Annotated in this window: 54 protein-coding genes (1 of these 54 only partly in view); 30 read left to right on the top strand and 24 right to left on the bottom strand. The window is 73.4% G+C overall.

Translation table 11 applies throughout. The features are described from left to right. On the bottom strand, positions 1-246 hold a 246-nt coding region (locus tag ACWERV_RS27915; protein ID WP_452938125.1), incomplete at its 3' end, for an RNA polymerase sigma factor. A 175-nt stretch (positions 247-421) separates the two neighbouring features. On the opposite strand from ACWERV_RS27915, the gene ACWERV_RS27920 reads away from it, so the two are divergent. The 6 genes from ACWERV_RS27920 (at position 422) to ACWERV_RS27945 (ending at position 5,555) form a co-directional block, all read left to right on the top strand. Continuing rightward, complete coding sequence (locus tag ACWERV_RS27920; RefSeq protein ID WP_452938128.1) at positions 422-1,216, top strand: DUF4253 domain-containing protein; 795 nt, start codon at positions 422-424, stop codon at positions 1,214-1,216. A gap of 264 nt (positions 1,217-1,480) precedes the next feature. Further along, complete coding sequence (locus ACWERV_RS27925; RefSeq protein ID WP_452938131.1) at positions 1,481-2,068, top strand: 2-oxo-4-hydroxy-4-carboxy-5-ureidoimidazoline decarboxylase; 588 nt, start codon at positions 1,481-1,483, stop codon at positions 2,066-2,068. A 50-nt stretch (positions 2,069-2,118) separates the two neighbouring features. After that, on the top strand, positions 2,119-2,499 hold the full coding sequence (sdhC, locus tag ACWERV_RS27930) for a succinate dehydrogenase, cytochrome b556 subunit (RefSeq protein WP_398184952.1): 381 nt from the start codon (positions 2,119-2,121) through the stop codon (positions 2,497-2,499). Positions 2,500-2,502: 3 nt separating this feature from the next. Then, positions 2,503-2,982, top strand: coding sequence for a succinate dehydrogenase hydrophobic membrane anchor subunit (locus ACWERV_RS27935; RefSeq protein ID WP_398184955.1), 480 nt, complete (start codon positions 2,503-2,505; stop codon positions 2,980-2,982). Positions 2,983-3,012: 30 nt separating this feature from the next. Next, positions 3,013-4,770 carry a succinate dehydrogenase flavoprotein subunit gene (sdhA, locus tag ACWERV_RS27940; protein WP_452938135.1) on the top strand — a complete coding sequence of 586 codons (1,758 nt, stop codon included), beginning with the start codon at positions 3,013-3,015 and terminating at the stop codon, positions 4,768-4,770. Beyond that, the gene (locus ACWERV_RS27945) at positions 4,770-5,555 is read left to right on the top strand and encodes a succinate dehydrogenase iron-sulfur subunit (RefSeq protein ID WP_398184961.1); all 786 of its coding nucleotides are present in this window, start codon (positions 4,770-4,772) and stop codon (positions 5,553-5,555) included. Before sdhA ends, ACWERV_RS27945 begins: the two co-directional genes overlap by 1 nt. Before the next feature lie 92 nt (positions 5,556-5,647). Here the strand turns inward: ACWERV_RS27945 and ACWERV_RS27950 are convergent, their stop codons facing one another. The 3 genes from ACWERV_RS27950 to ACWERV_RS27960 form a co-directional block, all read right to left on the bottom strand. Beyond that, complete coding sequence (locus ACWERV_RS27950) at positions 5,648-7,354, bottom strand: vWA domain-containing protein (protein WP_452938138.1); 1,707 nt, start codon at positions 7,352-7,354, stop codon at positions 5,648-5,650. 232 nt (positions 7,355-7,586) lie between these two features. Further along, positions 7,587-10,067, bottom strand: coding sequence for a DUF4132 domain-containing protein (locus ACWERV_RS27955; protein ID WP_452938140.1), 2,481 nt, complete (start codon positions 10,065-10,067; stop codon positions 7,587-7,589). Further along, positions 10,067-10,462 (bottom strand): hypothetical protein, encoded by a 396-nt coding sequence (locus ACWERV_RS27960; RefSeq protein ID WP_398184969.1) that lies wholly within the window; start codon positions 10,460-10,462, stop codon positions 10,067-10,069. The genes ACWERV_RS27955 and ACWERV_RS27960 overlap by 1 nt, the downstream gene beginning before the upstream one ends. A 212-nt stretch (positions 10,463-10,674) precedes the next feature. On the opposite strand from ACWERV_RS27960, the gene ACWERV_RS27965 reads away from it, so the two are divergent. From ACWERV_RS27965 to ACWERV_RS27975, 3 genes are all read left to right on the top strand, one after another. Next, on the top strand, positions 10,675-11,355 hold the full coding sequence (locus ACWERV_RS27965; protein WP_452938142.1) for an acyl-CoA-like ligand-binding transcription factor: 681 nt from the start codon (positions 10,675-10,677) through the stop codon (positions 11,353-11,355). 98 nt (positions 11,356-11,453) lie between these two features. Further along, on the top strand, positions 11,454-13,091 hold the full coding sequence (locus ACWERV_RS27970) for an FAD-dependent monooxygenase (protein WP_452938144.1): 1,638 nt from the start codon (positions 11,454-11,456) through the stop codon (positions 13,089-13,091). Positions 13,092-13,325: 234 nt separating this feature from the next. After that, positions 13,326-15,902: a DUF4132 domain-containing protein gene (locus ACWERV_RS27975; RefSeq protein ID WP_452938147.1), complete on the top strand. Its 2,577-nt coding sequence runs from the start codon at positions 13,326-13,328 to the stop codon at positions 15,900-15,902. Here the strand turns inward: ACWERV_RS27975 and ACWERV_RS27980 are convergent. The 4 genes from ACWERV_RS27980 to ACWERV_RS27995 all read right to left on the bottom strand — a co-directional run bounded on the left by ACWERV_RS27980 (position 15,889) and on the right by ACWERV_RS27995 (position 20,578). Beyond that, positions 15,889-17,334: a hypothetical protein gene (locus tag ACWERV_RS27980; protein ID WP_452938148.1), complete on the bottom strand. Its 1,446-nt coding sequence runs from the start codon at positions 17,332-17,334 to the stop codon at positions 15,889-15,891. The two genes, ACWERV_RS27975 and ACWERV_RS27980, sit on opposite strands and share 14 nt — an antisense overlap. A 378-nt stretch (positions 17,335-17,712) precedes the next feature. Continuing rightward, positions 17,713-17,985 carry a GlsB/YeaQ/YmgE family stress response membrane protein gene (locus ACWERV_RS27985; RefSeq protein WP_398184984.1) on the bottom strand — a complete coding sequence of 91 codons (273 nt, stop codon included), beginning with the start codon at positions 17,983-17,985 and terminating at the stop codon, positions 17,713-17,715. A gap of 145 nt (positions 17,986-18,130) precedes the next feature. After that, the gene (locus ACWERV_RS27990) at positions 18,131-19,780 is read right to left on the bottom strand and encodes a sensor histidine kinase (protein WP_452938151.1); all 1,650 of its coding nucleotides are present in this window, start codon (positions 19,778-19,780) and stop codon (positions 18,131-18,133) included. A gap of 63 nt (positions 19,781-19,843) precedes the next feature. After that, positions 19,844-20,578: a response regulator transcription factor gene (locus tag ACWERV_RS27995; protein WP_452938154.1), complete on the bottom strand. Its 735-nt coding sequence runs from the start codon at positions 20,576-20,578 to the stop codon at positions 19,844-19,846. A 232-nt stretch (positions 20,579-20,810) separates the two neighbouring features. On the opposite strand from ACWERV_RS27995, the gene ACWERV_RS28000 reads away from it, so the two are divergent. The 5 genes from ACWERV_RS28000 (at position 20,811) to ACWERV_RS28020 (ending at position 25,930) form a co-directional block, all read left to right on the top strand. Then, positions 20,811-23,027 (top strand): MMPL family transporter, encoded by a 2,217-nt coding sequence (locus ACWERV_RS28000; RefSeq protein WP_452938157.1) that lies wholly within the window; start codon positions 20,811-20,813, stop codon positions 23,025-23,027. 192 nt (positions 23,028-23,219) lie between these two features. Next, positions 23,220-23,630 (top strand): hypothetical protein, encoded by a 411-nt coding sequence (locus tag ACWERV_RS28005; RefSeq protein WP_398184995.1) that lies wholly within the window; start codon positions 23,220-23,222, stop codon positions 23,628-23,630. A gap of 103 nt (positions 23,631-23,733) precedes the next feature. After that, positions 23,734-24,279: a thiol-disulfide oxidoreductase DCC family protein gene (locus ACWERV_RS28010; RefSeq protein ID WP_452938161.1), complete on the top strand. Its 546-nt coding sequence runs from the start codon at positions 23,734-23,736 to the stop codon at positions 24,277-24,279. A 10-nt stretch (positions 24,280-24,289) separates the two neighbouring features. Beyond that, complete coding sequence (locus tag ACWERV_RS28015; RefSeq protein ID WP_452938164.1) at positions 24,290-25,108, top strand: TetR family transcriptional regulator; 819 nt, start codon at positions 24,290-24,292, stop codon at positions 25,106-25,108. 42 nt (positions 25,109-25,150) lie between these two features. Continuing rightward, on the top strand, positions 25,151-25,930 hold the full coding sequence (locus tag ACWERV_RS28020; protein WP_452938167.1) for a hypothetical protein: 780 nt from the start codon (positions 25,151-25,153) through the stop codon (positions 25,928-25,930). Between the two features lie 28 nt (positions 25,931-25,958). On the opposite strand, the gene ACWERV_RS28025 is transcribed toward ACWERV_RS28020, so the two are convergent. Continuing rightward, on the bottom strand, positions 25,959-26,588 hold the full coding sequence (locus tag ACWERV_RS28025) for a TetR/AcrR family transcriptional regulator (RefSeq protein WP_452938170.1): 630 nt from the start codon (positions 26,586-26,588) through the stop codon (positions 25,959-25,961). A 130-nt stretch (positions 26,589-26,718) separates the two neighbouring features. On the opposite strand from ACWERV_RS28025, the gene ACWERV_RS28030 reads away from it, so the two are divergent. Then, a complete protein-coding gene (locus ACWERV_RS28030) occupies positions 26,719-27,633 on the top strand; it encodes an SDR family NAD(P)-dependent oxidoreductase (protein ID WP_452938173.1) in 915 nt (304 codons plus the stop codon). Positions 27,634-27,735: 102 nt separating this feature from the next. On the opposite strand, the gene ACWERV_RS28035 is transcribed toward ACWERV_RS28030, so the two are convergent. The 9 genes from ACWERV_RS28035 to ACWERV_RS28075 form a co-directional block, all read right to left on the bottom strand. Beyond that, on the bottom strand, positions 27,736-28,398 hold the full coding sequence (locus ACWERV_RS28035; RefSeq protein ID WP_452938175.1) for a hypothetical protein: 663 nt from the start codon (positions 28,396-28,398) through the stop codon (positions 27,736-27,738). Between the two features lie 359 nt (positions 28,399-28,757). Beyond that, positions 28,758-30,014 carry a cytochrome P450 family protein gene (locus ACWERV_RS28040; RefSeq protein WP_398185010.1) on the bottom strand — a complete coding sequence of 419 codons (1,257 nt, stop codon included), beginning with the start codon at positions 30,012-30,014 and terminating at the stop codon, positions 28,758-28,760. After that, positions 30,011-31,267 carry a cytochrome P450 family protein gene (locus ACWERV_RS28045; protein WP_398185013.1) on the bottom strand — a complete coding sequence of 419 codons (1,257 nt, stop codon included), beginning with the start codon at positions 31,265-31,267 and terminating at the stop codon, positions 30,011-30,013. The genes ACWERV_RS28040 and ACWERV_RS28045 overlap by 4 nt, the downstream gene beginning before the upstream one ends. Further along, positions 31,264-31,860: a GTP-binding protein gene (locus tag ACWERV_RS28050; RefSeq protein ID WP_452938179.1), complete on the bottom strand. Its 597-nt coding sequence runs from the start codon at positions 31,858-31,860 to the stop codon at positions 31,264-31,266. The genes ACWERV_RS28045 and ACWERV_RS28050 overlap by 4 nt, the downstream gene beginning before the upstream one ends. After that, positions 31,841-32,197 (bottom strand): DUF742 domain-containing protein, encoded by a 357-nt coding sequence (locus ACWERV_RS28055; RefSeq protein WP_452938181.1) that lies wholly within the window; start codon positions 32,195-32,197, stop codon positions 31,841-31,843. The genes ACWERV_RS28050 and ACWERV_RS28055 overlap by 20 nt, the downstream gene beginning before the upstream one ends. Next, complete coding sequence (locus ACWERV_RS28060; RefSeq protein WP_398185023.1) at positions 32,194-32,643, bottom strand: roadblock/LC7 domain-containing protein; 450 nt, start codon at positions 32,641-32,643, stop codon at positions 32,194-32,196. Before ACWERV_RS28060 ends, ACWERV_RS28055 begins: the two co-directional genes overlap by 4 nt. Then, complete coding sequence (locus tag ACWERV_RS28065) at positions 32,636-34,057, bottom strand: histidine kinase (protein ID WP_452938183.1); 1,422 nt, start codon at positions 34,055-34,057, stop codon at positions 32,636-32,638. The genes ACWERV_RS28060 and ACWERV_RS28065 overlap by 8 nt, the downstream gene beginning before the upstream one ends. A gap of 517 nt (positions 34,058-34,574) precedes the next feature. Continuing rightward, positions 34,575-35,330 (bottom strand): decaprenylphospho-beta-D-erythro-pentofuranosid-2-ulose 2-reductase, encoded by a 756-nt coding sequence (locus ACWERV_RS28070; RefSeq protein WP_452938185.1) that lies wholly within the window; start codon positions 35,328-35,330, stop codon positions 34,575-34,577. Between the two features lie 47 nt (positions 35,331-35,377). Beyond that, on the bottom strand, positions 35,378-36,748 hold the full coding sequence (locus ACWERV_RS28075) for an FAD-binding protein (protein ID WP_452938188.1): 1,371 nt from the start codon (positions 36,746-36,748) through the stop codon (positions 35,378-35,380). Positions 36,749-37,282: 534 nt separating this feature from the next. Between ACWERV_RS28075 and ACWERV_RS28080 the strand changes: the two genes are divergently transcribed. From ACWERV_RS28080 to ACWERV_RS28100, 5 genes are all read left to right on the top strand, one after another. After that, positions 37,283-37,867, top strand: a complete 585-nt coding sequence (locus ACWERV_RS28080) for a phosphatase PAP2 family protein (RefSeq protein ID WP_452938233.1) — start codon at positions 37,283-37,285, stop codon at positions 37,865-37,867. A 58-nt stretch (positions 37,868-37,925) separates the two neighbouring features. After that, the gene (locus tag ACWERV_RS28085; RefSeq protein WP_398185840.1) at positions 37,926-38,828 is read left to right on the top strand and encodes a decaprenyl-phosphate phosphoribosyltransferase; all 903 of its coding nucleotides are present in this window, start codon (positions 37,926-37,928) and stop codon (positions 38,826-38,828) included. 221 nt (positions 38,829-39,049) lie between these two features. Continuing rightward, on the top strand, positions 39,050-39,532 hold the full coding sequence (locus ACWERV_RS28090) for a GtrA family protein (protein ID WP_398185843.1): 483 nt from the start codon (positions 39,050-39,052) through the stop codon (positions 39,530-39,532). Further along, positions 39,520-40,509: a YihY/virulence factor BrkB family protein gene (locus ACWERV_RS28095; RefSeq protein ID WP_452938190.1), complete on the top strand. Its 990-nt coding sequence runs from the start codon at positions 39,520-39,522 to the stop codon at positions 40,507-40,509. The genes ACWERV_RS28090 and ACWERV_RS28095 overlap by 13 nt, the downstream gene beginning before the upstream one ends. Before the next feature lie 87 nt (positions 40,510-40,596). After that, positions 40,597-41,067 (top strand): GNAT family N-acetyltransferase, encoded by a 471-nt coding sequence (locus tag ACWERV_RS28100; protein WP_398185038.1) that lies wholly within the window; start codon positions 40,597-40,599, stop codon positions 41,065-41,067. Between the two features lie 24 nt (positions 41,068-41,091). On the opposite strand, the gene ACWERV_RS28105 is transcribed toward ACWERV_RS28100, so the two are convergent. Continuing rightward, positions 41,092-42,474, bottom strand: a complete 1,383-nt coding sequence (locus ACWERV_RS28105; protein ID WP_452938194.1) for a D-alanyl-D-alanine carboxypeptidase family protein — start codon at positions 42,472-42,474, stop codon at positions 41,092-41,094. A 105-nt stretch (positions 42,475-42,579) separates the two neighbouring features. On the opposite strand from ACWERV_RS28105, the gene ACWERV_RS28110 reads away from it, so the two are divergent. Both ACWERV_RS28110 and ACWERV_RS28115 read left to right on the top strand, forming a co-directional pair. Further along, positions 42,580-42,906, top strand: a complete 327-nt coding sequence (locus tag ACWERV_RS28110) for an SCO4848 family membrane protein (RefSeq protein ID WP_398185043.1) — start codon at positions 42,580-42,582, stop codon at positions 42,904-42,906. A 122-nt stretch (positions 42,907-43,028) separates the two neighbouring features. After that, the gene (locus ACWERV_RS28115; protein WP_452938197.1) at positions 43,029-44,117 is read left to right on the top strand and encodes a hypothetical protein; all 1,089 of its coding nucleotides are present in this window, start codon (positions 43,029-43,031) and stop codon (positions 44,115-44,117) included. A gap of 2 nt (positions 44,118-44,119) precedes the next feature. On the opposite strand, the gene ACWERV_RS28120 is transcribed toward ACWERV_RS28115, so the two are convergent. Then, on the bottom strand, positions 44,120-44,716 hold the full coding sequence (locus tag ACWERV_RS28120) for a GNAT family N-acetyltransferase (RefSeq protein ID WP_452938199.1): 597 nt from the start codon (positions 44,714-44,716) through the stop codon (positions 44,120-44,122). Positions 44,717-44,813: 97 nt separating this feature from the next. Here ACWERV_RS28120 and ACWERV_RS28125 point away from each other — a divergent pair, with 97 nt between their 5' ends. The 4 genes from ACWERV_RS28125 (at position 44,814) to ACWERV_RS28140 (ending at position 47,673) form a co-directional block, all read left to right on the top strand. Next, positions 44,814-45,332 carry a GNAT family N-acetyltransferase gene (locus ACWERV_RS28125; RefSeq protein ID WP_398185053.1) on the top strand — a complete coding sequence of 173 codons (519 nt, stop codon included), beginning with the start codon at positions 44,814-44,816 and terminating at the stop codon, positions 45,330-45,332. Positions 45,333-45,695: 363 nt separating this feature from the next. Next, positions 45,696-46,088: an N-acetyltransferase family protein gene (locus tag ACWERV_RS28130; RefSeq protein ID WP_452938238.1), complete on the top strand. Its 393-nt coding sequence runs from the start codon at positions 45,696-45,698 to the stop codon at positions 46,086-46,088. 3 nt (positions 46,089-46,091) lie between these two features. After that, on the top strand, positions 46,092-46,901 hold the full coding sequence (locus ACWERV_RS28135; RefSeq protein ID WP_398185846.1) for a class I SAM-dependent methyltransferase: 810 nt from the start codon (positions 46,092-46,094) through the stop codon (positions 46,899-46,901). A gap of 310 nt (positions 46,902-47,211) precedes the next feature. After that, on the top strand, positions 47,212-47,673 hold the full coding sequence (locus ACWERV_RS28140) for a lamin tail domain-containing protein (protein ID WP_398185059.1): 462 nt from the start codon (positions 47,212-47,214) through the stop codon (positions 47,671-47,673). Between the two features lie 54 nt (positions 47,674-47,727). On the opposite strand, the gene ACWERV_RS28145 is transcribed toward ACWERV_RS28140, so the two are convergent. Together ACWERV_RS28145 and ACWERV_RS28150 are read right to left on the bottom strand one after the other, a co-directional pair. Then, positions 47,728-48,735, bottom strand: a complete 1,008-nt coding sequence (locus ACWERV_RS28145; RefSeq protein ID WP_452938202.1) for a LacI family DNA-binding transcriptional regulator — start codon at positions 48,733-48,735, stop codon at positions 47,728-47,730. Positions 48,736-48,739: 4 nt separating this feature from the next. After that, positions 48,740-50,284, bottom strand: a complete 1,545-nt coding sequence (locus ACWERV_RS28150) for an alpha-N-arabinofuranosidase (protein WP_452938204.1) — start codon at positions 50,282-50,284, stop codon at positions 48,740-48,742. 183 nt (positions 50,285-50,467) lie between these two features. Here ACWERV_RS28150 and ACWERV_RS28155 point away from each other — a divergent pair, with 183 nt between their 5' ends. Next, positions 50,468-50,851, top strand: coding sequence for a hypothetical protein (locus ACWERV_RS28155; RefSeq protein WP_452938207.1), 384 nt, complete (start codon positions 50,468-50,470; stop codon positions 50,849-50,851). 16 nt (positions 50,852-50,867) lie between these two features. Here ACWERV_RS28155 and ACWERV_RS28160 read toward each other — a convergent pair whose 3' ends face one another. Together ACWERV_RS28160 and trpS are read right to left on the bottom strand one after the other, a co-directional pair. After that, positions 50,868-51,449, bottom strand: coding sequence for a 2'-5' RNA ligase family protein (locus ACWERV_RS28160; RefSeq protein ID WP_452938210.1), 582 nt, complete (start codon positions 51,447-51,449; stop codon positions 50,868-50,870). A 192-nt stretch (positions 51,450-51,641) separates the two neighbouring features. After that, entirely contained in the window at positions 51,642-52,661 is a 1,020-nt protein-coding gene (trpS, locus tag ACWERV_RS28165) for a tryptophan--tRNA ligase (protein WP_452938240.1), read from the bottom strand. Between the two features lie 229 nt (positions 52,662-52,890). Here trpS and rocD point away from each other — a divergent pair, with 229 nt between their 5' ends. The 3 genes from rocD to efeO form a co-directional block, all read left to right on the top strand. Continuing rightward, on the top strand, positions 52,891-54,135 hold the full coding sequence (gene rocD / locus ACWERV_RS28170; RefSeq protein ID WP_452938212.1) for an ornithine--oxo-acid transaminase: 1,245 nt from the start codon (positions 52,891-52,893) through the stop codon (positions 54,133-54,135). A gap of 117 nt (positions 54,136-54,252) precedes the next feature. Next, complete coding sequence (gene efeU, locus ACWERV_RS28175; RefSeq protein WP_452938215.1) at positions 54,253-55,095, top strand: iron uptake transporter permease EfeU; 843 nt, start codon at positions 54,253-54,255, stop codon at positions 55,093-55,095. Positions 55,096-55,171: 76 nt separating this feature from the next. After that, positions 55,172-56,037, top strand: partial view of an iron uptake system protein EfeO gene (gene efeO, locus ACWERV_RS28180; RefSeq protein ID WP_452938218.1) — the 5' portion only. The gene runs 283 nt beyond the window's last position; the window shows 866 of its 1,149 coding nt (coding positions 1-866); its start codon is at positions 55,172-55,174; its stop codon lies beyond the right edge, outside the window.

A 56,037-nucleotide genomic window follows, 5' to 3' on the forward strand; every position in this document is an offset into this window, starting at 1 on the left:
CCAGCCGCGTATCGACCCGCTGCCGCCGCGGTAGTTGGGCAGGTCACGGGCTATCTGGAGCCACGCCTCGGACGCGACGTCCTCGGCCTCGCCCGGACCGACCAGGCTGCGCACGTAGTTGAGCAACTGCGGCTGCACAGCGCGGTAGACGGTACGGAACGCCCCCTCGTCGCCCTGCTGCGCCGCACTGACAGCGGCCTCCAGAGACTCCGGCAGTTCCACGTCCGGCCCCACCCCCTCGAACACACGGCCAATCCTGCCTCATACGGGCCTGTGACACTTTTGGTCTGGGATACGCCGTACAAGTCGGCGGCCGGGGACGCTCCTGTGGGGGGAGGCGGCCCCCGGCCGTCGTCACTCGTACCACCCGCCCGGGTGCGCACCCCGCACCCGGGCGCGCGCCACGGAGGAGCCCGCCGTCATGCATGTGGACCGCCTCCCCGACGGCCTCCCCCCGGGCCGGATCGTGGCCGGTTCCGCCCCCGGGCTGTGGATGAGCCACGAACCCGTCGTTGCGCCCGGCCGGTTATGGACGTCCTGCCACCGCCAGCACCGCCGCACCGGCTGGTACCCGGTGCTGATGGCGTGGCCCTGCGGGCACGGCAACGGGCACGGGCCCGAGGAGGTCGCCACCGTAGACGTCGCCGAGTCGCTGCGCGACTCCTGGCAGTCGTACGAACTGAGCCGCGCGGCGCGGCCGGTGCTGTGGCCCGCGCGCGGCAGGTCCGGGCCCGACCCGACGACGGGCGCGGGGCAGAGCGCGGGACTGCGGGTGCCGTTCGGCGCCTGGCCGGGGCTCGCGGCGGCGTCCGAGCCGCACCCGGGGCCGTCGCCGGACGCGGTGGCGCGGGTCGCGGTCGGGCAGATGCTGCACTACTTCACCACCCGTTTCGTGGCGTATGTCGCGCTCGTCCGGGTGGACCGCAGCGCCGACATCCCCGCCGCGGTGGGCTGGGAGGCCGACGCGCCCGCGCTGGAGCTGTCCGCGCTGCTGCGGACGTGGGAGGACCGCTTCGGGGCGCGCGTCATCGGCTTCGAGGGCGCCTCGCTCTTCGTCTCGGTGGCCTCGCCGCCGCTCGCGTCGCGGCACGCCGCCCATGTGGCGCTGGAGCACGTCCTGACGGGGGCGACCAATCTGAACGACGGCGGCTTCCCCTTCGCCGAGTACGCGGAGGCGCTGCGCGGCGAACGGCTGTGGTCGTTCTGGTGGGACTGACGGGGACGGCCCCCGGAGCGGGGGCCCGGGAAGAGCGACACGGGCGTCAACGACGGACGACACGAGGGGCCCGTACGGGTGAAGTTCGTATGTCCGCCCGCCGCGTTCGAAGCGGCCCCGCCTAGAGTGGTCTTCCGCCGTAGGGCCCGTTCCGTTCACTCTCCTGGAGCCCCGCTGCTGTCCAGCGACCCCGCCTCCGAGGCCGTCACGCCGTCCGTGCCGGCCCCGCTCTCCCCGCCTGCCGCCGCACCGCCGGTGTCGGCTGTGCCGTCGGCGTCGCCGCTGTCCCGTTTCAACGGGGCGCCGGTCGCCGCCGCGCAGGCCGCGCTGCTGGCGTGCTGCGGCAGCACCCGGTGGGCCCGGCGGCTCGCGGCCCACCGCCCGTACCCGACCGTCGAGGCGCTGCTCGCGGCCGCGGAGGAAGCCGCGTACGACCTGACCTCGGGCGATCTCGCCGAGGCGCTGGCCGCCGAACGGCCCGCCGCACTGGCCGACCGGGGCGGCCTGAGCGTGCACACCGCGCTGCGCGCCGCGCACGCCCACTACGAGGCGAAATTCGGCCACTCCTTCATCCTCGCCCTCGACGAGCGGGCCGCCGCCGACCCGGCCGCCGCGCTCGACGAGACCCTCGCCAGCCTGCGGATGCGCCTGGGACACGACACGGACGAGGAGTCCGTGGTCACCGCGGAACAGCTGCGCGGCCTGTGCCGGGCACGGCTGCTGCGCGCGTTCGAGCCGTCACGTTCACCCGACCGTGCGGGATCGCTCACACCTGGCCCACCCCGCCGTACCGAGGCCGGATCACGTCGCTACGATGGCCGGGGCCGGTGGACCGTACCCGGCCGGGCGTGACCGACGCACAGGCCGGCACCCCCTCGCCCCGCTCCCGGAGGGTTTTTTCCGTGCCGGCAGGAACGCTGTACCGCGGCCGGGAAGGCATGTGGTCCTGGGTGGCTCACCGAGTCACCGGTGTCCTCATCTTCTTCTTCCTGTTCGTCCACGTCCTCGACACCGCACTCGTGCGCGTCTCCCCCGAGGACTACGACAAGGTCGTCTCGACCTACAAGACCCCGATCGTCAGCCTGCTGGAGTACGGCCTGGTCGCCGCGATCCTCTTCCACGCGCTGAACGGTCTGCGGATCATCGCGGTCGACTACTGGACCCAGGGCCCGCGCTACCAGAAGCAGATGCTGTGGACGGTCGTCGGCGTGTGGATCCTGCTGATGCTCGGCGCGATCTACCCCGTCCTCGGCCACGCCGCACGAGTCCTGTGGGGGAACTGAGCCATGTCCGCTGACATCTCCGACGCCGTCGAACTGACCGGTTCCAGCGTCGCCCCGTACAGCCCCGCGAACCCCGCCCCGGTCATCGAGCCGCCGCGGGCCCGCACCCAGCGCACCCCGCGCGCCACCCGCACCAACTTCGAGCTGTACGGCTGGCTGTTCATGCGGCTGTCCGGCGTGGTGCTCGTCGTGCTGGTCCTCGGCCACCTGCTGATCCAGCTGGTGCTCGACGGCGGTGTGCAGAAGGTCGGCTTCGCCTTCGTCGCCGGCCGCTGGTCCTCGCCGTTCTGGCAGTTCTGGGACCTGGCCATGCTGTGGCTGGCCATGCTGCACGGCGGCAACGGTCTGCGGACCGTCATCAACGACTACGCCGAGCAGGCCAACACCCGTGTCTGGCTCAAGACGCTGCTGTACACCGCGGTGGTCTTCACCATCGCGCTCGGCTCGCTGGTGATCTTCACCTTCGACCCGAACATCCGCTGAGCCAGGGCTGGGACAGGGAAAGCGACCCCAATGCAGATCCACAAGTACGACACCGTCATCGTCGGCGCGGGCGGCGCCGGTATGCGCGCCGCCATCGAGGCCACCAAGCGCTCCCGCACCGCCGTCCTGACCAAGCTCTACCCCACGCGCTCCCACACCGGCGCCGCCCAGGGCGGCATGGCCGCGGCCCTCGCGAACGTCGAGGAGGACAACTGGGAGTGGCACACCTTCGACACGATCAAGGGCGGCGACTACCTGGTCGACCAGGACGCCGCCGAGATCCTGGCGAAGGAGGCCATCGACGCGGTCCTCGACCTGGAGAAGATGGGCCTGCCGTTCAACCGGACGCCCGAGGGCCGGATCGACCAGCGGCGCTTCGGCGGCCACACCCGCAACCACGGCGAGGCCGCGGTCCGCCGGGCGTGCTACGCCGCCGACCGCACCGGTCACATGATCCTCCAGACGCTGTACCAGAACTGCGTCAAGGAGGGCGTGGAGTTCTTCAACGAGTTCTACGTCCTGGACCAGCTCCTCACCGAGGTCGACGGCGTCAAGCGGTCGGCCGGCGTGGTGGCGTACGAGCTGGCGACCGGCGAGATCCACGTCTTCCAGGCGAAGGCCGTCATCTACGCCTCCGGCGGCACCGGCAAGTTCTTCAAGGTGACCTCCAACGCCCACACCCTCACCGGTGACGGCCAGGCCGCCGTCTTCCGGCGCGGGCTGCCGCTGGAGGACATGGAGTTCTTCCAGTTCCACCCGACGGGCATCTGGCGCATGGGCATCCTGCTCACCGAGGGCGCCCGCGGCGAGGGCGGCATCCTGCGCAACAAGGACGGCGAGCGCTTCATGGAGAAGTACGCGCCCGTCATGAAGGACCTCGCCTCGCGCGACGTCGTCTCCCGCGCGATCTACACCGAGATCCGCGAGGGCCGCGGCTGCGGCCCCGAGGGCGACCACGTCTACCTCGACCTCACGCACCTGCCGCCGGAGCAGCTGGACGCCAAGCTGCCGGACATCACCGAGTTCGCGCGCACGTACCTGGGCATCGAGCCGTACACCGACCCGATCCCGATCCAGCCCACCGCGCACTACGCCATGGGCGGCATCCCCACCAACGTGCAGGGCGAGGTGCTGTCCGACAACACCACGGTGGTGCCGGGCCTGTACGCGGCCGGCGAGGTGGCGTGCGTGTCCGTGCACGGCGCGAACCGGCTGGGCACCAACTCGCTGCTGGACATCAACGTCTTCGGCCGCCGCTCCGGCATCGCCGCCGCGGAGTACGCGCACGCCAACGACTACGTGCCGCTGCCCGACAACCCGGCCGAGAAGGTCGTGGAGCTGATCGAGCACCTGCGCGAGTCCACCGGCACCGAGCGGGTCGCCGACCTGCGGCGCGAGCTGCAGGAGTGCATGGACGCCAACGTGATGGTCTTCCGCACCGAGCAGACCATCAAGACCGCGGTCGAGAAGATCGGCGAGCTGCGCGAGCGCTACCGCCACGTCTCCGTCCAGGACAAGGGCCGGCGCTTCAACACCGACCTGCTGGAGGCCGTCGAGCTGGGCAACCTGCTGGACCTGGCCGAGGTCATGGCCGTGTCCGCGCTCGCCCGCAAGGAATCCCGCGGCGGCCACTACCGCGAGGACTTCCCCAACCGCGACGACGTCAACTTCATGCGGCACACGATGGCCTACCGCGAGTTCGACTCGGCCACCGGTGCCGAGACGATCCGCCTGGACTACAAGCCGGTCGTGCAGACCCGCTACCAGCCGATGGAGCGTAAGTACTGATGAGCACCCCGAGCACCCCGACGCTCGACGGCGGGCACTCCGCGGCCCTGGACGCCGCCGAGGCCGGCGCGTCCCACCTGGTCACGGTCACCCTGCGGGTGCGCCGCTTCAACCCCGAGGTGTCGGCGGACGCCGAGTGGGTCGACTACCAGATCCCGATCGACCCCAAGGAGCGCGTCCTGGACGCGCTGCACAAGGTCAAGTGGGAGATCGACGGCACCCTGACCTTCCGCCGCTCGTGCGCGCACGGCGTGTGCGGCTCCGACGCCATGCGGATCAACGGGCGCAACCGGCTCGCCTGCAAGACCCTGATCAAGGACATCAACCCCGAGAAGCCCATCACGATCGAGCCCATCAAGGGCATGACCGTGCTCAAGGACCTCGTGGTCGACATGGACCCGTTCTTCCAGGCCTACCGGGACGTCATGCCCTTCCTGGTGACCAAGGGCAACGAGCCCACCCGGGAGCGGCTGCAGTCCGCCGAGGACCGCGCGCGCTTCGACGACACCACCAAGTGCATCCTGTGTGCCGCGTGCACGTCGTCCTGCCCGGTCTTCTGGAACGACGGCCAGTACTTCGGCCCGGCCGCCATCGTCAACGCGCACCGCTTCATCTTCGACTCGCGTGACGAGGGCGGTGAGCAGCGGCTGGAGATCCTGAACGACAAGGACGGCGTCTGGCGCTGCCGCACGACCTTCAACTGCACCGACGCGTGCCCGCGCGGCATCGAGGTGACGAAGGCCATCGCGGAGGTCAAGCGCGCGCTGATCACCCGGCGGTACTGACCCCTTCCGCCGCCGCTGTTCCCTCCCCGGCCCCCGGGCGCGCTGTGCGCCCGGGGGCCGGGGTGTCGTGCGGTCCGGTTCGGCGGCGCGGCTTACGGCTCGCGCGCGTAGCCGGCCGGGTCGTGGTCGTAGCCGGGGTGGTGGCCGTCGTCCGGGCAGTGGTCGTGGTCGTGGTCGTGATCGTGGTCGTGGTCGCCGTCGCCGTCGTCGTTCGCGGGGCGGTTGAAGACGGTGCAGCTCACGGCGTCCTCGCGGGGTGCGGTGACGGTGAAGCCGGGGCCGGTGACGGTGTTGGACACCGGGAGGGACTGGCCGGTGTCGAGGTCGGTGCAGCTCGCGTTCCGCCCGCCCTGGGTGACCAGGTCGTAGCCGGACTGCTGGACCTCGCCGACGGTGATGTCGGCGGACGGGTCGGTGCCGAAGCCGGGGGTGAAGGTGACCGAGCCGGTGCCGTCGGCGGTGGTCGTCTGCCGGTCGGGCAAGCCGGTGACGCCGGAGGTCGTCGTGGACGCGTCGAACGTCCAGCCCGCGCCCGCCGGGACGGAGCCGGTGACGTCCTCGCCGGTCGTGCCCTCGGGCGCGATCTGCTTGACGACGGTGAGGCTGCCGGTGCAGTTGTCCAGGGCCAGGGCGCGCAGCTGCTGAGCCGCCTGGCCGTAGTCGGTGGTCTGGAAGTAGTCGGCCGCGGTGGTGTTGCCGCCGTCGAACTCCGTCGGGCCGGAGATGGCCCGCAGGTTGAGCCCGGAGACGCCGGCCACGCCGCTGCCGACGCCCAGGGCGATGACCCGGGTGTTCTCCGCCTTCACCGCGTTGGCGGAGAAGATGCCGTTCTCGACGTCGATGAAGTGGGTGTTGGCGCCGTCGCCGTGCAGGCTGCCGAAGCGGGTGGGGTTGCCGTCGGTGAGGACGACGGTGGCGTCGTAGTGCTCGGGTGCCTGGGCGACGGCCCACAGCGCGCGGTCCCAGTTGGTGCCGCGGCCCAGGGTCCAGTCCGCGTACAGGCTCTTGAAGGCGGCGGCCCCGGCGGCCGTCGACACCGACTGCAGCCCGGGGTGGTTGGCGCCGACGCTGGTGGCGGGCGACTCCTGGTCGAAGGAGAAGAGGGCCAGCCGGGAGGGGGTGCCGGTGAGCGCGTCGGTGAAGGCGTCGGTGGCCGCCTTGAGCGCGGGCAGCTGGCTGCCGACGGACGCCGACAGGTCGAGCACCACGGCGACGTCGAGTCCGCAGGAGGCGGGCAGCGGCGGGTTGTCGCGGGACGACTGCCACACCCCGCCGGAGCGGGTGGGCAGCGCGTTGCTGGAGCTGTACATGAACTCCCGGGTCGAGCGGTAGGTGCCGCCGCCCTCCAGCGCGGGGGTCTGGAAGCGGTAGGGGGAGGCGACCGAACCGGAACCGCTGCCTGGGCCGGTGCGCAGCACGGGGTTGGTGTACCAGCCGGCGGGCGCGGCGACCTGGCCCACGGTCAGGACACGGCCGTTGTTCGCCCCGCCGGTGGCCGTGTCGGGGACGACGAAGCTGCAGTCGCCGTCCGCGTCGGAGGTGCACTGCGCCCAGGGGTCGGCCAGCGGGTCGGTGGCGTCCGCGCTCGCGTACAGGGCGAGGCGGACGCCCGCCAGCGGGTCGGGGGTGTCGGTCGCGGCCCGGTCGCCGCCGGTCCTGACGGTGACGACGCTGCTGTCCGCGCCGGGCGCCGGTACGACGCGCGGGGCGGGTGCCCCGGCCGCCGCACCGGCGGTGGCGGCCGTGCTCAGCGCGAGCGCGAGGGCTCCCACTGCGGCAAGGCGGAGTCCGTGCTTCATCGCGGCCTTTCTGTCTGCTGCCTGCTGCGGGCCGCCTGCCGCGTGCTGTCTGGTGCGTGCTGTGGTGTTGTCCGCCGCGTGCTTGCCGGCCGCCGGGCGGCACGGTCGTGACGCGACCTCACGACAGAGCGGTTTTTTGCCACGATAAGAGCATGATCGGCACTCTACGGGCGGGCGCGCCGGTCCCCTTCCCGTCCGTCCCGGCTCGGGAGCTGCGCCGGGGTGGGCCGGGTCAGAGCTGGCCGAGGATCGTGGGGTCGGTGATCTCGGTGTCGCGGGCCAGCAGCAGGGCCTTGCTGAGGATGAGGCTGAGCGTGCGGTCGCCGTCGAAGGGCAGGTAGCCGGGGTCGGCGGCCCTGCTCCCGCCGGGGACGATGCACAGGTAGCGGTCCTGCGGGGCGATGAGGATGTTGCCCGAGCCGAGGTGGATCCGGTACGTGTGCCGGTCGCCGCGCACATGCAGGAAGCGGCCCTCGACCGCGCACCGGTCGGCTATCGCGAGCCGCGGGAGGAGGCGGGCGAGGACGTCCCCGCGGCCCTGCGCGGAGACGGTCAGCTCACCGAAGCCGTAGCGGTGCCAGTAGTCGCGGTACCGGCCTTCCGGCCCGCCGTCCTGCCAGGTCGGATCGTTGCCGACGCTGGCGACGCCGACGAAGAGGTCGACATCCCGCAGCACCTCGCTGAGCACGAGGGGCGGGACCTCCGCCAGCGGCAGCGGCGGGACGTGCTCGGCGCCGCGCAGCGGCCCGTACTCGTCGCCCCACGAGTGGGCGTAGTTGCGCGGCGCACCGGCAGGGTAGAAGCGGACCTGGTCGGTGGCCAGGTGCAGGAAGCTCCCGGAGTCGGTGAGGTCGTGCGCGTCGCCGCCCTGGACCCAGAATTCCGCGCGCAGCCCCCACTCGGGCAGCTCACGCTCGGCGGGCGGGTAGCTGTCGTCCACCGCCAGCCGCAGCTTGCTGCTCCAGCCCCGGGCGGCGGCCAGCGACTGGAACTGGTGCTGGCGCAGCACATGCGCGGCGAAGCGGTTGGAGTACGTGGCGGTGCGGCGCTCGGCGTCGGTGAGCAGATACACCTCACGGTGGGCCTGCTTGAACGGCTGGGTGATCCCGTGCCGCTCCAGCCACTCCCGCCAGGCCATGACCTCGGCGACCTCCCGGCCCACCGGATGCCACAACTCGACGGTGCCGCCCTCGCGCGGGAGGGGCGCCCCGGCGAGGGTGCGCAGCTCGCCGTCCGCGAAGCCGCAGGCCCGGCCGTCGACCGTCCACAGCAGGCGGCGGGCGAGCGTGCCGACCAGCGGATGGTCGAGGAGACGCTCGCGCCACTCCGCGTACGCCCACCGGCGGCGGGCCAGGAACTGCCGGTCCAGCCGCTCGGACTGGGCGCCGAGCATGCGCTCGACGTCCTTGGCCGCGGCCTTGAGCGCGGCGACCTCCTCCGGGTGGTCGCGCCGCACCGCCGCCGGAACGCCCTTGACCTGCTTTCCGGCCGCGTTGCGCCACGTCAGGACGGCCTTCCCGGCGCGTACGGCCAGCTCGCCGTGCGCGTGCCGGAGCAGCCCGACCCCGGTGAGCCCGTAGGCCGGCACCGCCAGCTCCTCGACCTCCTCCCGGCCGAGACCCAGCGCCTCGGCCCGCGCCTCCAGGGCGCGGTCGATCTGCTTGAGCGTGCTCCGGAAGGTGACCCGGGCGGCGAGCCGGGCCAGTTCACCGAGGGCCGCCTCGCCCTCGCAGCGGGCCAGCGCCGTCACCCCGGCGTTGGCGAGCTTGGGATTGCGCGGCCCGTGCCCGGGGACCTTGCGCACGCACACGTCGACGAGCGAGCCGAGCGCACGCGGGATCGCCGGGTGCGGCGGGAGGAGCGCGAGCGTCCAGGCGAGGCCGCGCAGGGCGTTGGCGTTGTAGGGGTCGATCAGCGCGTTGGTGTCGGGACCGTAGTCGATCTCGTCGCGGTACGGCACGGTGCGCGGCCGCCCGACGAGGCCGAGCCACGCCGCCGCCTTGTCCCGCAGCGCGTCCGCGCCGATCCGCTCGATCAGCGCTCGGGCCTCCTTCTCCCAGCGGGCGGTGGGGCGTGCGGCGGTCGCGGTGGCGGCGTGCCGCAGCAGCGCCGTCCAGGGCTCGCCGAGCAGCGTGGCGGTGGCGAGTGCGTCGTCCGCCCAGGCCTCGCCGGGGTTGACCGGCGGATCGGGGAGCTGCTTGAGCAGGGGCACGTAGTCCGGGTGCGCGTAGCCGGAGGCGACGCTGCGGCGCATGACGGCGACGACTCCCGCCGGTACGGCGCGGCCCGCCTCTCTTTCGGCCCGCGCGAGCAGGTCGGGGCGGTGGCCGCGCCAGGTGAGGCTGAGGGTGTCGTACGCCGCGAGCCGGGCCGCGCGGTCCTCGGTGAGCGGGTCCAGGCCCGTGCCGCGCGCGGCGAGGACGATCAGCAGGAGCAGCCCGCTGCGCGACTCGTCGTCGGCCGGCGGGCGGTCGCGGTAGCCGTCCGTCAACCGCTCTACGAGCGCCCGGCGCTGGTCGCGCGACAACGCGTCCAGGCTGGCCAGCATCTTGCTGCCCGCGCCGGTGTCCGGCACATCGGGTCCGTGGAAGGCCCAGCGGAGCCGGTCGGCCAGCCGCTCCAGATCCACGCCGTCCACCCCGTCCACGCCGTCCGTCCCGGCGGCCCTCGCGAGCGCGCGCACCGCCACCACGTGCTCCCCCATGACGGCCATCAGCCACCCACCAGCGGCACGAGCTTGAGGAAGACCACCTCGGCGGCCCCGGAGGAGAGATCGACCTCCTCGTCCAGGTCTTCTATCTGGCGATCGCCGACGAGCAGCAGGAAGCCGTTGCGCCCGAAGGCCTCGACGGCCAGCGCGAACTGCCCCTCGGCGTCCAGGCGGCGCGGGGTGCGCAGCCGGTAGCCGTTGAGGGTGCGCTCGGTGTCGGTCGGCTGGACCAGGCCCCGGAAGAGGCCGGACTGCCGCGCGTTGTACTCCGCCACCTCCTGGAAGACCCGACGCCTGATCACCTCGCGGGCGCTGACGCGCTCCTCCGCGAACTCCAGCCCCCAGGAGTCACGGGTCTCCCCTGATGTCGTCTCGTCGACGAAGGTCACCATTCCCATGACCGTGAGGGTAGGGGTGACCACTGACAGCGGCGGGGGCGGGGCGCGGGCGGTGCGGGGCTCGGGCGCGGGCACGCCGCTGCGGTCCGATGGTCGGAAAATCTTGCCGGATGAGAAAAGTTTTCCACAGGGCAGGTTTTCCGGTTCGGAAAGAATGCTAGCTTGAGGGTCACAGGGAGGACGGAGAACGGAGAACGGGGGGGGCGGTCCGGGTGGACGGACAGACGGAGGGGCCCGCGGGCGAGCGGATGGGCGATCAGGCGGCGGGGCTGCGTGAGCGCAAGAAGCAGCAGACCCGGCGGGCGCTCAGCGAGGCCACGATCGCGCTCGCGGTCCAGCGCGGTTGGTCGAATGTGCGGGTCGAGGACATCGCCGCGGCGGTGAACGTCTCGGAGCGCACCTTCCGCAACTACTTCTCGGGCAAGGCGGAAGCGGTCGCGGCCACGCATCTGGACCGGATGGCCCGGGTCGCGCGGGCGGTCGGCGAACGGCCTGCGGTGGAACCGCTGTTCGAGGCGATAGGGACGGCGCTGCGGTTCGAGTTCGCCCCCGAGGACAGTGCGGCGCACCAGCGGCGCACCCCCCGCCGGCAGCACCGCGAGGCGATCTGGGAGGTGCTGACGGAGCCCGCGGTGCAGGCCGAGGTGATGCGCGCCGACCAGGAGGCGCAGGGTGTGCTTGCCGAGGCGATAGCGGCGCGGACGGGTACGGACGCGGTGGCCGACCTCTATCCGAAGCTGGTCGCCTCCGCGGTCGGCGCCGCGATGGGCGCGACGCTGTCCCACTGGCTGCGGGCCGATCCCCCGGTCCCGCTGGCCCCGTTGATAGACGAGGCGCTGGAACACCTGCGCAAGGGCCTGTCCTCGCCGGGACCCGCCCCCGCGGAGAGCTGACACCCGCGGCGCGAGGCCGCGGACCGCGTCACGCCACACCTCAGCTGTGGCGCGTCGAAAAACAACCGTGCGTGGAGAGTTGGGAGGAGTGCGTCCTGATGAGCGGGAACATTGCGGGTGGAACGAGCGGAACGGACGGAACGGGCACGGGGCACGTGGCCGCCGAGGACGTCGTGATCGTGGGCGGCGGCCCGACCGGGCTCATGCTGGCCGCCGAACTGGGGCTGCTGGGCGTGCGGTCGCTGGTGCTGGAGAAGCTCGCGGAACCGGGGCGCGAGCCGAAGGCGAACGGCCTGGTGGGCCAGGTCGTCCAGGCGCTGGACCGGCGCGGGCTGTGCGAGCCGCTGACCGGTGAGCCGGGGGCGCCGCGGCCCAACAGCACGGGCTTCATGTTCTCCGGGATGCCACTGGATCTGAGCCTGCTCGAGGAGAGCCCCGTCTACACCGTGGCGGTGCCGCAGCAGCGGATCGCTCAGGTGCTGGAGGAACGGGCGCGTGAGCTGGGCGCCGAGATACGCACCGGCCACGAAGTGGTGGGCCTGGCCCTGCGGGAGGACGGGGTCGAGCTGAAGGTGTCGGGCCCGGAAGGGGCGTACGAGGTGCGGGCACGCTACGCCGTCGGGGCCGACGGTGCGCACAGCCCGGCCCGCAAGCTCGCCGGGATCGGCTTCCCCGGGGTGACCTACGACCGCTCGGTGGCCCGCCACGCGCATGTGTCGGTGCCCGCGGGATGGGCCGACGCCGCGGGGCTGCACGTGCCGGGTGCCGGGACGGTGCCGCCGTTCCTGCCGCTGCGCACCGAGCGGGGCGCCTTCACCTGGGCGCCGCTGCCCGGCCGCCCGCCGCTGGTGGCCACGACCGAGTGGGAGCCGGTGGAGGGGGACGAGCCGATGAGCCTGGAGGAGATGCGGGCGAGCACGGCCCGGGTGCTCGGCGTGGAGGTTCCCTGGGCGGCGCCCGAGGGTGCGGGCCCGCACGTGCTGCGGCGGCTCAAGGGCGGCAACACGCGGGTGGCCGAACGGATGCGCACGGGGCGGCTCTTCCTGGTGGGCGACGCGGCCCATGTCTACGCCTCGGGCGGCGGACCGGGCCTGAACGCCGGCCTCCAGGACGCGGTCAACCTCGGGTGGAAGCTCGCGGCTGCCCTCGCCGGTACCGCGCCCGAGGGCCTGCTGGAGAGCTACGACACCGAACGAGGCGCCGCCGCCCGCCGCACCCTGGTCTCCGCGCAGGCCCAGCACGCCCTGCACATGCCCGGCAGTGACGTGGACGCGCTGCGCCAGGTGATCGGCGAACTGCTGCGGGACGAGCGGGCGGTGGCGCGGGTGGCCGCGCTGATAGCCGGTTCCGACCTGCGCTACGCCATGGGCGGCGGTACGGCGGGCTCGGCGGCGGACGGGCATCCCCTGCTGGGCGGCTTCGCGCCCGATGTGCCGCTGGAGACGGCGGAGGGGCCGGTGCGGCTGGCCGAACTGGCGCGGAGCGGACGCCCGTTGCTGCTGGACCTGACGGAGGGGGCAGCGGCCGCGGAAGTGGCCGAGGGCTGGTCCGTGCGCGGGGCTGCGGGGGTGGACGTGGTGCGGGCGTCGCTCCGGGCGCCGGGGGCGGCCCCCTTCACGGCCGCGCTGATCCGCCCGGATTCCTATGTGGCGTGGGTGAGTTCGGCGGCGGAGCCCACCCCGGAGGAACTGGCGGAGCTGCGCGCGGCGGGAGGGCGGTGGTTCGGGGTGGCGTAGGGCGCGGTCCCGCGCCTAGGGGGCCCAGCGGGTACGAGCGTGCGGGGTGCGGGTGCGCGGGCCGGGTGCGCGGGCCGGGTGCGCAGGGTGGCTTGACCATGCGGGTGCGGGTGCGGGTGCGCGGGCCGGGCTGACGGTGCCGGCGCGCGGGGCGGGGTGTCGGTGGGGGTGCCTAGTCTGCTGGCCATCGGAGGACGGCGCCCCGCCCGGGGCGCCAGGCGCAGGGGTGGGGCGATGGCGATCTTGCTGGCGACGCGGCTGAACGCGGCATTGGGGCGGGACGAGAAGGAGGGAGTGCACGGGCGGGAGTTCGACGACACGGAGGTGGGGCGGCTGGTATCGGGCCTTCCTGAGCCCGAGCAGCGCAGGGCGGCGCTGCATCTGCACGAGGAGCTGTGCGTGGCCACCCGCCAGGGGCCGGGCGAGCACACGGTGCGGGCGCTGGCGGCGATGCCGCTGCGGTGGACGGCGGAGCAGGCGGAGGAGCTGGCCGGGCGGGTCATCGGGCGGCTGCCCCGGGTGTGGACGCGCAGCTACGGCATGCTCGCGCTGCCGGTGGCGGCGGCGGAGGTGCTCGGTCCGGACGAGCAGCTCGCGCTGCGGGCCGACGTCACGCAGGTCGCGCGCTGGCTGCCGCTGGTCGACGCCACGCAGGAGGAACGCTCCCGGCTGGGCCGCCGGTTGGACGCGCTGCTGCTGCCGGACGGCTCGGGCCTGCACTGGACGGTGCTGGACGACGACGACGCGTACGGGCCGCGGATGCGGGCCGAGCACGCCGGGGTGCTGGCGTCGGCCGGGGTTCCGGAGCTGCTGGCGCACTGCGTGTCGCTGGAGCAGGTCAGGGCCGGGGTGCGGTGGCGGGCGCGGGCGGCGGAGCTGGTCGGGGCGGCGCCGCGCGGGGCGGAGGCGGTGCGGGCGCTGGTGGCCGGGTTCGCGGAGCTGCCGGAGGGCCGTGCGGTCATGCGCTGGACCTACGGGGAGGTCGGCCGGATGAAGGGGCTGACCGGCCGGGCCAACGCCTGCCTGGTGCGGGGCCTGCTGTGGGTGCTGGCGGATCTGGCGGCGGCGGACGCGGGCGCGGGAGGAGAGGAGGCGGTGCGGCTGATCGCGGAGTGCGCGCGGAACGCCGGGACGGGGACCGGCGGCAAGGGCGGCCAGTCGCGGGGCGAGCAGGTGGCGAACACCGCGGTCGTGGTGCTCGGCGGCTTCGACGGCGGCCTGGGGGCGGTCGCGGTCGGCGAACTGGGCTCGCTGCGGCGGACGGTGGCCCATCAGGGCGTGCTGAAGAAGGCGGAGCGCGCCCAGCGGGAGATGGCCGCCCGCTCGGGCCTGGCGCCGTCGCAGTTGCGGGAGCGGGCGGTGCCGACGGCGGGGCTGGACGGGGAGCACCGCCGGGAGGTGGCGCTGCCGGACGGTACGACGGCGGTGCTGGCGGCGGACACGTCGGGGCGGGCGTCGCTGACCTTCGTGACGGCGGCGGGTCGGCGGGTCGCGGCGCCGCCCGCGTCGGCGAAGCGGGAGGCGGCCGGTGAGGTGGCGCGGCTGCGGGAGGAGCTGAAGGGGCTGCGCAAGCTGCTGGCGGCCGAGCGGGTCCGGTTGGAGGAGCTGCTGGCGGCCGGGGTGAGCTGGAGCGGCGCGGACTGGCAGCGCTGCTACGCCGACCATCCGGTGGTCGGTGCGCAGGCGAAGGCCCTGCTGTGGGAGGTCCGCCCGGCGGAAAACGACAGGGCGGACGGCGGGGCGGACGACAGGGCTGAGGGGGAGCACGGCTGGCGGGCGGGGCTGCCGGAGCGGGCCGGGGCGGGGTGGGTGCTGGCCGGGGCGGACGGCACGGCGGTCCCGGTGGGCGGCACGGACCGGGTGCGGCTGTGGCATCCGCTGCGCGCGGAGGTGGCCGAGGTCGCGGCGTGGCGGACGGAGGTAACCGAGCGGCAGCTGCGGCAGCCGTTCAAGCAGGTCTTCCGGGAGATCTACCCGCTCACTCCCGCGGAGGAGGCGACCGGCGGCTACTCCAACCGCTTCGCGGCGCATGTGCTGCGCCTCGGGCAGGCGCGTTCGCTGATGGCGGCGCGCGGCTGGTCCTCGAAGCACCTGGGGCACTGGGACGGAGGGGCGGAGGGCGAGGCGGTGCGGGAGATCCCCGCGACGGGCCCGGTGGGGTGGCGGGCCCGCTTCGACTACCAGCTGGTCGACGAGGTCCGGCCGGAGTCGGGCCTGGCGGAGGTGTGCTCCACCAACCGGGTGCGGTTCGAGCGGCAGGCGGCGGCCGGCAAGTCCTGGGTGCCGGTGGCGCTGGCGGAGGTGCCGCCGCTGGTGCTGAGCGAGACGCTGCGCGACGTGGACCTCTTCGTCGGGGTGGCGTCGATCGCGGGTGATCCGCAGTGGCGGGACGCGGTGGAGGGGCGGCTCGCGGCGCACTGGGACGCGGCGGCGTTCGGGGAGTTGCCGCAGTCCGCCGAGGTGCGCAAGGAGGCGCTGGCCCGGCTGCTGCCGCGGACCAGGATCGCCGACCGGGTGGAGCTGGCCGGGCGCTTCCTGCGGGTGCGCGGCGACCGGGCGTCGTACCGCATCCATCTGGGCTCGGGGAATGTGCTGGTCGAGCCGCACGACGCGTATCTGTGCATCGTGCCCGCCCGGCAGCAGGGCGCGGCCGGGCGGGTCTTCCTGCCGTTCGAGGAGGACGGCGGGATGCTCGCGGTGGTGCTGTCCAAGGCGTTCCTGCTGGCGGACGACGCGTCGATCACCGATCCGACGATCACCCGCCAGCTGCCGCCACCGGCGGCGCAGGGAGCGCCGGTCAGCGGCGGGTGATGCGCAGGACGCCGGTCTCGGTGCCCTGGTAAAGGGTGCCGTCGGGGGCGGTCGTGCCGGTCATCTGGAGCGGGTTGTAGAGCAGGCCGAGTCCGATGGCGGAGGTCTTCACGGCCTTGCCGGTCGCCGGGTCGAGGGCCGCGTAGGAGTAGGTCGCGAAGGTGTTGGAGCCGACGACGTCGGTGGGGCCGCTGACGGTGAGGGTGTAGAGCAGGCCGTCGCCGAGCGAGAGCCGGGGCAGCGCCGCCGACTTGGCGGTGCTGTTCCACACCACGTGGCAGCCGTTGCCGTCGGCGTCCACGTCGATCCGGCTCAGCCCGCCGTCGAAGCCGGCCGAGGACGGGACGCTGGGCGGGGCGCCGTCCGGGAGGGCCGGGTAGGCGTAGCCGAAGGTGTTGGTGACGAAGACGCTGCGGCCGCTGGCGATGACCGCGTCCTCGGTGCCGCTCTGGGCGTACTGCGTGAGGACGGGTGTGCCGCACACCGGGTCGGGGCCGTCGGCGACCCGGTAGACCAGCAGGTTCTCGTGCGGGGCGGCGTTGTCGGTGAGGGTGACGTACTCGGTGCCGTCGCCGGGGCCGAAGAAGCTGGGGGTGGCGCCGGTGCCCCAGGTGAGCTGGCCGGGTTTGCGGCCGGGGCCGCGGTCGTAGGGGGCGCGCCAGTCGATCACGGGCGTGCCGTCGGCGGTCTCGCTCAGCAGGTAGAGGGCGTGGTCGGTGGCGACGGCGGTGCGGCCTGGCACGGTGGAGATGCTGTTGCCGATGCCCTCCCCCGTGCTGAGGGTGTGCACGGCGCCGGTCGTGGTGTCGGCGGTGCCGATGACGCCGCCCGCGCTCGCGAACCACACGCGGCCGTCCCAGCCGGGACTGAGCCCCACGATGGCGTCGTCGGCGGGCAGCGCCCCGGTCAGCGAGGTGGACCCGTCGACCGTCAGTGTCCAGGAGCCGCCCTGCCGGTGGTGGCCGATGCGCAGCAGGTTGTCGTTGCCGTCGACGACGACGAGCGCGTTCGACTGGTCGAGGTAGGCGTAGACGCCGCCGAAGAGGCTGCCCTTCGCCAGGCCGAGGGAGGCGAGGTCGTCGCCCGTCGCCGGGTCGAGCAGATGGACGGTCGGGGTCTGCCCGAAGATCGTGGTGCACAGCGTCACGGGGTAGCCGTCCGCGCCGATGACGACGGTGGGGCAGGCCGACGCCAGCGCCGTACGGGTCCAGGTGACGGAGCCGGTGCCGGGTCCGGCGTAGGGGGTGGTGTCGCTCGACGCGCTGTCACCGTGCATGGTGGCGGTGCCGTTGGGCGCGGTGGCCGGGTTCTGCGGGGGCAGCGGGCCGAAGCCGGGGGTCGTGGCGGAGGCCGTCGCGGTGGCGGTGAGCGCGGCGACGGCGGCGGTCGCCAGCGTCGTGAGCAGACGGCGGCGCGGGGCGTGCGGACGCATGGGCGGGGTCCTTTGCGGCAGGGGTCGGATGCCCGGCGGCCGCCCGCGGTCGTGCGAGGGTGCGGAGAAGGGGTGTACGGGGCCGCCCGGCCGGAAGCGGGAAGAAGCAGCGGCCCTCGTACGGACGAGGTGTCGGAACGAGAGAAGGCCGCGTCAGCTGACGCGGCGACACCCGGTGGTGGTGGCGCGGCCGTGGTCCACATGGCGGCGGCTCACCAGCAGGGTCATGACATCCAGCCTAGCCACGCCGTCCCCCGGCTGTCGATGCCGCCGCCCCCGGCCGCACCCGTACGCACCCGGGCCGTACGCGCCCCCACTCGGGACACCGGCGGCCGTGCCCGCCTGTCCTCGGGCACGGCCGCCGGCGGGCGCGGGGCCTCAGCGGCGGGCGCGCGAGTCGCCGAAGATGATGCGGTAGGCGATGAGGAGGACCAACGAGCCGCCGATCGCGGCCACCCACGTCCTGCCGTCGAAGAAGTGGTGCGGTACGGGCCTGTCCCACAGCTTCGCGGACAGCCAGCCGCCGAGGAAGGCGCCGACGATCCCGATCAGGGTGGTCCCGATGAGCCCGCCCGGGTCGCGGCCCGGCAGGATGATCTTGGCGATGGCGCCCGCGAGCAGTCCCAGTACGATCCATCCGATGATGCCCATGACGGCTGTCTGCCCCTGAACCCGCGTCACACACCTGTGCGGGTCCGTGCGGTGGGAGCCGCCGTCACATCCCGGCCGCGTCCCGCCCGGCGAAGATCTCCCGGGCCGCGGGGAATCCGGCGTGTCCGGCGAGCCGGGTGAGCGCTCAGCGCCCCGCCGGGCTCGACCCCACCGCCTCGGGCGCGGTGAGACCGGGCGGCGGCGGCGCTCCCGGCAGGCTCACCCGGACGGTGAGGCCCGCGCCCTTCGCCGTGTCGAGCCGCACCGTGCCGTGGTGGGCCTGGACGACGGCGTGCACGATCGCCATGCCGAGCCCCGCCCCGCCCGTGTCGGGGGCGCGCTCCGGGTCGGCCCGGAAGAAGCGGTCGAAGGCGCGCTCGGCGTCGCGCGCGTCCAGGCCCGGTCCGGCGTCGCTCACCCGTAGCCGCACCCCGCGCACGCTGCCGCGCACCTCGATGACGACCGGCGCGTCCGGCGGTGTGTGCACCCGCACGTTGCTCAGCAGGTTGCCGACGACCTGCCGCAGCCCCGTCTCGTCGCCGAGCGCCCACACCGAGCATCCGCCGCCCGCTCCCCCCTGTTCCGGGAGCAGCAGCGTGACCGGACGGCCGGGCTGCTGCGCGGCCAGGTCGGCGGCGGCGTCGCGGACCAGCGCGCACAGGTCGACCGGGTGGAAGTCCAGTCCGGGCCGCTCCTCCAGGCGGGCGAGCGCGAGGAGTTCGTCGACGAGGCGGCTCATCCGGGCGGCCTCGGCGGAGACCCGGCGCAGCGCCCGTTCCTTGTCGTCGGCGTCGAGCATGCCCTTCTCGTACAGCTCCAGGTAGCCCTGCACGGAGGCGAGCGGGGTGCGCAGTTCGTGCGAGGCGTCGGCGAGGAAGTGCCGGAGCTGGGCGGTGGCGCGTTCGCTCTCGGTCACGGCGGTCTCGATCTGCTGGAGCATCGCGTTGAGTGCGGTGCTGAGCTGCTGCACCTCGCTGGAGCCGTACCGCCCGGTGGCGATCCGCCGGGACAGGTCGCCCTCGGCGATGGCGGAGGCGGTCTCGACCATGGCCTCCAGCGGGCTCAGCCGCCGCCGCGCCGAGGTCAGCGAGCCGACCGCGAGCAGCGCGAGCAGTACGAACCCGGCGACGAACTCCCAGCCCAGCAGCTTGTGGATGGCGCGTTCGACCCCGCTGTAGCGCATGCCCTGCACGACCATGCTGCCGTCGCCGAGCCGGGTGACGACGACCCGGTAGTCCGTCCCGGCCGCCCGTACGTTGACGGCCCGTCCGCTGCGGGCGAGGTCGGCGGGGGCGGGCAGGGCGGCGGTGACGTCGGCGCGCATGCGGTTGTCGGTGCCCATGCCGTTCTCGCACACCGTGGAGTTGCGGCCGTCGGGGTCGAGGACGACGAAGAGGTCCTGCTTGAAGGCCTTGGCGAAGGGCAGGCCGCCCCCGCCGTCGTCCCCGTCGTGGCCGGTCTGCAGGATCGTCGCCAGCGTGCACAGCTGCTGGAGCCCGTTGGCGGTGACCGGGGTGCTGCGCAGCGAGCGCTGCGAATCGCTGAGGGTGTGGTCTATCTCGCTGCCCAGCACCATGTCGGTGGCCATGACGCTGAAGGCGGCGGTCGCGAGCAGCCCGAGCGCGACGAAGGCGACGTTGGCGAGGGTGAGCCGGGCGCGCAGCGTCTTCGGTCCGGGCAGCAGCCGCCCGTTGCCGCACAGCACCCCGCCCCGGCGTCCCGCCGCGTCGCGTTTGCGGCGGCTCGACTCCGCCGCGAACCACGCGTAGGCCCACGGCAGCAGCCGCTTACTCATGTGCTCACACCCGTCCGGTCCCCGCCGCCCCCGTGCCCGTCCCCGTCCCCGCTCGCGGGCCCGTCATGTGCCCTCGACCGCCCGCAGACCGTAGCCGACCCCGCGCCGGGTCTCTATCAGCGGCGGGCCCAGCCGGTCGAGCTTGCGCCGCAGGTAGGAGATGTACGTCTCGACGACCGTGGAGGGCACCACCGTGTCGTACTGCCAGACGTGCTGGAGCAGTTGTTCCTTGGAGACGATCCGCCCGGAGTTGCGCAGCAGGTGCCGCAGCAGGTTGTACTCGGTGGGCGTCAGCTCGACGGGCTCACCGGAGCGGCGGACCGAGTACGTCGCCTCGTCCATCTCCAGGTCGCCGTGCCGCAGCACCCGGTCCGCGACGCCCGTGGTGCGGCGGGTACGGCGCAGCACCGCGTGCACGCGCGCGACGACCTCGTCCACGCCGAACGGCTTGGTGATGTAGTCGTCGCCGCCCAGCGCGAGCCCGGCGACGACGTCGCGCGGCGCGTCCCGCGCGGTGACGAAGATGACGGCGAGGTCGTCGCCCTCGCCGTCCCGCCCCGCCGGGTGTTCGGCGCGCAGCGCGCGGCACAGCTCCCAGCCGTTGCCGTCGGGCAGCATCACGTCGAGGAGCACGAGGTCGGGCCGGTGGGCGCGGACCGCGGCCAGGGCCTCCCGGCGGGTGGCCGCGCAGTGCACGGTGAAGCCGTTGTACGTCAGCGTGATGCGCAGGATGTCCGCGATGCCCGGCTCGTCCTCGACGACGAGCACGGTGGGAGCCGTACCGACAGCTGTCTCCATGCGTCAAGTATCCGCACACCGGGTGTCCTCCGGGGGGCGCGAACTTTGGAGTTCCTTGAGAGAAGGCCGTTCGGCTTGGTGGGCGCGCTTGTCACGGCTGACTCTGGTGGGGGGCGAGTGATCACGGCACGACCGTGCGCGAGCGTGCGCGACCGCACGAGGCCGCGTACCGGGCCGCAGCACAGACGAAGACGACGCAGATGACGCAGACGAAGATGATGGGGGATGGATCGTGGCCGCTCTGGCGCGATGGTGCTTCCGGCACAAGTGGGTGGTGATCCTGCTGTGGGTGGCGGCGCTGCTCGGCGTCGGCACCGCGAGCAGGATCGCAGGTGACGCCTACTCGAACGACTTCTCGCTCCCGCACACCGAGTCGAGCAAGGTGCTCGACCTGCTGGACAAGGCCGTGCACAGCCAGTCCGGCGAGAGCGACACCGTGGTGTGGCACACCGACTCGGGCTCGGTGAAGGACGCGGCGGTCAAGGCGAAGATCTTGCCGATGCTGGACAAGGTCCGGCACCAGAAGGACGTCGGCCAGATCGTCAGCCCGTACGACCCGGCCGGCGCGACGCAGATCAGCAAGGACGGGAAGACGGCCTACGCCCGCGTGACGTACGACGTCCTCGGGCAGACGCTGACCGCCGACCAGGTGCACGCCCTGGTCGACACCGCGCACTCGGCGCGCGCGGACGGGCTGAAGGTGGAGGTCGGCGGTGACGCGGTCGGCCAGATCGAGCAGCCGCCGCCGGGGCTGAGCGAGTTCGTGGGCATCGCGGCCGCGGCCGTCGTGCTCTTCCTGGCGTTCGGCTCGCTGCTGGGCATGCTGACGCCGATCATCACGGCGCTGCTGGCGATCGGTATCGCGTCGTCGATGATCACCCTGCTCACGCATGTCGAGAACGTGCCGGACTTCTCCGGCCAGCTCGCGATGCTGGTGGGTCTCGGTGTCGGCATCGACTACGCCCTCTTCATCGTCACCCGGCACCGAAAAGGCATCCTGAGCGGCCTCACACCGGAGGAGGCCGCGGTCAAGGCGATCAACACCTCCGGGCGCGCGGTGCTCTTCGCGGGCGGCACGGTGTGCATCGCGCTGCTGGGCATGTTCACCGTGGGTCTGAGCTTCCTGTACGCGGTGGCGATCTCCTCGGCGATGACCGTGGTCGTCTCGGTGCTCGGCGCGATCACGCTGCTGCCCGCGCTGCTCGGCGTGTTCGGCATGAAGGTGCTCAGCCGCAGGCAGCGGCGGCGCTTCGCCGCCGAGGGTGCGCGCACCGGCGAGTCGGTGGGCGCGTCCGCGCGCTGGTCGTCCTTCGTGCAGCGGCACCCGCGTGTCCTCGCGGCCGCCGCGATCGTGGTCATGGCGACGCTGGCGATCCCGACGCTGTCGCTCCGGCTCGGCTCGTCCGACCAGGGCAACAACCCGACGTCGACGACCACCCGCAAGGCCTACGACCTGCTGGCCGACGGCTTCGGCCCCGGCTTCAACGGCCCGCTGACGATCCTCGCCGAGGTGCCCGGCGGGGCGCACGACAAGCAGGCGCTGGACAACCTCGTCACGACCCTCGGCCACACCAAGGGCATCGCTTACGCGGCCGCCCTGCCGATGCAGCCGGACAGCACGGTGGCGCTCGTCCAGGCCGTGCCGACGACCTCGCCGCAGGACAAGGCGACCGACACCCTCATCAACCACCTGCGCCACGACGTCGTGCCGGCCGCCGAGCGCGGCAACACGATGAAGGCGTACGTCGGCGGTCCGACCGCGATCTTCAAGGACTTCGCCAGCGTCCTCGGCAGCAAGATGCCGATCTTCATCGGGGTGATCATCGCCCTGGGCTTCGTGCTGCTGCTGCTCGCCTTCCGCAGCATCGTCGTCCCGCTCACCGCGGCGGTGATGAACATGGTCGCGGCGGCCGCGTCCTTCGGCGTGCTGGTCGCGACCTTCCAGTGGGCGTGGGGCGGCAGTCTGCTGGGCGCGACCCGGCAGGGCCCGATCGACGCCTTCCTGCCGGTGATCATGCTGGCGCTGCTCTTCGGCCTGTCGATGGACTACCAGGTCTTCCTGGTCAGCCGTATGCACGAGGAGTGGGTCCACACCCGCGACAGCGCGCGTGCGGTACGGGTCGGGCTCGCGGAGACCAGCCGGGTGATCACCTCCGCGGCCGTCATCATGGTGTGCGTCTTCGGCGCCTTCGCGCTCAGCGGGGTGCGCGTGCTCGGCATGTTCGGCGTCGGGCTCGCGGGCGCGGTCGCGCTGGACGCGTTCATCCTGCGCTCGGTGCTGGTGCCCGCGCTGATGCACCTGTTCGGCAAGGCCAACTGGTGGCTGCCCGCGTGGCTGGACAAGCGGCTGCCGCACATGGCCGTCGAGCCCGCGGACGAGGCCGTGCCGGACCCGGCGGCCCGGCCCGGCCAGGAGCCGGACCTCGCGCTCGCGTCCTCCTCGGACTGACACCCTTCCCTCCCGGCTCTCCCCAGCCCGGCCCGGCTCCGAACCCTCGGAGCCGGGCCGGGCTTCGTGCTGCGTGGCGGGGGTCACAGGGGCGAGGGCCGCAGCGAGCTTGAACGCGTTCAAAAACAGGTCTAGCGTCATCAGCACAAGGTTTTGAACACGTTCAAGGAACGTCTGAGGGGTGGGATCGTCATGGACCTGACCGTGGTCGCGTACGCGGTCTACCTGGTGGTCAGCGTCGCGCTGACCGTCTGGGTGGCCAGGACACTGAGCACGAACGGGCGCGTCTTCCTCGCCGACGTGCTGCACGGCAACGAGCAGCTCGCCGACGCCGTCAACCATCTGCTGGTCGTCGGCTTCTACCTCGTCAACCTGGGCTTCGTCGCCCTCTACCTGAAGTCGGCGGACACCGTCGACGACGCCCGGCAGATCTTCGAGGAGCTGTCGGTCAAGCTCGGCGTCGTCCTGCTGGTGCTCGGCGTGATGCACCTCGGCAACGTCTACGTCCTCAACAAGATCCGCCGCCGCGGACTCATGGAGCGCGAGCAGTACCCGCCCGTCGCCCCCGACGGCTACACCGCGACGAAGCCCGCGGGGGCCTGAGGTGCCCGCGCCCTCGGGGCCCGGGACCGTGCCTGCCGCGCCGGAGGGGGGCGCGGCAGGTACGGGCCGGGGCGGGGCACCGGCCCCCCTGCGCGGGCTCACCGTGCTGACCGACCCGGCGTGCCGCCTGTGCCGCTTCGTCGCCGGCTGGATCGCCGGCCGGCGCCAACTCGTCCCCGTCCGGCTCGTCCCCGTGGGCTCCGAGCAGGCCCGCCGCCTCTTCCCGGAGCTGGACCACGACGAGGCCACCCGCCGCGAGATCACCGTCGTCGGCGACGCGGGCCAGGTGTACACCGGCCAGAACGCGTGGGTCGTCGTGCTGTGGGCGCTGGCCGACCACCGCGCCCTCGCCCACCGGATGAGCACCCCGGCGGGCCGCAGGCTGGCGCGGGCGGCGGTGCTGAGCGCGGCGAAATACCGCGAAGCCACCTGGGGCGAGCACGCCGGCCCCGCCTCCCACGCGGCGCCCGCCCGGGGACGCCCTGCCACCGCGCCGCGCGGCGCCCCGCTCGCCGGCCGGCGCCCCGCCGAGAGCCGTACGGCCTGGGTCTACGACGGCAACGGCGGCTGGACGGTCAGCGGCGCGGGCCCCTTCGCGGGGTCCGGCGACGCGCCCGGCTGCGCGGAAGGATGCCCACCGCCGGGCTAGGCTCACCCCGATGGACCACAAGCACAGCCCCGAGGGGCACCCTCCCGCCCCCTCGGCTCCCCCCGGGCCCGCGGAGGAACTGCCCGGCGGCCGGGCGCGGCCCAAGACCGGCAAGAGCGAACAGACCCGGGCGCTGATCCTGGAGACCGCGATGCGGCTCTTCCGGGAGCGCGGCTACGAGAAGACCACCATGCGGGCCATCGCCCAGGAGGCGGGCGTCTCGGTCGGGAACGCGTACTACTACTTCGAGTCGAAGGAGTTCCTGATCCAGGGCTTCTACGACCGGATGACGTACGAGCACGCGGCGGACGCGGCCGTCCGCATGGCCGGGGTGCGGGAGTTCGACGTACGGCTGCGGATCGCGCTGGAGTCCTGGCTCGACTGCGCCGCGGACTACCACGAGTTCGCCGCCCAGTTCTTCCGCACGGCGGCGGACCCGGACAGCTCGCTCAGCCCCTTCTCCAACGAGTCCCACCCGGCGCGGGCGACCGCGGTGGACCTCTTCCGCGACGTCCTCACCGGCTCCGACCTGGCCCCCAAGCTCGACCCCGAACTCGCCGACCTGCTGCCCGACCTGCTGTGGCTGCACCTGATGGTCGTCGTCCTCTACTGGGTCTTCGACCGCACCCCCGACACCGAGCGCACCCGCGAGTTCGTCCGCCGCTCCACCCCCTTCGTGGCCCGCCTGATCGCCCTGTCCCGCTATCGCGTCTTCCGCCCGATGGTCCGCGACGCCAAGTCCCTCATCCAGGACTTCGTCCTCCCCACGATCGGCCGCACAGCCGTCACCCGCCCCACCCCCGCTCCCGCTTCCGGGCGGCGCACCTGACCCCCCGTCGGGCCCCGCCGCCCCGCCCGAAAGGCCCCGGCGATGCCCGACACTCCTCCCCCGCACAAGCGCCCCGGTTGCGGCGGCGCCTTCCTCGTGGTCGTCGCCCTGCTCGGCGGCCTGCTGTGCGGAGCGCTCGCGGCGACCGGCAGCCTCGATGTCACCGCAGTCCCCGACCAGGGGCCCTGGAACGCGTACAAGACGGTGTCGCTGTGGTGGGGGGCCGCCGCGGGGGCCACGACGCTGCTCCTCGCCTTCGTCCCCTCGGCCCGCCCCGCGCGGTCCACGGTGCGCCGCATGGCCGCCGCCGACGCGGGCCTGGTGCTCGCGATCTTCTGGCCCCTCCAGGCCGCGGTGCTGGCCGGTTACGCCGCGACCCGCCCGTCGCTGCACCGCGCGGTGCGCGTCCTGGCCGTCCCGGCAGGCGCCGGGGCGCTGCTCGCGGGCGTCCTGTGGGGCGGCCCGGCCCACGACAACGCGCAGATCCTCGACGACGAGGACGCGACAGCCGCGTCCCTGGCAGGCGACTGGCACACCGCGTCCGGCGGCCGCCTCCACCTCGGCGCGGACGGCCGCTTCCAGGCCACGCACGTCCCGCCCACCCTCTTCACCGACGGCTTCGACGACTCCTCGCCCGTCCCGACCGAGGCACACGGCCGCTGGACGTACACCTGGAGCACCGGCTTCACCTTCCTCACCGACGACACCTCATCCGCCACCCCGAACTGGCTCGCCGCGTACCGCACCCGCCACGCCCACATCCTCTGCATCACTGTCGACCCCGACACCCCCTGCGCCCCGGGCACCGTCTTCCTCCGCTGAGCCGCCCGCCCCACCGCGCTGACGCCGGTCAACGGGCAGGCTCGTCCGGTGGGGTGGTGCCGAAGCGGGACACCGCGGCGAAGGCCTCGTCGGCGACCTCGGCCAGGGGGCGGGAGTCGTCGTTGCGGGCCCAGTGTTCGACGGCGGTGGTCAGCACGGTGATGAGCAGGCCGGCGGTCGCGGCGGGGGCGAGGGCGTCGGCCGGTCGGCCGGTGCGGGCGGCGACGACGGGGGCGAGCAGGTCCTGGGCGCGGCGGCCCGCGGCGAGCCAGCGGGCCATGAGGGCGGGCACGGCCAGGGCGACGCGGGCGGTGCGGCGGGTCTCGCTGCCGGTGCGGCTGCACGAATGCAGCAGGGCCTCGCGGGCGGCGACGGGCAGCGGCTCACCGGCGGGCCGGCGGGCCAGTTCCGCGACGAGTTCGTCCACGCCTTCCACCAGCAGGGGGGTCAGCGCCTCCTCCTTGACCGGGCAGTGCCGGTAGAAGGTGCGCAGCGAGACGCCCGCGGCCTCGGCGATCTGCTCCACCGTCGTACCGGCGAAGCCCTGCCGCTCGAAGAGGTCCACGGCGTACAGGGCGATCTCCCGGCGTACCGAGCTTCTGCGCCGCTCGCGCAGACCGGGCCTGATCACGCCTTCGCCCTCGTCCTCGTCCGCCACCGAATCACCGTCCTCTCCTGTGTGAACATCCTCCCACCCAAGAATATGGCACGTTGTGCCAAGTAGGCATATCGTGGCAATGAGCGGCCGATCCTGACCGCTCACGCACACACGCAAGGAAGTGGTCACAGTGACCGGAATCTCATTCGAGGGGCGCGTCGCCGTCGTCACCGGAGCCGGAGGCGGACTCGGGCGGGCGCACGCGCTCGACCTCGCGGCCCGCGGCGCGAAGCTGGTCGTCAACGACCTCGGCGGCACGATCGCCGGCAGCGGGGGCGGCACCACCATGGCCGACCAGGTGGTCGAGGAGATCGTCGCGGCGGGCGGCGAGGCCGTCGCCTCCTACGACTCGGTCGCCACCCCGGAGGGCGGCAGGGCCATCGTGCAGACCGCGCTCGACGCCTTCGGCACGCTGGACATCCTGGTCAACAACGCGGGCAACATCCGCAACGCGCCCTTCACCGAACTGGCCCCCGACGCGATCGAGGCGCTGCTGGCCGTGCACGTGAAGGGCGCCTTCTACGTCACGCAGCCCGCCTTCGCCGTCATGCGGGACAAGGGCTACGGCCGGATCGTCTTCACCGCCTCGGCCGCCGGCGTCTTCGGCAGCCCCGAGCAGGCGAACTACGCCGCGGCCAAGAGCGGTGTCGTCGGCCTGGCGAACGTGGTCGCCCTGGAGGGCGCCGCGCACGGGATCAAGGTGAACACGATCCTGCCGGTCTCGGAGAGCCGGATGGTCGCGGACATGAACCCCGCGACCCTGGCGGGTGTCCCCGCCACCCCGGCGCACCGCGAGCCGGAGATGATCACCGCGATGGTCAGCTACCTCGCGAGCGAGGCCAACCCGTACACCCACGAGATGTTCTCGATCGCCCGTGGCCGCTACGCCCGGGTCTTCGTCGGTGTCGGGGACGGCTACCACGTGCCGTTCGAGGCCCCCGTCGCCACCGCCGACGACATCGCCGCCCATATCGGCGAGATCCGCGACCAGGCCGGTTACCACGTGCCGGGCTCGATGGTGGAGGAGTTCTCGCTCGTCCCCTGACGCCAGGTCCACCCCCGGCCGCCCGGCGGCGAAGGGGCGAGACGCACGCGGCCCCGCCGCCCGGGAAAGGTCCGGGGGGCGGGGCCGCGGTGCGTACGGGGGCTACTTCATCGGGATGTCGAAGTTCTTCGCCGTGATCTTCGTGCCGTCGGACGCGTTCGCCGCGAGGCGCTTGTAGCGCAGCACGAGGGCGGTCTCGGTCTTCTTCGGGGTGAAGACGATCCAGCCGGTCGTCGTCTTGCCCGTTTCCGCGTCCTCCAGCGGGGTGTAACCCGCGGCCTTGATGTCGTCGTCGAGGATTGTGGTGCTCGCCTGGTCGATGCCGTTCGTCTGGTTCGTCAGGTAGAACGAATCGGCGCCGAGGGTGTCGTAATACTTCGAGCTCGCGGTCACCTTCACATTGACCAGGACGACGTATTCGTCCTCCAGCGCGGAGAACTTGCCCTTCGACGCGGCCGAGGGCTGGAAGCCGGAGATGTAGCTGATGACCGTGCCCTTGTCGCCCATCACGTCGTCCGTGAAGGATTTGCCGACGGTGACCGGCTTGCCCTGGGCCGCGGTGCCGCCGCCCGCGTCGGTGGCGGAGTCGGTCGGGGCGGGGGCGTCCGTGGTGGGCGCGGCGGTCGTGGCCGGGGCGGTCGCCGACGGGCTGGAGGACGTGTCGGACGAGGAGTCGCCCGAGTCGTCGTTGCACGCGGTGAGAAGCGCGCTGCCGGCTATGACCGCGGCGGCGACGGTGAGTGTGGTGGTGATACGGACGCGCAAGGCAATGCCCCCCGGTTGCGGAAATGCGAGTGCGGGATTCGGGAGGGGCCAACAGGCCCGCGTACCCGATCCGTTCGTACGAGTCGTCAGCGACGACGCGTCACTATACACGCAGGCCGAAAGCGTTCGGTTTCCGCCCCGGTTGTCAAGGTTCCGTGAAGAATTCCGTCACCGTGCGTCCGATATCCGGAAGGGCGAAACTCCGGGTTCGTCTCCCGCTGTTTTCGACGCGTCCCGCACGCGTCACGCGCCCGCGCGGTTCCCGTGGGTAATCGCCGTGGCGGGAAATGAGATTGACGTCACGTCAGAGAATGTCACACCGGGCCCGCCCGAGGACTCGGGAGGGCCCGGCGCGGGGGTCAGCTCGCCGCGGCGGCGGGGGCGCCGAGCCGGATCGGGACGCGCGCCATGTCGTTGCCGATGAACGACGGCTGCGGCACCAGCTCGGCGGGGTCGGCCTCGACCGAGGCCGACGGGAAGCGCGCGAAGAAGGCGGGGAGGGCGACCTCGCCCTCCAGCTTGGCCAGCGGCGCGCCCATGCAGTAGTGCATGCCGTAGCCGAAGGTGAGGTGGCTCTTGTCCTCGCGGTCGATGTCGAAGTCCTGCGGGGACGCGTGCACGCCCGGGTCGCGGCCGTGCGCGCCGAAGCCGATGATGACGGCCTCGCCGGTGCGGATGACGACGCCCTCGCCGAGGTCGATGTCGGCGGTCGCGTACCGCAGGGGCATATGCATGATCGGCGGGTGCAGCCGCAGGGTCTCCTCGACGACGTCGAGCCAGCGCGCGGGCTCGCGCCGCGCGGCGGCGAGCTGCTCGGGGTGGGCGATCATCATCCGTATCGCATGGCTGATCATCGCCACCGCGGTCTCGCTGCCCGCGCCGATCATCAGGATGAGCGTCGAGATCAGCTCGTTCTCGTCGAGCCGGTCGCCGTCCTCCTCGTGGGCGTCCAGCAGCAGGCTCGTCATGTCGTCGCCCGGCGCGTGCCGTTTGGTCTCCACCAGGCGGTACATGGCGGCGCCCATGTCCCGGTTGATGGCCGCGCCCTCCTCCTGGGTGACCCCGGTCATCGTCAGGACCCGGTCGATGACGTCCAGCATCGCGGGCCGCTGGTCGTCGGGCACACCGAACAGGTCGCAGATCAGCCGGGTCGGCACCTGGTAGGCGAAGTCCGCGCGCAGGTCGTACAGGGAGCCGGGAGCCCGGCGCTCGCGCTCCTCCAGGCCGTCCAGCAGGTCGGTGACGATGCGCTGGAGGACCGGCCGCATCGCCTCGATCCGGCGCGGGGTGAAGGCGCGGCTGATGAGCTGCTTGAGCCGCTGGTGGTCGGGGTCGTCGGAGGTGAACATGCTCTTGACGTCCACCCAGGAGAACAGCCACGGGATGGCGCCCGGCACATAGCCGGGCCAGCTCCTGCGGGCGTCCTTGGAGAGCTGCTCACCGCTGAGCAGCCTGCGTATGACGTCGCCGCGGGTGACGGACCAGGCCGTCACACCCTCGGGGAGCGCCACCCGGACGGCGGGTCCGGCCGCGCGCAGTTCGTCGGCCTGCGCGTAGAGGCGGGCCCCGCCGCTCGCGTCGAGCGTCACGTCGGTACCGGTGCTGCTGGTGGTCACGCTGTACCTCCATCGGTTGCGGCGGTCTGGATGACTGCTGCGGACTTCGGGCGGAACGTCACGGGCATCGCGACCGGGCACTGGTGGAAGGGGCCGTGGCGCAGGGCGATCTCCTCGTCCTTGACGGCGAGTTGCATGTCCCACAGCTGGTCGAGTGCCGTCTCGATACCGGTCTGGGCGATCACGGTGGCCTGGCTGATGGCCGGGCAGCGGTGGGGTCCGGCGGACCACGCCAGGTGGGAGCGGTTCTCGTAGCCGAGGTCCGCGGGCAGCGACGGATCGGTGTTCGCGGCGGCGTGGCTGACGAGAACCGGTACGCCGCCGGGCACCGTGATCCCGTGCAGGGTGGTGTCCTTGCGGGCGAAGTGGACGGAGAAGTTCGCCATCGGGCTGCGCACCCACAGCGCCTTCTCCAGCGCCCGGCGCACCGTCACCGTCCCGGCGGCCAGCGTGCCGGCGTAGGAGTCGTCGCCCAGCAGCAGGTGCAGCGCCCAGCCGATCCACGCGGCGGTGGGGATGACGCCCGCGCCGACCGTCGTGTAGAGCTGGTTGAGGGTCTCCTCGTCGCTGAGCCCGGCGTCGTGGCCGAGCAGCCAGGACGTGAGGTCGTCGCCGGGCTGCCGGCGGCGCAGCTGGATCAGCTCGTAGAGCAGACCGGCGTAGTCGATCGCGCCCTGGGCGGCCTCCGGGCCCGCGCTGATCATCTTCTGGGCGAGGCGCACCATCCGGGTGGCCATCTCGGAGGTGCAGCCCAGCAGGTCGGCGAAGACCATGAGCGGCAGGGTGTCGGCGAAGTCGGCCATCATGTCGGCCTCGCCCCGCTCCGCGACCCGCGCGACCAGGGTCAGCGCGCTGCGCCGGGTGACCTCGCGCAGCCGGTGCGGGCTGATCCGGGCGATGCAGTCGTCCAGCGCCCGGCGCAGCCGGGTGTGCTCCTCGGCGTCCGCGTACAGCACCGAGGCCCGCCACGCCATGAGCGGCAGGACGGGGCTGTCCTGCGGGACCTTCCCGGCGTTGAGGTCGGCCCACAGCCGGGAGTCCTTGGCGTACACCGCCGGGTCGTTGAGCATGTCCACGGCCGCGCGGCGGCCGGTGAGGACGAGCGCGTGCACCCCGGGGGCGATCTCCGCCCAGCCGCCCGCGCCCTGCGCGCGCAGCTGCTCGTAGACCTCGGCGGAGCGCGTGGCGAACGACTCGCCGTGCAGCACCGGGCATCCCCGCGACGACAGCGGCAGTTCGGGGGCGCTGGTCATGAGGCGGGCTCCAGACTGGAACGGGACAGCAGGTGGGAGACGAGCGCGATGAGCACGGACTTGGCCGACTCGCGCTCGCGGACGTCGCACGTCACCAGCGGCGTCCAGGGGTCCAGGTCGAGGGCGGTGCGCAGCTCGGCCTCGGTGTAACGCGGCGCGTTCGGGAACTCGTTGACGGCCAGGACGTAGGAGACCCCGGCCTCCTCCAGACGCTCCATGGCGTCCCAGGACTCGGCGACGCGCCGGGTGTCGACCAGCACGACACCGCCGAGTGCCCCGTACATCAGGTCCTCGATCATCGAGGCGAACCGCGGCTGGCCGGGGGTGCCGAACAGGTAGAGCACGATGTCGTCGGTGAGGGTCAGACGGCCGAAGTCGTGGGCGACGGTCGTGGTGTCCTTGTCCTCCAGGCCGCGCAGGTCGTCGATCAGCTCGCCCGCCTGCGTCAGCTTCTCCTCCGTCGAGGCCGGCTCGATCTCCGAGACCGCGCCGACGAAGGTCGTCTTGCCGACGGCGAAGGGCCCCATCACGACGAGCTTGACCGGCGTCACTCCGGCGTCGAGGTAGTGACCGTCAGAGCTCTTGGAGTGCATTGAGCATCCTCTCCAGCAGCGCCCTGTCGTGCTTCTGAGCCGCGGGCGCCGGGTTGCGTGCGATGAGGTGGCCGCTGTCGACCAGATGCGCGGCGATCACCTTGGTGACCGCCCCGGGCAGCTGGAGATCGGCGCTGACCTCGGCGACCGACAGCGCGCCCGGCAGGCAGTGCTCCATCACCCGGTAGGCGTGCGGGCCGAGGCCGCGCAGCGGCATCTCGCGGTCGGCGATCAGGATCGTCGCCAGGTCCAGGCTCCGGCGGGTGGGCGCCGCGTGCCCCTCCGCCGGTGTGTACGGCCGCACCATCCCGGTGCGGCGGCGGCCTCGTGGGGTCATGACGTGGCCGCCCCCGGTGCGGCCGCGGCCCGCCTGCGCTCGCGCGCCGACAGGGCGTCGCGCAGCCCGTTGATCGCCTTGATCGTCGCGGCGGAGGCCACGGCCACCTCGGGGCTGGTCATCTCCGCGTCCACGGCGACCGCGAGGGCGGTGCCGTGACCGGCGCTGAAGACCAGGATGCAGTGGTCGGGCAGGTCGATGATGATGCGGTGCGGCGAGGTGCCCTCGATCTCGGCGAACTCGGCGATGCTGCGGCCCAGCGCGAAGGCGGCGCACGCGTTGGCGGCGGTCCGCTCGGCGACGGGGCGCTCGATGTCCGAGGTGGCCGCGAGGACCAGACCGTCGGCGGAGAAGAGCACCGCGTGCAGGACGCCCTTCTCCTTCCGCAGGTGCTCCAGCACCCAGCTCATGTCGTGGGTGTCGGCGGTGGGCTGCTGCTCAGTCATCGCTGCGCTCTCCTTCGGTGTGCTGGTCCTCGCCGTCGCGGATGGCCGCCGCCAGACCGGCGAAGCCCTCGCTGAACGCCTCGGGGTCCTGGTGCGGGGCCGGTTCGGCGACGCGTCCCGCGGCGGGGTCCGCGGCCCGGGGGCGGCGCCGGCGGCGCTGCGGCAGGCCGACGCCGGTCTCGGTACGGCTCACGACCGCCGGGGCGTCGTCGAGCACCGGCACGCCCATCGCGGCGCGGGCCTCGCGCCGCTCGGCCTGCTGCTCCTCCTCCGTCGGCCCGCTGCCGAGGAGTTCGCGCGGCACGTTCAGCACGGCGCGGACACCGCCGTACGGGGAGGTGGAGCTGACGTCCACCCGGAAGCCGTAGGCGGCCATGAGGCGGCCGATCACCGGGAAGCCGAGGCTCAGGGTGTCGGGGACGGTCGTGACGTCCAGCACGGTCTGCTGCGCCAGCAGCCGTTCGGCCTCGCCGCGCTGCTGCGGGCTCATGTTCAGGCCGCTGTCGTCGACGACGACGACCCAGCCGGTCTGCGTCTGCTGCACCTCGACGAGGACCTTGCCGTCGGAGTAGGAGGTGGCGTTGGACAGCAGCTCGGTGAGCGCGATGGTGATCGGCTCGACGACCCGGCCCTCCACCCACACCCCGCCGCTGATCGGCTCGTGGGTGTAGTGGACGCGCTGGTAGGGGTCGATCCGGCCGCGGGCGGACTCCACGATCTCGGCGAACGTGCAGTCGGCGCGCTGGAGTCCGGGCCAGGAGCCGGCGAGGATGCGCAGCCGCTGGAGGGTGTGCACGGAACGGGTGAGCGGGTGGTCGATGTTCATCAGCCCCTGCTGGAAGGCGGTCGCCTCGGGGACCTTGTTCATCTCGTCGATGACCGCCATCTGGCAGCGCACGAGGTACGTCTGCGCCTCGTCGACGAGGTCGCGCACCGAGGAGCGCGCCGCGAGGCCTATGGACTCGCGGGTCAGGCCTATCGCCTCGGAGCACAGGTCGAGGACGGTGCGGTGGTGGCCGTCGACGGGCATGCCGGTGAGCGCGTCGTCGAGCAGCCCGGGAACGGTGACGCCGCGGTGGCCGCGGGCCCGGGTGTCGACCAGCGCCGGCATCCTGACCTTGGCCAGGTGCTCGATCTCCGCGGAGAGCGCGGCCGCGTGCCGCTCGGCTTCGCGCAGCCGCACCTCCAGCTCCCCGGCCCGCACGCCCGCGGCCTGCTCGGCGGCGCGGGCGCGTTCCTCCAGCTCGCCGGTCTTGACGGTGACGGCCTGCTCGGAGGCCCGCAGGCGCTCCTCCAGCCGTCCGGCGCGGGCGTTGGCCGCCCTTTTGGCACGCGTCTGCGCGACGAGGCCGGCCGCCGAGGCGGCGAAACCGCCGCCCAGCAGCGTGGCTGTGGTCACCAGGGGCTCGATCATGGGAGGTCCTTGTACGGCGTGGTCAGGTGAACGGGCAGGTCGCGGCCGCCCGGGAATTCCGCGCGGACCGGCCGGGCCGGTCGGGCCGAGAGGGCCGATGGGAGCTGTTCACGCCGTCGGGGGCGAATCCGCGGTGGGCGCCGGGATTGCGCGGCCGGCCGTTCGGAGAACGTGCCGGCGGGCACGGGAATAACGGGCGCCGAATCATGACCGCGACTGCACAGTGAAGGCCCAACCTGGTAAGCGCTGATACGTGAACCTTTGAGCGCGTGCTTCCCATCCACAACTCGGTGCGCACGACGGCGAGCACGATACCACCGGCCGAGCGGCGCCCGGCGATTTCCGGAATAGCGAATACGCCGAAGCCCGGCCGCACCGAAATTACGGAATGGCCGGAACACAAACAGCCACCATCCTCGCGGTGCTGACGGTCCGTCGGCACGGCGAATTCAGGCCATTCCTGGCCGGTTCCCGACGGTGCGAAATACCGGCAATTCCGGAAAGAGGGGAGGCGTTCTCAGACGGGCAGCCGCCGGAAGAGCGGACGCGGCAGGTGGCGGACGGCCGTCATGACCGCGCGCAGCGCGCCCGGGACCCAGATCGTCGTGCTGCGGCGGCGCAGACCCGTCTCGATCGCGGCGGCCACCGCCTCCGGGGTGGTGGCGAGCGGGGCGGGCGGCAGTCCCGCGGTCATCCGGGTGTGGACGTAGCCGGGCCGGACGGCCATCACGTGCACGCCCGAGCCGTGCATGGCGTCGGCCAGGCCCTGGCAGAAGGCGTCCAGGCCCGCCTTGCTGCTGCCGTAGATGAAGTTGACGCGGCGGGCGCGCTCGCCCGCGACGGAGGAGAGCACGACGAGCGAGCCGTGGCCCTGCGCCTGGAGCGCGGCGGCGCTCACCAGCGCGGCGGAGATCGCGCCGGTGTAGTTGACCTGCGCGACATGGACGGCCGCGAGCGGCTCCTGCTCGTCGCGCGCCTGGTCGCCGAGCACACCGAAGGCGAGCAGCACCATGTCGATGTCGCCCTCGGCGAAGACCTTGCCGAGCGTGACCTCGTGCGAGGCCGGGTCGAGCGCCTCGAACTCCACCGTCGTGACGTCCGCGCCGAGCGCGCGCAGCGACTGCGCCGCCGCCTCCAGCTGCTCGGACGGGCGCCCGGCGAGGAAGACCGTGCGGGTACGGCGGGCGATCAGCCGGCGCGCGGTGGCCAGGCCGATCTCCGACGTGCCGCCCAGCACCAGCAGCGACTGCGGGGCACCGAAGGCGTCCTTCATGGCTTCTCCCTGGGAGCGGTGGATGCTCAAGACGGTGGGTCCCGGCCTCATACGCCCAGCCGGCGGGCGAGGTCGGAGGTGATGGCGCGGCGCGGGTCGACGCGGGCCCGCAGCTCGCGGAAGTCGTCGAGCCGCGGATACATGCGGGCCAGGACGTCGGGGCGCAGCCGGGCGTCCTTGGCGAGGTAGACCCGGCCGCCGGCCGCGGCGACCTCGTCGTCCAGCTCGTCGAGGAAGGCGGGCAGGCCCGGCAGGTCGGCCGGGATGTCCAGGGCCAGCGTCCAGCCGGGCACGGGGAAGGACAGCCACCCCGGATCGGCCTCGCCGAAGCGCTTGAGGACGGCGAGGAAGGACGGGCAGCGGCGCGAGGCGATCCGCCGCACGATCCGGCGCAGCGCCTCCTCCTCGCCGTACCCCACGACGAACTGGTACTGGACGAAGCCGCCGGGCCCGTACACCCGGTTCCACTCCGGCAGGCCGTCCAGCGGGTGGAAGAAGGCGGAGAGCTTCTGGATCCGGCCGCGCTGCTCGCGCGGCGCCCTGCGGTACCAGAACGCGTTGAACAGGCCGACGCTGCGGCGGCCGAGCAGCCCGCCGGGGGTGAAGCGCGGGGCGGCGGGCAGCCGGGTGGCGGGGCGGAAGGCCAGCGGGTCGGCGCGCAGCCGGGGCGGCAGCGCCTCGGGCGGGGCGTGGTCGCCGCGGGTCAGGACGGCGCGGCCGGTGCGCGCGCCGCGGGCGAGCAGGTCGATCCAGGCGACGGAGTAGCGGTAGCGGTGGTCGTCCGCGGCCAGCCGCGCCATCAGGTCGTCGAGGTCGGCGGCGCGTTCGGTGTCGACGGTCATGAACGCCGTCCCGACCGGCAGCAGCTCGATCGTGGCGGCGAGGATCACCCCCGTCAGGCCCATGCCGCCCGCGGTCGCCCAGAACAGGTCGGGCTCGTCGTCGGGCGTGACGACCCGGGTCTCGCCGTCCCCGGTGAGCAGTTCCAGCGCGCGGACGTGGCGGGTGAAGGAGCCGGACAGATGGTGGTTCTTGCCGTGGATGTCCGCGCCGATCGCGCCGCCGACCGTCACGTACCGCGTGCCGGGGGTGACCGGCACGAACCAGCCCAGCGGCAGCAGCACCTGCATCAGGCGGTGCAGCGACACGCCCGCGTCGCACGTGACCAGGCCGCCGACCGCGTCGATCTCGTGGATACGGTCCAGGCCCGTCATGTCCAGGACCGCGCCGCCCGCGTTCTGCGCCGCGTCGCCGTACGCCCGGCCGAGCCCGCGGGCGATCGTGCCGCGCCCGCCGCACTCGCGCACGGCACGCACCGCCTCCTCGTACGACCCGGGGCGCAGCACCTGCGCGGAGGTGGGCGCGGTGCGGCCCCACCCGGTCACGGGGACGGCGTCGGCGGCGAAGGGTACGGGCATATCCATGACGGTATCGCCCGGAAGATACCAAAAGGGGGTTATGCACAGGCTTCTCACCGTAAAGGGCGAGTGGTCCGGCGTGAGCGGCGGGCCCGCACGGTAATCACTCGGGGCTGGACGCACCGCGCGGCGACGAGTCGCCCGCCGCGGGCGGACGGCGCGCACGCCGGGCCCCGCACGCCCGCCGCGCGCGGACGGCCCCGCGGACCTCCTGCGGGACCGGGCCGGAAGCCGACACCCCCGGCCCACCCCCTGCGGAGGGAGAGACCGCCGATGCGCCCATCCGACTCCGCCGCACCCCGCGGCACCACCTCGATATCCGGCCCCGCCCCGGACCCCGAACCGGGAACGGGCGCGCTCCCGCCGACGACCGGGCCCCAGGAGGGCGCGGCCGCCGCGGCCACCCGGCAGCCCGAGCCGGTCACCGCCGCGCCGACCGCCCGCCCGGACGAACCGGACGCCCTCCCGCTCGCCACCGGGCGGCCGCAGCTCGCGCTCGTCTGGTCCGCGGGGCGGGACGCCCCCGCCGGACGCGTGCGGCGGGCGGTACGGCGGGTCGCGCGGGCCGACCGGCGGGCGCTGGTGGCGCTGCGGACCGGCGGGCGCGACCCGCGGGTCGCCGCCGCCGTACGGGTCCTCGGGCTCGCCGGGGAGCACGGCGCCCTCTGGCTCGCCGCGGGGGCGGCGGGCGCGGTCGCCGACCCGGAGCGGCGCGCCGCCTGGGCGCGGGCCACCGGCGTGGTGGCCGGGGCGCACCTCGCGAGCATGGGCGTCAAACGCGTCGTACGGCGCCCCCGCCCGCTGGTCGGCGAGGCGCCGCTGGTGCGGACCGCCGGACGGCACTCCTTCCCCAGCTCGCACGCCGCGAGTTCGGCCGCCGCGGCCGTCGCCTTCGGGACGCTGCTGCCCGGCACGGTCACCGTGCCCGCGCTCGCCACCGCCATATGCGTCTCCCGGCTGGTCGCCGGGGTGCACTACCCGAGCGACGTCGCGGGCGGTGCGCTGCTGGGCGCGGCCGCGGCGACGGCGGGCCGGGCGTGGGTCGCCGGGGGCGGCCTGCGCGTTCCGGAGGCCCTGCGTGACGCGGCCCGCGGGCGAGGGGGTGGGGGGCGTGGGTGAGCCGTCCGCCGTGCTGGTCGAGGAGACCGCGGGGGGCGCCGGGGTCGCCGGGCTCGGGGTGGGGCGGGTGCCGGGCGGGGTGCCCGCGGGGCTGGTGCGGACCGCCCGGCCCCGGCAGTGGGTCAAGAACGGGCTGGTGCTGGCCGCGCCCTTCGCCGCCGGGCGGCTGCTGAGCGCGGGCGAGTGCGTCCAGCTCGGCATCGTCCTGGTGCTGTTCACCGCGTGCGCGTCCGCCGTCTATCTGATCAACGACGCCCGGGACGCCGAGGCCGACCGGGCCCACCCGGTCAAGCGCCGCCGCCCGGTGGCGTGCGGGCAGGTGCCGGTCGGCGTCGCCTATGCCGCGGGCGGCGCGCTCGCCGTGGCCGCGCCCGTGACCGCGGCCCTCACCTGCAACGTCGACACCGCCGGACTGCTCGCGGGCTATGTGCTGATGCAGCTGGCGTACTGCGTGCGGCTCAAGCACATCCTCGTCGTCGACCTGGTGGTCGTCACCACCGGATTCCTGATGCGCGCCATGGCCGGCGGCATCGCCCTCGGCATCGGGCTGTCGCGCTGGTTCCTGATCACCTCCGGCTTCTGCGCCCTCTTCGTCGTCGCGGCCAAGCGGTATTCGGAGCTGGTGCTGATGTCGGGCCGGGACGGCGACGTGACGGCCTCCCGCGCGCTGCTCGGCGCCTACACCACGGGCTATCTGCGCTTCGTGTGGCAGCTCGCGGCGGGCGTCGCGGTGCTGGCCTACTGCCTGTGGGCGATGGAGACGGGGGCGCGCCCCTCGGGGCTGCTGCCCTGGCGCCAGCTGTCCATGGTGCCGTTCATCCTCTCGGTGCTGCGCTACGCCGTCTTCGCCGACGCCGGTTCGGCCGGGGCGCCCGAGGACGTGCTGCTGCGCGACCGCGCCCTGGTGGTGATCGGACTGGCATGGGGGGCGCTGTACGTGCTCGCCGCGGTCAACAGGTGAGCGGGCGCGGCGCACCGCCCCGGCGCACCCCGCGCCGTCCGCCGCGTATCGCCACGCGGCGGGCGCACCGCGCGCTGCGGGGCTTCCGGCGCGGTCTCCCCCGGGCGCTGCCCCGTACGCTGCCGGGTCTGCGGCGTACCGCCGCCGAATTCCGGCCCCGGCACATACCGCCGCGCGACTCCCGCCGCCGCCCGCCCCGCCCGGCCGGGAGAATCGCGGCGCTGCTTCCGGCGCGCATACGTGCCGTACTCCCGGAGGTCGCCGGATTCGCCCTGGCCGGGGGCGCCGCCTATGCCGCGGACCTCGCCCTTTTCATCTGGCTGCGCGGGCACGCCGGGCTCGGGCCGCTCTCCGCCAAGGCGCTGTCCTTTCTGGCCGGATGCGGGGTGGCGTACAACGGCAACGCCCTGGGCACATACCGGCGCCGGGTCGCGGCGACACCGCGGGTGCGCCGCTACGGGGTCTTCTTCGCCGTCAACGCGGCGGGCGCGGGCGTGCAACTGCTGTGCCTGGCCGTGTCGCACTACGTGCTGGGCCTCACCAGCGCGCGGGCCGACGTCGTGTCAGGCGGGGTCGTCGGCATGGTGCTGGCGACCGCGCTGCGCTTCTGGGGCACCCGCACGCTGGTCTTCCGTTCCGCCACCCGGCGCAGTCGCGGCGTGCGGCGGGCCGACGAGGGTAGCCGACCCACATGGACTGGCTGACCCGTATCCCGTGGATCGGTCCGCGGCTCGGGCCGTGGTACGACCGCCGTATCAAGCCGCGCGTGGAACGTGCGATGCGGACCCACGCCTACCGGGCCTTCGACCACCTCCAGGACGTGCACTGGACGCGGCTGGCGGCCGCGATGACCTTCACGAGCTTCCTGGCGCTCTTCCCGCTCATCACCGTCGCGGCCGCGGTGGGCGCGGCCCTGCTGTCGCAGGGCCAGCTGAGCCGGCTGGAGAACAAGCTCGTCGACCAGATCCCCGGCATCGCCGACCAGATCGACATCCACGGCCTGGTCGCCAACGCCGGCACGGTCGGCCTCATCGCGTCCGGCGCGCTGCTCTTCACCGGTATCGGCTGGGTCAGCTCGCTGCGCGACTGCCTGCGCGCGGTGTGGCACAAGGACGACGTACACCCGAACCCGGTGAAGGCCAAGCTCACCGACGGGGTGATCCTGGTGGGGCTCGGCGTCGCCGTACTCGTCTCGCTCGGCGCGTCCGGCTTCGCGACGGCCGCGGTCAACTGGTCCGCCGACCACATCGGACTGTCGGAGCACGGCGCCGGGCGCATCGCGCTGACCGTCGTCGGCTATCTGCTGGCGGTGGTCGCCGACTTCCTCATCCTGGTCTACCTGCTCACCTTCACCCCCGGCGTGGACCCGCCCCGGCAGGCCGTGGTGGTGGCCGCGACGATCGGGGCGGCCGGTCTGGAGATCCTCAAGGTCGCCCTCAGCGGCTACCTCCAGCGCGTCGCCGGGCGCAACATCTACGGGGCCTTCGGCACACCCATCGCGCTGCTGCTGTGGTTCAACTTCATGGCCAAGCTGCTGCTGTTCTGCGCCGCCTGGACCGCCACCCCGCGCTACCCGCCCGACCCGCTGGGCCCGCACCCGGCGCTGCCCGAGGAGGGCGGCGGGGCCACCCGCTGGAAGCCGCAGCTGCCCCCGCGGGAGGGGCACGAGATCAGCCCGTAACAAACGGAGGGGAGAATTCAGGCAACCGCCCGCCACCCGGGGCGGTCCGCCCGCACCACGCGCCAGCAGAGAAAAGACCCGTACCGCATGCACATCGCGACCGACGACCTCTCGGGCCCCGAGATAGCCGACTTCCTCCACGAGCACCTGGCGCACATGCGCTCGCTCTCACCGCCCGAGAGCACCCACGCCCTCGACCTCGACGCCCTGCGCGCGCCCGGCGTCACCTTCTGGTCGGTACGGGAGGGCGACGACGGCACCGGGCCCGTCGTCGGCTGCGGCGCCCTCAAGGCGCTCGACGCGCGGCACGCCGAGCTGAAGTCGATGCGCACCCGGCCCGCGCGGCAGCGCGGCGGCATCGCGTCGCTGCTGCTCACGCACATCCTCGACGAGGCCGCCGCGCGGGGCTTCACCCGGCTGAGCCTGGAGACGGGCAGCGACGAGCCGTTCCTGCCCGCCCGCCGCCTCTACGCCAAGTTCGGCTTCACCGAATGCCCGCCCTTCGGCGACTACCGGCCCGACCCGTACAGCACCTTCATGACGCGCGAGCTGGGCTGACGGTCCTCCCCGGCGGTGCGGGGCTCAGCGTCTGCGGTGGCCGCGGCGCCGCCCGCCGCCCGAGCCGCGCGGCCCGCCCGAGCCGGTGCCGGACCCGAGGCCGGATCCGATGCCGGACCCGGACGCCTCGCCCGGCAGCGGGCGCCGGCGGCGGATGACGGCCACGACGGAACCGAGCACCACGACCGTGCCGAGCGCTATCCCCGCGGCCGTCCAGACGCCGCCGCCGGAGGACGAGGTCGCGCTCGCCGAGGCGTCCACGTGCTTGCCCGGCGCCTTCGCGGCCGCGCTCGCCGAGGCCTCCTGCGACGCCCTGACCTGGCTCAGCGGCGGCACCAGCGTGCCGACAGGCTTGGCGGTGGTGCCCGCCTTGAAGCCCCAGTCCAGCAGCGAGGCGGCCTCGCGGTAGACGTTGTTGTGACCGGGCGCCGGGTTCATGACCGTGACCAGCAGCGTCCGCCCGTCGCGCTGGGCGACACCGGTGTAGGTGGCGCCCGCGTTCGTGGTGTTGCCGTTCTTCACACCGGCGATGCCCGGGTAGCGCTTCAGGTCGTAGTCGCCGCTGAGCAGGCGGTCGGTGTTCTGGATCTGGAAGGACCCGCGGACCTTCTTGCCGGTCTTCTTGTCCTTCGTGAAGTCGCCGGGGAACTGCGCGACGACGGTCGAGCAGTAGGCGCGGAAGTCCGCGTTCAGCAGGCCCTGACGGGCGAAGAGCGTGAGGTCGTACGCGCTGCTGTGCTGGCCCGGCTCGTCGTAGCCGTCCGGCGTGACGACGTTGGTGTCGCCCGCCTGCAGCTCCTTGGCCATGGCGTTCATGTCGGCCACCGTCTTGGGCACGCCGCCGTTCATCGCGGCGAGCACGTGCACGGCGTCGTTGCCCGAGCGCAGGAAGACCCCGAGCCACAGGTCCTTGACCGTGTACGGGTGGTTCTCCTGTATGCCGACCAGGCTGCTGCCCTCGCCCATGCCCTTGAGGTCGCTCGCGGCGACGACATGCGTCTGCGTCTGCGGGAACTTCGGCAGCACCGTGTCCGCGAAGAGCATCTTCAGGGTGCTGGCCGGGGCCAGCTGCCAGTGCGCGTTGTGCTCCGCGAGGATGTCGCCGGTCTCGGCGTCCGCGACCAGCCACGAGCGGGCGGTCAGCTTCGCGGGCAGCGCCGGGGCGCCGCCCGACAGGTCCACCTGTGTGCCGGGCACCCCCAGCCGGTCGCCGCCGGTCGTCGACATCTGCGCCGGCGGCTGCGGGACCTTGGGCGCGCGGGCGGGCGCGGCGCCGGCCGTCCCCGCGCAGACGGTGCCGCCCAGCAGCAGGGCGGCGGTGAGGCTCGCGAGGGCCCCCGCAGCTCGGCGGCGCCGGGCGGGGCGCGGCCTCGCGGGGCGGTCAGGTGCGGTGAGAGACGTCAGCACCCGCCCGAACGTACAGGGCGAAGATGTCCGCGCGCCCCTCAGGTCCCGGACTGCCCCCCTCCCCCGCCGCACACCACGTGGGGCGGGCGGCACATACTGGGACGTATGAAGCTCAGTCGCCCGGTCTCCTGGTTCCTCGCCGCCTTCGGGGTCTGGTCCTGGATCGTCTGGACCACCTTTGTCAAGAATTTGTGGAAGGACACCAGCGGCCTGGCCTTCCACGACGGCGACCACTCGTCGCCGACGGCCTACTTCTGGATCCACCTCACCCTGGCCGTGGTCTCCACCGTCCTCGGCACCGCGATCGGCGTGCTCGGCATCCGCGGCCTGCGCGCGCTGCGCCGCGAGCAGCGCCCGAGCGCGGACGAGCCGCTGCCCGCGGCCCGGACCGGCCAGGAACAGACGCCGGAACTCGGGCTGCGGCAGCGGTGACCGCCGCCCCGCCCGGCGGGATCACGGGGACGTCACGTCTTCCCGGGGGCCGGGGGGCTCGCGGGCCCGCCGTGGCACGCTGATCCGCGAGGGGCCGGGGGGACGGCGGAGGGGGACCGCACATGACACACCGGACGGCGCTGCGCGGGCGGTGCGCCGCCGCGGCCGCGGCCGGGCTGCTCGCCCTGACCGCGTGCGGCGGGCACTCCGGACCCGCGGGACCGCCGAAGGCCGGACAGGCGCGCGTGCTCGCACGCACGGCCGCCGACGGGGACATCGGCCCGGAGGACTCCGGCGCCACGCGCGGTGTGGCCGTGGCCGCGGACGGCACGGTCTACGTCGACACCGGCGAGCGGCTGGTCCGGCTCGGCAAGGACGGCCCGTGGACCGACGCCTCGGGGCAGCAGGCGGGCCGCCCGTGGCACCAGGACCGCGGGATGAGCGGGCTGGTCCTCCGCGGCGACGGCACCATGCTCGCGGGTGAGGACGGCCAGCTGGTGGCCGTCGCCCCGGACGACGGCCGGATCACGGTACTGGCGGGCACCGCGGGCACCTTCCGCTCCCTCACCGCGCCGGTGCCGGAGAGCGCGACCGCGGCGGGCTTCCGCTTCACCCGCGAGGTGACACCGCTGGCGGTGCAGCAGGACGGCACGGTCGTCGTCGCGGACGGCACCGCCGTGTGGGCGCTCAGCGGCGGGCGGCTGACGCGGCGCTTCCGGCAGGCCGCCGTAAAGCCCGCGGCCGATCACCTGCCCGCCTTCGAGGGGCAGATGTCGGCCGCCGGGCCCGACGGCACCGCCTTCCTGGTCCCCTACGGCAGCACGGTCTCGCTCGCGGACGTCGTCGTCGTGCCCGGCGGCGGGCAGCCGCCGCACCGGCTCGCCGTCCCGGACCGGCCCGCGGGCACGGACGTGCCGACGTCCGACCTGGAACCGGCGTCCCTCGCGTCCGACGGGTCCGGCGGCGTCTACGCGCTCGCCTTCCGGCGCCAGGGGCACGGCGACTACGTCGTCCACGTCCACGACGGCCGGATCGACGTCGTCGCGTCCAGCACCACGTCGGCCGTCTCCGACACCTGCGACGTCCACAAGGACGTGCCCGCGCGCGGCTTCCCCTGCTACTTCCCGGAGGGCATCGCCTACCGCGCGGGCCACGTCTACCTGGCCGGGCAGCGCTCCTACGTCCTGGACATCGCGGTGGCCGCGGCCTGAGGTCAGCCCGCGTGCGCCGCCAGCCGGGAGGTGAGGGCGGACTTCGCGGCCGGCCACTCGTCCGCCAGGATCGAGAAGTAGACGGTGTCGCGCCAGGTGCCGTCCGGGCGGCGGCGGTGGCGGCGCAGGACGCCCTCGCGCTGCGCGCCCAGCCGCGCGATGGCCGCCTGGGAGCGGAGGTTGAGGTGGTCGGTCTTGAGCTGGACGCGGCCCATGCCGAGTTCCTCGAAGGCGTGCGTCAGCAGCAGGAGCTTGGCCTCGGTGTTGACGGAGCTGCGCCAGTACGCGCGGCCGTACCACGTCCAGCCGATCTCCAGGCGCTCGTTGGGGACGTCCACGTCCATGTACGTCGTCCAGCCGACCGCCCGGTCCGACGGCACGTGCACGACGGCGAAAGGCACGTACGGCCCCTCCAGGACGATCCGCAGGCGCTGCGCCAACTCCTCCTCGGTGCGCGGGGCGGGACCGCCCTGCCAGCGCCACAGCTCCTCGTCACCGCCGCCCGCGGCGAACAGGTCGGGCAGGTGGGCGGGCGTGAGCGGTTCGAGCCGGACGGTGCGGCCGGTGAGGATCACGGGCCCGGGGTACGTGGCGGTCATGAGCAGGACACTAGGCACACCCCGACGCGCCGGGCAAAACGGTTCGGCGTTCACGGAGCGTGTAGTGTCGCTGCTCATCCGCCGGAAGGAGGCCTTCTTGCTGTCCCAGGACCTGGTGCCGCTGCCCACCGCGCGGCTCGCCTTCCGCCAGATGACCGAGAACGACCTCGACGCCATGGCCGCGCTGCTCGGGGACCCCGACGTCATGCGGTACTACCCGCGGCCCAAGTCGCGGGAGGAGGCGGCCGACTGGATCGCGTGGAACCGCCGCCTGTACCGCGAGGCGGGACACGGACTGTGGATCGTCACCCTGCGTGACACCGGCGAGTTCGTCGGCGACTGCGGCCTCACCCCGCAACTCATCGAGGACGTCACCGAGATCGAGGTCGGCTACCACGTCCGCGCCGCCCTCCAGGGCCACGGCTACGCCACGGAAGCGGCTGCCGCCTGCCGTGACTTCGCGCGGGACGTACTCGACGCGAAGCGACTCGTCGCGATCATCCGCCCGGAGAACCTCCCCTCCCAGCGGGTGGCCGAGAAGATCGGCCTCCCCTTCGAACGCACCGCCATCTCCCGCTCCGACCTACCGGTCTACCTCCACGCAGCCGACCTCTGACGGAACCGCCGGCCTCCGCAGACGGGGTGAGCGCTTTTCAGGCGCGCTGAGCGAGCGTTTTAAGGGCGCCCGGCTCCCCGCGAGGGCGAGCGTTTTTCAGGCGCGCTGGGTGAGCGTTTTTCAGGGGCGCGGGGAACTGCGCGACCAGCCACGACGGCGAGAAGGCCGCGCAAAGCACCCCCGGTGGCACCCCGGAGCGCACGTCCCCCCGCGACGAAAAGCGGCACCCGGCGGAAATCCGGTGGAGCCGCACAGGGCGGCAAGAGTAGCGTCGCGCGCGTGGGGGACACGGGCGAGGCGAGCAGCAGGGTCAGGATCCGGACGGCGGCGGCCGAGGACGCCGACGTCATCGCACGGGTGCACATGGACTCGCGGGCCGCCGCGATGCCCTACCTGCCCCCGCAGAAGCGGACGCACGACCAAGTGGCCCGGTGGATCCGGGAGATCGTGCTCAGGGACTGCCGGGTGTGGGTCGCGGAGCGCCCCGGCGGGGAGGTCGTGGGGTACGCGGCCCTCGAAGGGGATCTGCTCGACGCGCTCTACCTGCGTCCCGAGGCGCGCCGCCAGGGCGTCGGGACGCTGCTGCTGGACGTCGTCCGGCAGCACAGCCCCGACGGCCTGTCCCTGCACGTCTTCCAGCAGAACACCGAGGCGCGGGCCTTCTACGCGCGGCACGGCTTCACGGTGCTGGACACGAACGACGGGGAGCGCAACATGGAGAACCTCCCCGACATGACGCTGCGCTGGACCCCGTAAGTGGTGCGCGACGACCGGCCCGCCGAGGACCGGCGGGTCCGGCTCGCCCGGACCTTCGACGAGGACGCCGAACGCTACGACCGGGCTCGCCCCGGCTATCCGGAGCGCCTGTACGGGGATCTCGCGCGGCTGGCCGGGGCGGTGCCCGGCAGCCGGGTGCTGGAGGTGGGGTGCGGGACGGGGCAGGCGACCGTGCCGCTGGCGGCGCGCGGGTGCCGGGTGACGGCGGTGGAGGCGGGGCCGCGGATGGCGGCGGTGGCCCGGCGCAGGCTGGGCGCGGACACCGAGGTCGTGACGGCGGTGTTCGAGGCGTGGGAGCTGCCCGCGCAGCCGTACGACACGGTGCTCGCCGCGACGGCCTTCCACTGGATCGACCCGGCGGTGCGGGTCGCCAAGGCCGCGGACGCGCTGCGGCCGGGCGGGGCGCTCGCCGTCGTCCGCACGCAGCACGTGCGGGGCGGCACCGAGGACTTCTTCGCCGAGGCGCAGGCGTGCTACGAGCGGTTCGACCCGGCCACCGAGCCGGGCCTGCGCCCGCCCGCGGCGGCCGATGTGGACGGTTCGGACCACGCCGTGGAGGTCGCCCGCAGCCGCCGCTTCGGGCCGACGCTCTTCCGCCGCTACGAGCGCGATCTGACGTACACCACGGCCGAGTACCTGGACCTGCTGCTGACCTACTCCGGTCACCGCGCCCTCCCCGGGCCCGCCCGCGACGGCCTGCTGGGCTGCCTGGGCACGCTCATCGACGGGCGGTACGGGGGCCGGGTGACGAAGCGTTATCTCACCGAGCTGGCCGTCTCCCACCGCCGCTGAGGCGTTACGTGCGCGGGTCCCGGCGGGGCCGCCGTCCGGGCGGGCGTTCGGGGTGGCCCGCGGGGTGGCGGACCGCTGCCGCCGGGCGCCGCACGCCCGCCGTACCCGGGCTTACGCGGACCGTACGAACGACACACCGAACCGGTGGTTTCATGCGCCACGCAGCCGACGATTACGGAATTGTCCGGAATCGGTAACACGGTGCCGCCCTGCGTGCCGCCGCCGGGGTGCCGGGGCGACCGTGTGCTCATCCGGCGCGGCCATCCCGCGCCGGGCCACGAAGAACGGCACCAACACGAAAGGGGACCCCGTGTCCCGTATCGCATCCCGCCTGGCCGCGACCGTGCTCGCGGCCGGCGCGCTCGTCACCGCCGTCGCACTCCCGGCGTCCGCCGCGCCCGACCGGCACGGACGGCACCAGCAGATGGGCGCCCAGGTCGCCCTCGGCAGCGTCCACCACACGCGTGACGCGCGCTCGGCCCGCGGGCTGAACGACGAGTGGATCACGGTCACCAACGAGGGCCGCCGCGCCGTCAGCCTCGACCGCTGGACGCTCACCGACTCCGACCACCACGTCTACCGCTTCGGCCGTGTCACGCTGCGCGCGCACGAGTCGGTGCGGGTCCACAGCGGCCGCGGGCGCGACACCTCCCGCGACCTCTACCAGGGCGGCAACCGCTCGCTGTGGGAGCGCGGCGGCGACCGCGCGACCCTGCGCGACGCCCGCGGGCACGTCGTGGACACCGAGTCGTGGGGCCACAGCCACCGCTGAACGCCCCTGACGTGAAGGGTGCCCCGCCGGCGATCCCGGCGGGGCACCGCCGTGTCACCCCCCGGTGGACTCCCTGACGACCAGCGAGAACGGCCCCACGACCTCCCGCGGCGGCGCCCCGGCCCCGTCCGCCTCCAGTCGGCGGACCAGCAGTTCCACGGTGGTGCGGGCCATCGCGTCGTGGTCCGGGTCCACCGTCGTCAGGGACGGGACGAGGAAGGCCGCCTCGTCGATGTCGTCGAAGCCGACGACCTTGACGTCCTCCGGCACCCGCACCCCGCGGTCGGCGAACCCGCGCAGCACCCCCATCGCGACGGTGTCCGTCACGCAGAAGACCCCGTCCGCGCCCGCCGCCGAGTCGGCCAGCTCCCGCGCGCAGGCGGCGCCCGCCGCCATCGTCAGCTCGGGCGCGGTGCGCACCAGGGCGGGGTCGGCGGGCAGGCCCGCGTCCGCGAGGGCCTGCCGGTAACCGGCCAGCCGCAGCGCGGACACCCCCGGCCCGGGGCCGACCGGCCCGCACACGACGGCGATGCGGCGGCAGCCCCGCGCGGCCAGGTGGGCGGTCGCGGCACGCGCGGCCTCCGCGTTGGGCATGGCCACGTGGTCGACGGGCCCGCCGAAGACCCGCTCGCCGAGCAGCACCACCGGGTGGTCGACCTTCAGCCACTCCGCGTCGGCCGCGCCCATGCCGACCGCGCTGAGGATCAGCCCGTCGTAGAGCCGGGTGCGGGACAGCTCCAGGGCCGCGACCTCGTTCTCCCGCAGCGCGCCGGTCTGCTCGATGCCGACCCGCAGCCCGTGCCGCGCGGCGGCGGTGATGACGGCGGCGGCCAGCCGCCCGTAGTAGGGGCGGTTGATCTCCGGGACGGCCAGGCCGATCGTGCCGGTGCGGCCCTTGCGCAGATTGCGGGCGGCGACGTTGACCCGGTAGCCGAGCGCGGCCATCGCGTCGCGGACCTTCGCGGCGGTCGCGGGGCGGACGTGGGGGTGGCCGTTGATGACGTTGGAGACCGTCATCGGTGAGACTCCGGCCGCCTTCGCGACGTCCTGGATCGTCGCCATCGCGTCAGGCCGCCAGCGGTGCGCTGAGCGTGACGAAGGAGTGCGGGGGCAGTGTGAGGACGAGCCCGCGCCCGGTCACCGCGACGGCGTCGAAGGCGCGCGGCGCCACCGCGTCCGGCGCCGCGGGGGTGTTGTGCGCCTGCACCCGGTCCGCCGTCAGCAGCCGGGCGGTCGGCGTGCCGACGCCGCCGCCGCGCAGGTCGAGGGTGATCTCGGCGCTCTCCTCGGCGTCCAGGTTGCTGAGCGAGACCAGCAGCGTGCCGTCCTTGACGCTCGCGGACGCGGACAGCGTGTCCAGCTCGGTGTCCCCCACCGTGCGGCGGGCGTTGCCCGCGGTCGTGCGCAGGTGGACGGCGAGCGAGGCGGCGTCGTGGTGTCCCTTGTTCATCTCGAAGACATGGTAGGTCGGGGTGCGCACGAGCGTGTCGCCGTCCGTCAGCAGCATCGCCTGGAGGACGTTGACGGTCTGTGCGATGTTCGCCATGACCAGGCGGGCGGCGTGCCGGTGGAAGACGTCGAAGTGGGTGGCGGCGACCAGGGCGTCGCGCATCGTGTTCTGCTGGAACAGGAAGCCGGGGTTGGTGCCGGGCTCGACGTCCCACCACGTGCCCCACTCGTCGAGGACCAGGCCGACCGCGCGGCCCGGGTCGTAGACGTCCATGACCGCGCTGTGGCCGGTGAGGACGCGGTCGATGCGGCGGGCCGAGGCCATCGTGCGGTAGTAGTCGGCGGTGTCGAAGGCGGTCGCGCTGCCCTTCGCCTCCCACGGCCCGGCCAGGGTGTAGTGGTGGACGGAGACGCCCTGGAAGAAGGTGCGCGGGGTGGCCTCGCAGCCGAAGCAGCTGATCTGCTGCATGAGCGTCTCGGTCCACTTGAAGTCGTCGCCGTTGGCGCCGGACGCGACGCGGTAGAGGGTGTTGTCGCCGTGGTCGCGGCAGTAGGTGGCGTACTGCCGGGCGAGGTCGGCGGAGTACTCGGCGCGCATGTTGCCGCCGCAGCCCCAGGTCTCGTTGCCGATGCCCCAGAAGGGGACCTTCCACGGCTCGTCGCGCCCGTTGGCCTTGCGCATCCGCACCATGGGGCTGTCGCCGTCCCGCGTCAGGTACTCCACCCACTCGCTCATCTCCTGCACGGTGCCGCTGCCGACGTTGCCGTTGATGTACGGCTCGGCGCCCAGCAGCTCGCACAGGGCCATGAACTCGTGCGTGCCGAAGTGGTTGTTCTCCTCGACGTCGCCCCAGTGGGTGTTGACCATGCGCGGCCGCCCGTCGCGCGGCCCGACGCCGTCCTTCCAGTGGTACTCGTCGGCGAAGCAGCCCCCCGGCCAGCGCAGGTTGGGGATGTGCAGCGCGCGCAGCGCCTCGACGACGTCGAGCCGGATCCCGCCCTCGTGGGGGATGTCCGAGTCCTCGCCGACCCAGAAACCGCCGTAGACGCAGCGCCCCAGGTGCTCGGCGAAGTGCCCGTACAGGTGGCGGCTGATACGGGGGCCTTCGAGATCGAGGTTGATCACGGCGGTGGCGGCGGTGGCCGCTGAGGTGGCGGGCACGGTGGACTCCCGAGTTTGTATCGCTACATTGGATCGATACAAACTGGCATTCCACCGACGGGGCTGTCAAGGAGGTCCGCGCGCGGCCTCCGGTCTCGCGGCGCGCTGTCAGTGGCAGCGGCTACGGTTCTGATCGGACGTCAGGATCACGGCCCGCGGAGACGGGCGAACGGGGGCAGCGGGATGGGCATCGAGATCGAACCGGCGGTCTTCGCACGCGACGACGGCAGCGCGTGCGCGAACGAGTCGCTGATCGTCCTGGGCGCGGCCGACCCGGGGCCCGCCGCGCGGGCGCTGGAGCGTGCCTGCGAACGCTTCATGCTCGTCGCCGAGGACGGGCGTGAGTACGCCGACGAGGACGCGGCGGACGACTCGGGCCTGTACACGCCGAACTACTTCTCCGACGTGAGGCACTCGCCGCGCGGCCCCTGGATCTACCTGGACTGCAAGGGCGAGATACCCGGGCCGATGCGCGCGGGGCTGCTCGCGGTCCTCGTCGAGGAACTGGAGCGGGCCGGGCTGCACGAGGTCCGGGTCGCGGTGCCGAAGGACACCGACCCGGTCTGAGCGCCGGGCCCGCGGCTCAGAACGGGCTCGCCGCCGAGTGGACCGCGCCCTGGTGGGGGACGGAGGGGGACGGGGGCTCAGCGCCGAAAGGGTATTCGCGCATCTTCCGCCACACGCCGTCACCGCCCTGCTCGTAGAGGGCGAAGCCGGTCGCGGTCCAGGCGGCGGCGAAGTCGGCCAGCTCGCGCTGGGCGCGGTCGAGGGACGGCTCGGCGATGGCGTGGGCGACGGTGACGTGCGGGTGGTAGGGGAACTGCAGCTCCCGTTCGACGGGGCCGGAGCGCAGCCGCTCCTGGAGGTCCGCGCAGTCGGCGGCGCCCTCGGCGAGGCGGACGTAGACCACCGGGGACAGCGGGCGGAAGGTGTCCGTGCCGTGCAGCCGCATCGCGAAGGGGCGGCCCTCGGCGGCGACCTTCGCGAGGTGGCGGCGGAAGGGCGGCAGCTCGTCGCGGCCGACCTCGGTGGGCGGCAGCAGCGTCACATGGGTGGGGATGGCGTACGCGGCCGGGTCGCCGAATCCGGCCCGCCGCTCCTGGAGCAGCCGCCCGTACGGCTCCGGGACCGCGAGGGACACGCCGATCGTCGTGGTGGTCTCCATGCGTTCACCCCTTTTCCCCCAGGTCGGTGCCCTGCCCGCGAGCGCGCGGGCGCGTGCCTTTCCCCGAAAGCCCCGTTCCCCCGCCGGGTCCGGTATCCCCGCCGGACCCGTCACACCCGGTGTACCCCGAACGGCCCCGGCCCGCGACCGCGCCCTCCGGGCACGGGCCCCGGCGCCGGCCTCGCGCCGCGGTCAGTGCTTGGCGGGCACGAAACCGATCCGGTCGTAGGCCGCGGCCAGCGTCTCCGCCGCCACGCTCCGGGCCTTCTCGGCGCCCTTGGCGAGGACCGAGTCCAGGGACTCGGGGTCTCCCAGATACTCCTTCGTACGCTCGTGGAACGGCGTGACCCACTCCACGAAGATCTCCGCGAGGTCGGTCTTGAGCGCACCGTAGCCCTTGCCCTCGTACTGTCGTTCCAGTTCCGGAATTCCGGTACCGGTGAGGGCGGAGTGAATGGTGAGCAGATTGCTGACGCCCGGCTTTTCCTTTTCGTCGTACCGGATGACCGTGTCGGTGTCGGTGACGGCGCTGCGGAACTTCTTCGCCGAGACCTTCGGGTCGTCGAGCAGGTTGACCAGGCCCTTCGGGGTGGCCGCCGATTTGCTCATCTTGGCGCTCGGGTCCTGGAGGTCGTAGATCTTCGCCGTCTCCCGGACGATGTGCGGCGCCGGGATCGTGAAGGTCTGCCCGAAGCGGCCGTTGAAGCGCTCGGCCAGGTCGCGGGTCAGCTCGATGTGCTGGCGCTGGTCCTCGCCGACCGGCACCGCGTCCGCCTGGTACAGCAGGATGTCGGCGACCTGGAGGAGCGGGTACGTGAACAGGCCGACGGTGGCGCGGTCGGCGCCGTGCCGCGCGGACTTGTCCTTGAACTGCGTCATACGGGAGGCCTCACCGAATCCCGTGATGCAGTTCATGACCCAGCCGAGCTGCGCGTGCTCGGGCACATGGCTCTGCACGAAGAGCGTGCAGCGGTCCGGGTCGAGCCCCGCCGCCAGCAGCTGCGCGGCGGCCAGCCGGGTGTTCGCGCGCAGCTCCGCGGGATCCTGCGGCACCGTGATCGCGTGCAGGTCCACGACCATGTAGAAGGCGTCGTGGGACTCCTGGAGCGCCACGTACTGCCGGATCGCACCGAGGTAATTGCCCAGGTGGAAGGAACCGGCAGTGGGCTGGATGCCCGAAAGGGCGCGGGGACGAGAGGCCATGTCCACCATTCTCTCAGGTCGGGCCACGGACCCATACCCCCGATCACGGCGGGCGCATCTGCGGCGCAAGAGCGCGAGCGCGGGAAGGTTTCGCGCGGGCCCCGGTGAGCGACGATAGAAACACCAGACAAATGCACTGGGGGCACCACCCCGCCCCCGCTCCAGGCCCGCGCCGCGGCCCGACCGGGCCGTCCGCCCGCCGCCTGGCTCCCGACGCACGACGAACGGAGTACGCGAAGTGACACAGCGGAGCAGCAGCATCCCCGGTCCCGAGGCGCGGACGGCCACCGAGCGGCAGATCGCCGAGGCCGAGACGTACAGCGCGCACAACTACCACCCGCTGCCCGTGGTGATCACCGAGGCGGAGGGCGCCTGGGTCACCGACGTCGAGGGCCGCCGTTACGTGGACATGCTCGCCGGCTACTCGGCGCTGAACTTCGGGCACGCCCATCCCCGGCTGATCGCGGCCGCGAAGGCGCAGCTGGAGCGGGTCACGCTGACCTCGCGGGCCTTCCACCACGACCGCTTCGCCCGTTTCTGCGCCGAGCTGGCCGAGCTGTGCGGCATGGAGATGGTGCTGCCCATGAACACGGGCGCGGAGGCGGTGGAGACCGCGGTGAAGACCGCCCGCAAGTGGGGCTACCGGGTCAAGGGCGTACCGGACGGGCGGGCGAAGATCGTCGTCGCGGACGGCAACTTCCACGGCCGCACCACCACGATCATCAGCTTCTCCACCGACCCCGAGGCCCGCGCGGACTTCGGCCCGTACACCCCCGGCTTCGAGGTCGTGCCCTACGGCGACCTGGCCGCACTGGAGGCGGCGATCGACGACGACACGGTGGCGGTGCTGCTGGAGCCGATCCAGGGCGAGGCGGGCGTGCTCGTGCCGCCGCCGGGCTACCTCGCCGGGGTGCGGCGGATCACCGCCGAGCGCGGGGTGCTGTTCGTCGCCGACGAGATCCAGTCGGGCCTGGGCCGCACCGGGCGCACCTTCGCGTGCGAGCACGAGGGCGTGGTGCCGGACATGTACGTGCTGGGCAAGGCGCTCGGCGGCGGCGTGGTGCCGGTCTCGGCGGTGGTGTCCTCGCGCGAGGTGCTGGGCGTCTTCCGGCCCGGCGAGCACGGCTCGACCTTCGGCGGCAACCCGCTGGCCTGCGCGGTCGGCCTGGAGGTCGTCGCGATGCTGCGCGGCGGCGAGTACCAGGCGCGGGCCGCCGAGCTGGGCGACCACCTGCACGCCGAGCTGGCCGGGCTGCTGGGCGCGGGCCTGCTGACGCAGGTGCGCGGCCGGGGGCTGTGGGCGGGGCTGGACATCCCGCCGGAGCGCGGTACGGGCCGGGCGGTGTCGGAGGATCTGCTGACGCGCGGGGTGCTGGTCAAGGACACCCACACCGAGACGATCCGGCTGGCCCCGCCGCTGGTCATCTCCAAGGACGACCTGGACTGGTCGCTGGACCGGCTGCGGGCCTCGCTCGCCGTCTAGCACCCGACACGGGGAGGGCCGGAGATTTTGCCCGATCGTTAGCACCCGCGGCCTGCGGCGTTCAGAACTTAGGCTAGCCTAACCATCGCATACGGCTGCCCTGGAAGGACTACGCAGGTGATCCCCACCCTCGTCATCGGTTTGCGTGAAGGCATCGAGGCGTCCCTCATCGTGGGCATCATCGCCGCCTTCCTGGGGCGCAACGGCCGCCGCGACGCGCTGCGCCAGGTCTGGATCGGCGTGTCCATCGCGGTCGTGGTCTGCCTCGGCATCGGCATCGGCCTCGTCACGCTCTCCCGCGAGCTGCCGCAGCAGCAGCAGGAGGCGATGGAGACCGTCATCGGCGCGCTCGCCGTCGTCATGGTCACCGGCATGATCCTGTGGATGAACAAGCACGCCCGCGGCATGAAGCGCGAGCTGGAGGGCCAGGCGGCGAGCGCGCTGGCCCAGGGCTCGGCCCGCGCGCTGGTCGTGATGGCCTTCCTCGCGGTGCTGCGCGAGGGCTTCGAGACCGCGGTCTTCCTGGTCTCGGTCATCCAGAACAGCACCAGCGTCGGCACCGGCACCACGGGCGCCTTCATCGGCATCGCCATCGCGGTCGTCATCGGCTACGGCATCTACCGCGGCGGCGTGAAGTTCAACATGGGCCGCTTCTTCAAGATCACCGGCCTGGTGCTGGTGCTCGTCGCGGCCGGGCTCGTGATGACGGTCGCGCACACCGCGCACGAGGCGGGCTGGATCGACGCCGGGCAGTCCCAGGCGCTCGACCTGAGCTGGCTGGTCCGGCCCGGCACCGTACTGTCCTCGCTGTTCACCGGTGTGCTCGGGGTGCAGCCGCAGCCGACCACCGCCGAGGTCACGGTGTGGGTGGTCTACGCCCTGCCGATGCTCGCGTTCGTCGGCTGGCCGCGCGGCGGCAAGCGCCCGGCCCCCAAGCCCGCCGCCGCGTCCGGCAGCTGACCCGCACCGCCGTCCCGCCCGTCCCCGTATCTCGTATCTCCCTCTCTTCGCTGACACGTCCTAGGAGCGCCCGCCCATGTCCATGTCCACCACCACCCCCCGCGTGCTGCGGGCCACCGGCCTGCTGGCCATCGCCGGGCTGGTCGCCACCGGGTGTGCGAAGAGCAAGGACGACAGCGCGCCCAAGGGCTCCCCGAAGGTCACCGTCAACCTGACCGACGACGGCTGCAAGCCCTCCCCCGCCTCCGTGCCCGCGGGCCCGGTGACCTTCCAGGTCAAGAACGTCAGCGCCAGCAAGGTCACCGAGGCCGAGCTGCTCAGCGGCGACACCATCATGGGCGAGAAGGAGAACCTCACCCCGGGCCTGTCCGGCAGCTTCTCGCTGACCCTCAAGGGCGGCAAGTACGAGATGTACTGCCCCAACGCGAAGACCGAGAAGAGCGCCTTCACGGTGACCGGCACGGCCGCCGCGCCCTCCCAGGACCCGGCCGTCAAGGCGCTGCTGACGCAGGCCACCACCGGCTACCAGGCGTATGTGATAGCCGAGGTCGACAAGCTGCTGCCCGCCACCAAGACCTTCACCGACGCGGTGCGCGCCGGGGACATGGCCAAGGCCGAGGCGTCCTTCGCGCAGGCCCGCTACTACTACGAGGAGGTCGAGCCCGTCGCGGAGAGCTTCGGCGACCTCGACCCGGACCTCGACGCGCGCGAGGACGACGTCACCGACGCCACCAAGTGGACCGGCTTCCACCGGCTGGAGAAGGCGCTGTGGCAGGACAAGTCGCTGACGGGCATGAAGCCCGTCGCCGACAAGCTCGACGCGGACGTCGCCAAGCTCAAGACCCTCGTGGCCACCACCACCTACCAGCCCGCCCAGCTCGCCAACGGCGCCACCGGGCTGCTCGACGAGGTCGCCGCCAGCAAGGTCACCGGCGAGGAGGA

It is taken from the genome of Streptomyces sp. NPDC004031 (assembly GCF_053604375.1).

Coding starts and splice junctions, on each gene's coding strand:
- ACWERV_RS27960 (WP_398184969.1), bottom strand. CDS start 10,462: ATGGGAATGGTGACCTTCGTCGACGAGACGACATCAGGGGAGACCCGT.
- ACWERV_RS28075 (WP_452938188.1), bottom strand. CDS start 36,748: ATGCCCGTACCCTTCGCCGCCGACGCCGTCCCCGTGACCGGGTGGGGC.
- trpS (WP_452938240.1), bottom strand. CDS start 52,661: ATGGTGGACATGGCCTCTCGTCCCCGCGCCCTTTCGGGCATCCAGCCC.
- ACWERV_RS28055 (WP_452938181.1), bottom strand. CDS start 32,197: ATGACCCCACGAGGCCGCCGCCGCACCGGGATGGTGCGGCCGTACACA.
- ACWERV_RS28095 (WP_452938190.1), top strand. CDS start 39,520: ATGGACTGGCTGACCCGTATCCCGTGGATCGGTCCGCGGCTCGGGCCG.
- sdhA (WP_452938135.1), top strand. CDS start 3,013: ATGCAGATCCACAAGTACGACACCGTCATCGTCGGCGCGGGCGGCGCC.
- ACWERV_RS28130 (WP_452938238.1), top strand. CDS start 45,696: ATGGACTCGCGGGCCGCCGCGATGCCCTACCTGCCCCCGCAGAAGCGG.
- ACWERV_RS27935 (WP_398184955.1), top strand. CDS start 2,503: ATGTCCGCTGACATCTCCGACGCCGTCGAACTGACCGGTTCCAGCGTC.
- ACWERV_RS28050 (WP_452938179.1), bottom strand. CDS start 31,860: ATGCACTCCAAGAGCTCTGACGGTCACTACCTCGACGCCGGAGTGACG.
- ACWERV_RS28155 (WP_452938207.1), top strand. CDS start 50,468: ATGGGCATCGAGATCGAACCGGCGGTCTTCGCACGCGACGACGGCAGC.
- ACWERV_RS28100 (WP_398185038.1), top strand. CDS start 40,597: ATGCACATCGCGACCGACGACCTCTCGGGCCCCGAGATAGCCGACTTC.
- ACWERV_RS28160 (WP_452938210.1), bottom strand. CDS start 51,449: ATGGAGACCACCACGACGATCGGCGTGTCCCTCGCGGTCCCGGAGCCG.
- ACWERV_RS28120 (WP_452938199.1), bottom strand. CDS start 44,716: ATGACCGCCACGTACCCCGGGCCCGTGATCCTCACCGGCCGCACCGTC.
- ACWERV_RS27995 (WP_452938154.1), bottom strand. CDS start 20,578: ATGGAGACAGCTGTCGGTACGGCTCCCACCGTGCTCGTCGTCGAGGAC.
- ACWERV_RS28060 (WP_398185023.1), bottom strand. CDS start 32,643: ATGACTGAGCAGCAGCCCACCGCCGACACCCACGACATGAGCTGGGTG.
- ACWERV_RS28015 (WP_452938164.1), top strand. CDS start 24,290: ATGGACCACAAGCACAGCCCCGAGGGGCACCCTCCCGCCCCCTCGGCT.
- ACWERV_RS27990 (WP_452938151.1), bottom strand. CDS start 19,780: ATGAGTAAGCGGCTGCTGCCGTGGGCCTACGCGTGGTTCGCGGCGGAG.
- ACWERV_RS27920 (WP_452938128.1), top strand. CDS start 422: ATGCATGTGGACCGCCTCCCCGACGGCCTCCCCCCGGGCCGGATCGTG.
- ACWERV_RS28070 (WP_452938185.1), bottom strand. CDS start 35,330: ATGAAGGACGCCTTCGGTGCCCCGCAGTCGCTGCTGGTGCTGGGCGGC.
- ACWERV_RS27975 (WP_452938147.1), top strand. CDS start 13,326: ATGGCGATCTTGCTGGCGACGCGGCTGAACGCGGCATTGGGGCGGGAC.
- ACWERV_RS27970 (WP_452938144.1), top strand. CDS start 11,454: ATGAGCGGGAACATTGCGGGTGGAACGAGCGGAACGGACGGAACGGGC.
- ACWERV_RS28145 (WP_452938202.1), bottom strand. CDS start 48,735: ATGGCGACGATCCAGGACGTCGCGAAGGCGGCCGGAGTCTCACCGATG.
- ACWERV_RS27985 (WP_398184984.1), bottom strand. CDS start 17,985: ATGGGCATCATCGGATGGATCGTACTGGGACTGCTCGCGGGCGCCATC.
- ACWERV_RS28045 (WP_398185013.1), bottom strand. CDS start 31,267: ATGACCAGCGCCCCCGAACTGCCGCTGTCGTCGCGGGGATGCCCGGTG.
- ACWERV_RS27980 (WP_452938148.1), bottom strand. CDS start 17,334: ATGCGTCCGCACGCCCCGCGCCGCCGTCTGCTCACGACGCTGGCGACC.
- ACWERV_RS28005 (WP_398184995.1), top strand. CDS start 23,220: ATGGACCTGACCGTGGTCGCGTACGCGGTCTACCTGGTGGTCAGCGTC.
- ACWERV_RS28115 (WP_452938197.1), top strand. CDS start 43,029: ATGACACACCGGACGGCGCTGCGCGGGCGGTGCGCCGCCGCGGCCGCG.
- ACWERV_RS28110 (WP_398185043.1), top strand. CDS start 42,580: ATGAAGCTCAGTCGCCCGGTCTCCTGGTTCCTCGCCGCCTTCGGGGTC.
- ACWERV_RS28020 (WP_452938167.1), top strand. CDS start 25,151: ATGCCCGACACTCCTCCCCCGCACAAGCGCCCCGGTTGCGGCGGCGCC.
- ACWERV_RS27945 (WP_398184961.1), top strand. CDS start 4,770: ATGAGCACCCCGAGCACCCCGACGCTCGACGGCGGGCACTCCGCGGCC.
- ACWERV_RS27950 (WP_452938138.1), bottom strand. CDS start 7,354: ATGAAGCACGGACTCCGCCTTGCCGCAGTGGGAGCCCTCGCGCTCGCG.
- ACWERV_RS28065 (WP_452938183.1), bottom strand. CDS start 34,057: ATGATCGAGCCCCTGGTGACCACAGCCACGCTGCTGGGCGGCGGTTTC.
- ACWERV_RS27955 (WP_452938140.1), bottom strand. CDS start 10,067: ATGGCCGTCATGGGGGAGCACGTGGTGGCGGTGCGCGCGCTCGCGAGG.